Source organism: Amycolatopsis rifamycinica, from assembly GCF_000695625.1.
Classification (GTDB): domain Bacteria; phylum Actinomycetota; class Actinomycetes; order Mycobacteriales; family Pseudonocardiaceae; genus Amycolatopsis; species Amycolatopsis rifamycinica.
Genome location: NZ_JMQI01000055.1, coordinates 115,344 through 173,014 on the forward strand (window position 1 = coordinate 115,344; position 57,671 = coordinate 173,014).

Genomic DNA, 57,671 nt, shown 5'->3' on the forward strand with positions numbered 1-57,671 from the left:
GACCGGAATTCGTCCGGGACGCGCAGGAACGAGAAACGGACAACCCGGAGAACGGTGACGAATCCTCAGGCGGCCGGCAGGGACACGACCACCACCAGGCCACCGTCCTCGCGCGCCCTCGCCACCACTTCACCGCCGTGGGCGTGCGCCACCGAACGGACGATCGACAAACCCAGCCCCGCCCCCTCGGCGGCCACCCGGGCGCGCCGGTGGAACGGGTCGAACAGCGCCGGCACCTCGCCCGGCGGGATCACCGGTCCGCTGTTGGCCACCTCCAGCTCCACCCCGCCCGGCCGGGTCCGGGTGGCCACGCGCACCCAGCCGCCGGGCACGTTGTGCCGGACCGCGTTCTCCACCAGGTTGTGCGCCAGCCGCTCCAGGAGCAGCGCGTCGCCGATCGTCGTCGCCTCGGCCAGTGACTGCTCCGCCGAGGCCGGCGCCACGTGCGCCGCCACGGCCGCCAGGTCCACCGGGCAGCGCTCGGTCAGGGCGCTTTCCGACTTCGCCAGCAGCAGCAGGCCGGTGATCAGCTTCTCGTGCCGGGCGTTGATCCGCAGCAGTTTGGTGCCCAGGTCCCGGACGTCCTCGGACGCCGTTCTGCGGTGCATCGCGACCTCGACCAGGGACCGGTTCAGCGTCAGCGGGGTACGCAGTTCGTGCGACGCGTTCGCGACGAACCGGCGTTGCGCGTCGAACGAGCGGTCCAGGCGTTCCACCATCACGTCGAACGCGTCCGCCAGGTCCTTGACCTCGTCTTCGGGTCCGCGCAACGCGATCCGCGCGTGCCCGCCCGGATCGGCGGCCGCGGCGATGCGCCGAGCGGTGTCGGTGACCTGACGCAACGGGGCCAGGGCACGCCCCGCCACCAGCCAGCCGAGACCGGCCGCCAGGACCGCCACCGCGCCGAGCGCGATCGCGCCCTGCGTCAGCAACGACGTCGCCGCCGCGGCGCGCAGCTGGTGGGCCTGGTTGTCCAGCGCTTCCAGCGAAGGCAGCGGGGGCGCGCCGGGCGGCGGGCTGCCCGAGATCACCGCCACCCGCTGCCCGACCTGCCGGGTGAACAGCAGGTACGTGACGCCCAGCAGCGCCACCCCCGCCAGCAGGAACAGGCCGCCGTAGAGCACGGTCAGCCGCAGGCGGAGGTTCACCGGAGGCGGTAGCCGACGCCGGTGACCGTCTCCACCAGCGGCGGGTCGCCGAGCTTGCGGCGCAGCTTGAGGATGGTCAGCCGGACGGCGCCGGTGAACGGGTCCGCGTGCTCGTCCCACGCCTTCTCCAGCAGGTGTTCGGCGGACACGGCGGCGCCGTCGGCGCGCAGCAGCTCGGCGAGCACAGCGAACTCCTTTTTGGACAGTGGCAGGTAACGCCCGTCGCGGAACACCTCGTGCCGCGCCGGGTCGAGGGTGACCCCGGAGCGGCGCAGCACCGGCGGTGCGGCAGGGCGGCAGCGGCGGCCCAGCGACTGGATGCGCGCGGCCAGCTCGGGGAACGCGAACGGCTTCGCCAGGTAGTCGTCGGCGCCGAGGGACAGCCCAGCGACGCGGTCGGTGACCTCCGCGGCCGCGGTCAGCATCAGCACCCGCGTGTCCGCCCGCGCCGCCACCAGCTCGCGGCAGACGTCGTCGCCGTGCACGACCGGCAGGTCCCGGTCGAGCACGACGACGTCGTAGTCGTGCACGGCGATCCGCTCGAGCGCCGCGGCGCCGTCGTGGGCGACGTCGACCGCGTGGGCCTCGTCGCGCAGCCACTCCGCGATCGCGTCCGCGAGCATCGGCTCGTCCTCCACCACCAATACCCGCATCCCCCGATGATCGCCGCGGCCGTGTTTCTTCGCCGTTAGCACCGGTACAGGGTGTCCGCGCCGCCGACCACCCGCACCTGGCCGGCCGGCGACCGCCCGCCGTACGCGGCGGGGTCGACGACCTGGCAGTGCTGCTCGATCCAGCGCCGCCGGGCGTCCTGCGCGGGGCTCCGCGGCGGCCCGGCCTGCGGAGCACCCGCGCCGCTCAGCACGAACCGCAGCTTGCCTTCGGCGAGCCAGCGGTCGAGCTGCGCCAGCGACGGCGCGTCGTCGCGGCCACCGAAGCCGCCCATGCCGATCACGGTGGCATCGGAGTTGATGAGGAACGGCGCGACCGTGCCCGCTTCGGCGTTCACCGCGAGAGTGATCTCCGTGCCGTTGCGGCGGGCGTAGCCGAGGATGCGGCGTTGCTCGTCCGACAGCGTGGTGGCGCCGTTGCCGCCCGCCAGCATCAGCCTCGGCCCCCCGGGCGAGGGCGAGGGCGACGGAGGTGGCATCGGCCCGAGCCCCGTGGCGGGACCGGCCGCGGGCAACGTCCCGGCGGAGGTGCTCTGCGCCGCGGCGTACGACCACACGGCGGGGGTCAGCAGCAACGGCACCAGCGCGGCGACGAGCGTGAGCCGGCTTCGCGTGCCGAGGAGCCCGGCGATGGCGGCGACGGCCGTGCCGAGCACCGCCCAGCGCGTCCAGCCGTGGAAGGAGGTGTCCCGCGAAGTCAGCACGAACGCCCAAGCGGCGGTCAGCGCGATCGCCAGGGGCAGCAGGGTGCGCCGGTGGTGCCGCCACAGCAGGGCCAGCCCGGCGGCGGAGACCGCGGCGACGGCGGGCGCCATCGCCGTCGTGTAGTACGGGTGCCAGATGCCGCCGGCGAAGCTGAAGACGACGGTCGTCACCAGCAGCCAGCCGCCCCAGAGCAGCCAGCCGGCGTCGCGCCACCGGCGTCCGATGACGACCAGCACGAGCAGCGAAAGCGGCAGCAGCCACGAGATCTGCCCGCCGACGAGGTCGTTGAACATCCGGCCGGGCCCGGGGTCGCCGCCGAAGGACGACATCGTCCGCTGCCCGTCGCGCATGATCATCATGCCGCCGCCCTCGCCTTCGCCGGAGAGGCGGCCGAAGCCGTTGTAGCCGAACACGAGGTCCCACGCGGAGCCGTCTTCGCTGCCGCCCATGTACGGCTTGGCGCCGGGCCACCAGTCGTAGAGGGCGATCCACCAGAACGACGAGACGACCAGCACGACGCCGGCGCCGAGCAGGTCGAGAAGACGGCGCTTGATCGGGCCGCCCGCGCCGGCGAAGTACGCCGCGGCCAGGGCGGGGACGATGATCCACGCCTGCAGCATCTTGGTCAGGAAGCCGCAGCCGACGAAGAACGCGCACCAGAACAGCCACTTCCGGCCGCCTTCGAGCGCGCGGGTCAGCGCGTACGCGGCCGCGACCAGGAACAGGACGAGCAGGGTGTCGGGGTTGTTGTCGCGGTTGATGATCACCGTCACCGGCGTGAGCGCCAGGATGACCGCGGCCAGCAGGGCGACGTTCTCGCCCGCCCACCGCCGGACCGTCCGGTGCAGCAGGAACACCGCCGCGACGCCTTCGAGCACCTGCGGGAGCAGCAGCGCCCAGCCGTGGTAGCCGAAGATCAGCACCGAGAGCGCCTGCGGCCACAGCGCGAACGGCGGCTTGTCGACCGTCACGACGCCGTAAGGGTCGAAGGAGCCGAAGAGAAAGTTGGTGAAGCCGCTGGTCATCGACTTGGCGGCGGCCGAATAGTAGGTGTTCCCGACCTGGCCGTCACCGATCTTCCATGCGTAGAGGACGGCGGCGCCCAGGCAGACGAGCGGGAGCGCCCAGGAGCGGGTTTTCGGGGGAGCGGCGGTGATCATGCCGCCACCCAACCCCGGCCCGCGTTTCCCGGGCGTTTCCGCTACTCCGCTTCGAGATCCCCTTCCAGGGACAGGTAGACCTCACGCATCTTCGCCAGCAGCTCCGGGTCCGGCTCCTCCCACAGCCCGCGGTCCGCCGCCTCGTTGAGCCGCTCCACGATCCCCCGCAACGCCCACGGGTTCGCCTGGCGCAGGAACTCCTGGTTCACCTCGTCCAGCACGTACGACTCGGTCAGCTTCTCGTACATCCAGTCGCCGACCACGCCGGCCGTCGCGTCGAAGCCGAACAGGTAGTCCACCGTGGCCGCCAGTTCGAACGCGCCCTTGTAGCCGTGCCGCCGCATCGCCGCGAGCCAGCGGGGGTTGACCACCCGCGCCCGGAACACCCGGGCCGTCTCCTCGCCCAGGGTGCGCGTGCGGACCGCGTCCGGCGAGGTGCTGTCGCCGACGTAGGACGCCGGAGCCGCGCCCGTCAGCGCGCGGACCGTCGCGATCATCCCGCCGTGGTACTGGAAGTAGTCGTCGGAGTCCGCGATGTCGTGCTCGCGCGTGTCGGTGTTCTTCGCCGCCACCACGATGCGCTTGTACGAGCTTTCCATGTCCTCGCGCGCCGGGCGGCCGTCCAGGTCGCGACCGTAGGCGAAGCCGCCCCACACCGCGTACACCTCGGCGAGGTCCTTGTCGTCGCGCCAGTTGCCGCTGTCCATCAGCGGCAGCAGGCCCGCGCCGTACGCGCCCGGCTTCGACCCGAAGATCCGCGTCGTGGCGCGACGGGCGTCCCCGTGCGAAGCCAGGTCCGCCGAGACGTGCGCCCGGACGAAGTTCTGGTCGGCCGGTTCGTCCAGCCCGGCCACCAGCCGCACCGCGTCGTCCATGAGGGCGATGACGTGCGGGAACGCGTCGCGGAAGAACCCGCTGATCCGGACCGTGACGTCGATCCGGGGCCGGCCCAGCTCGGCGAGCGGGATCGCCTCGATGCCCGTGACGCGCCGGGAAGCTTCGTCCCACACCGGCTGGACGCCCAGCAGGGCCAGTACTTCCGCCGCGTCGTCGCCGGACGTCCGCATCGCCGACGTCCCCCACACCGAAAGCCCCACGGAACGCGGCCAGTCGCCGGTGTCCTCGCGGTAGCGCTTCAGCAGCGAATCCGCCAGCGCCTGCCCGGTCTCCCAGGCGAGCCGGCTCGGAATGGCCTTCGGGTCGACGGTGTAGAAGTTCCGCCCGGTCGGCAGCACGTTGATCAGCCCGCGCAGCGGCGACCCGCTCGGCCCGGCCGGGATGTACCCGCCGTCCAGCGCGTGCAGCACCGAGTCCAGCTCGGCGGACGTCCCCGCCAGCCGCGGGACGATCTCCTCGGCCGCGAAGGAGAGCACCTTCGCCACCTGCTCGTCCGGGGCGACCGACGCGACCGCGGTCGCGTCCCAGCCGCGCATCTCCATCGTGCGGACGAGCTCGCGGGCCGTCTTCTCGACCGCGTCCACTTCGGACATCGGCGCGTCTTCCTTGAGGCCCAGTGCCGACCGCAGGCCCGGCACCGCGCCCTGCTTGCCGCCCCACATCTGCGACGCGCGCAGCATCGCCAGCACCAGGTTGACGCGCGCCTCGCCGGTCGGCGCCGCGCCGAGGACGTGCAGCCCGTCGCGGATCTGCGCGTCCTTGACCTCGCACAGCCAGCCGTCGATGTGCAGCAGGAAGTCGTCGAACTCCGCGTCGTGCGGCCGTTCCTCGATGCCGAGGTCGTGGTCCAGCTTCGCCGCCTGGATCAGCGTCCAGATCTGCTGGCGCACGGCCGGCAGCTTGGCCGGGTCCATCGCCGCGATGTTCGCGTGCTCGTCGAGCAGCTGTTCCAGCCGCGCCATGTCGCCGTAGGACTCCGCGCGCGCCATCGGCGGGATCAGGTGGTCGACGATCGTCGCGTGCGCGCGCCGCTTGGCCTGCGCGCCCTCGCCCGGGTCGTTGATCAGGAACGGGTAGATCAGCGGCAGGTTCCCGAGCACGGCGTCCGGGGCGCACGACGCCGAGAGCCCCGCGGTCTTGCCCGGCAGCCACTCCAGCGACCCGTGCTTGCCCAGGTGGACGACGGCGTGCGCGCCGAACTCCTCCTCCAGCCACCGGTAGGCGGCCAGGTAGTGGTGGCTCGGCGGCAGGTCCGGGTTGTGGTAGATCGCCACGGGGTTCTCGCCGAACCCGCGCGGCGGCTGGATCATGATGATCACATTGCCGCTCCGCAGGGACGCCAGCACGATGTCGCCGTTGTCGACGTACAGCTCGCCCGGCGCCGGCCCCCAGTGCTCCTCGACGCCTTCGCGCAGCTCGGCCGGGAGCGCGTCGAACCACTCCCGGTAGCGCGCGGCGGGGACGCGGATCGGGTTGCCGGCCAGCTGTTCCTCGGTCAGCCACTCCGGGTCCTGGCCGCCGGCGGCGATCAGCGCGTGGATGAGCGCGTCACCGTCGGGCTGGTCGGTGCCGGTCGGGTCGACACCGGGGAAGGCGTCCGGCCCCAGGTCGTAGCCCTGCGCGCGCATCCGCCGCAGCAGTTCGACCGCCGACGCGGGCGTGTCCAGCCCGACCGCGTTGCCGACGCGAGAGTGCTTCGTCGGGTACGCGGACAGCATCAGCGCGATCCGGCGTTCCGAAGGGGGCGTGTACCGCAGCCGGGCGTGCGCGAGCGCGATGCGGGCGACGCGGGACGCCCGTTCGGCGTCCGGCACGTACCGGGGGAGACCGTCCGCGTCCAGCTCCTTGAACGAGAACGGCACCGTGATCAGCCGCCCGTCGAACTCCGGCACGGCCATCTGGTTCCCGGCGTCGAGCGGCGAGAGGCCGTCGTCGTTGGCCGCCCACGTCTCGCGGTCGCTGGTCAGGCACAGCGCCTGCAGGATCGGGACGTCGAGCGCGGCCATCTCGGCGACGTCCCAGGCCTCGTCGTCGCCCCCGGCGCCGGCCTCGGACGGCCGGGTGCCGCCCGCCGCGAGCACCGTGACCAGCAGCGCGTCGACCTTGCCCAGCTCGGCCATCATCGCCGGCTCGCGCGTCCGCAGCGAAGCGCAGTAGATCGGCAACGCCCGTCCGCCCGCGGCTTCGATCTCGTCGGCGAGGGCGTGCACGAACGCCGTGTTCCCGGACAGGTGGTGCGCGCGGTAGTACAGGATCCCGATCACCGGGCCGTCGCCCCGGGAAGGACGCTCGAGAATCCCCCAAGCGGGTTGCTCCGCGGGCGGCTCGAAGCCGTCGCCCGTGAGCAGGAGCGTGTCGGAGAGGAACCGGTGCAACTGGGTGAGGTTGTCCGGGCCGCCCTGCGCGAGGTAGGCGTGGGCCTCGGCGGCGATGCCCGCCGGGACGGTCGAGAGCTTCATCAGCTCGGCGTCCGGCGTCTGCTCCCCGCCCAATACGACGACGTGCGCGCCCGACGCCCGCAGCGTGTCCAGGCCGTCGGCCCAGCTCCGCGGCGTGCCGAGGATCCGCGCGACGACGATCCGCACGCCGTCGAGCAGGCCCGGCAGCTCGGCGACGTCGAGCCGGGCGGGGTTGCCGAGCCGGTACTCGCTCGCCGACGAGCGGGCGCTGAGCAGGTCGGTGTCCGAAGTGGACAGAAGCAGGATCACGAGGTTCCTCCTCGGGGTCCGCGCCCCGGGTAGACGGGCGCGCCGGCGGGAGTTCCTGGCTTCCGGAGTCCCGACGCCCGCGGAGGCATCGAACGCGGCTCTCCGGTCACAGTGGCGGGACCGCCCCGGGCTCTCACCGGGTTCCTCCACCTGCCGACGCGTGGGTATCGCCCCCACTCTCCGGTGCCGGTCGAGGCGCGTCAAGGTGACGTTGGCCGGATAACCTGGCGGCTTGGAATCCCTTCTCCGGAGCTTCACGGCCGCGCAGTCGGCCCGGCAGCCGTACCGCCGTCCGACGGCGGCCGAGCTCGAAACGGCCGGAACCGGCTTCGCCGCCCTGCTCGACGGCCGCCCCCACCACCTGTCCGACCTGGGGTTTTCCGTGACCGAAGACGCTCTCGCCGTCCAGGAGCCCGGCTCCGAACGGGCCTGGGGGCTCTACGCGATCGACCGGTCCGCGCCGCCGTCCCTGGTGATCGAAGTGCCGCACGCCTCGTCCGACCTGCGGACCGACCTGATCGGCCTGGCGCTCTTCCGGCAGGTGCCCGGCGCGGTGCTGGCCGTCGCCGGCGCGCACCGGCGCCGGGAGGACCCCGCGCACGACACGCGGACGGTCTTCCACGTCGTCACCACGCTGCTCGCTCGCCGCGGCCTGCCCCAGGTCCAGCTGCACGGCTTCAACGACCGGACGATGCCCGAGGCCGACGTCGTCCTCTCGGCCGGGGCCGCGGTGGCCGACGACGCGGCCCGCCGGGCCGCGGACCGCCTCGAAGCCGCCGGGTTCCGCGTCCGCCGGGCCTGGGCCGAGCCCTGCCGCGGCCTGGCCGGGACGACCAACGTCCAGGGCCTGGCCGCCGGCGGGACGCCGTTCCTGCACGTCGAGCTCAACCGGACGACCCGCGAAACCCGCCGCGGCGACGTCGTCCGCGCCTTGGCCGGAGCCGAGCTCACGGTGCGGCGGGCTCACTGACCGCGGACCCGGCCCGCGAGCGCACCAGCGACGTCCGCGAACCGGCGAAGCCGACCAGGAACCGCAGCGCGGCGCCGGCCAGGATCACCACGTACATGTCGTGCAGCGCGTCCTCGGCCGCGCCGGCGACGACGGCGGCGAGCGGGATGCTGGAAAACGCGAGCATGCGTGTCGCGGCGACCACCCGGCCCAGCATCGCCTTGGGCACGATGCGCTGGCGCAGGGTGAACCAGGAGACGACGTTCATCGAGCCGAGGGCGAAGACCACGGCGGACACGAGGCCGACGCCCACGACGTCCCGGAAGACCACGAGCAACCCGGTGAGCAGCCCCGCGGCCATGGTCGAGAAGACGATGGTGCGGCCGTTGCCGAGCCGCCGGATGACCGCGGGCGCGAGCAGCGCGCCGCCGAGCGCACCGACCCCCTGCGCGGCGAACACCACGCCGACCAGCGCCGAGGACAGGCCCAGGTAGGTGGACAGGTAGTACACCAGGTTCGCCTGGATCAGCCAGATGCCGAAGTTGGTGCCGGTGAACAGCAGGCTCCCCACGAGCAGGAGCCGGTTCTGCCGGACGATGTAGCGGAACGCTTCGGCGAGGTCGCCGAAGAACCCGGCTCGTGCGGCCGGTGCGGCCGGGACGATCTCCCTGCCCTGCTTGAGGAACAGCAGCACGAGCGCGCTGCCGCCGAACGAGGCGGCGTCGATGAAGATCGCCGTGCCGTAGCCGAACAGCGCGACGAGGCCGCCCGCGAGCACCGGGCCGGCCAGGCTGATGATCTGGTCGCTCGACTGCATCAGCGAGTTCGCCCGGTCCAGTTCCGAGTCGGCCACGATCGAGGGCAGCAGGCCCTGGAACGCCGGGTGGTAGACCGGCTCGACGCACGCGAGCAGGAACGCCAGGACGTAGATGGCGGGAAGGGCCGACGAACCGGCCGACACCAGGATCGCCAAAGCCAGCGCGATCACCCCGGCGGTGACGTCCCCGCCGATCAGCAGCCGTTTCCGGTCGAAGCGGTCCGCCCAGACCCCGCCGGGCAGCGACAGCAGCAGGAAGGGGCCGTACTCCAGCGCGTAGAGAGCGGCGGTCTGCAGTGCCGAACCGGTCAGGTGCAGCACCAGCAGGGGCAGGGTCAGCCGGTAGATCCAGGTGCCCGCGTTCGAGACGACGTAGGCGGTGAGCAGCAGCCAGTAGCGGCCGCCCAGCGGCGTGCGGGGGGAAGGAGTCACGGACGGATACCTCGTGAGGTGGAGGGCTGCCGGGTTCGGGTGGACCAGGGTAGGGCCCGGATGCTTCGGTCCGCGCCGAACCGGGCGGCGGCACGCGTGCCGCCGCCCGGTCGCACTGCTACTTTGGATCCGCAGCCGTTCTCCGCCGGATCTGCTCAGGACGCGACGAAGAACGGCCTGGTCCGTTGGTGGACGGTCATCCGGCCGTCCACCAGCGGCTCCGTCGGCGGACTCAGCCCTCGACGGCGCCCGAGGCGATGCTCGTCTTGCGAATGCGGACGGTCACGGTCATGGTGGATTCACCTCCTCACAACGATCGGCGACAGGGTTGGAACTCAGCCGCCCGAAGCGGCGGCGGAGTGGTCCTGGGCGGGCACGGCCGGTGCGCCGCAGACCGGGCAGTCGGGCAGCCGGTCCCAGGTTTCGTGCACGCTGGTCTCGTAGTCGTCGAAGCGCACCTGCACGAGCTTGCCCGCGGCCACCGGCGGCGCGATCCCGGTCAGCAGCCGCACGGCTTCGCCCAGCAGCAGCCCGGTCGTCATGGTCACCAGCGGGACGAACGCGGCGTTGTCGCCGCCGATCCGCCGTTCGCGCTTCTCCGCCAGCAGGGCCGCGGACACGTCGTCGGTGCGGAACACCCCCAGCCGCCAGCACTCGATGCACCCGGTCACGCCGGGGATCATGGTGAAGTAGACCAGCCGCTGGGTGTCCAGGCCGCCGGTCACCAGCGGCACGTTCGCGCGGACGCACGCCTCGTTGACCCAGTGGTTGATCTCCATCTTCGGCCGGTCCGCGACCGAGATCACCAGGTCGGCGCCGTCGACGGCGGCCAGCACGTCTTCGGTCGAGCCGAGTTTGCGCGGAATCTTCGTGATTTCCATCCGCGGGTTGAACGCCTGGATCCGCTCGACGGCGAGGTCGATCTTCGGCTGCCCGATGTCGCCGTCGCGGTAGAGCACCTGGCGGTTGAGGTTCGACAGCTCGACCCGGTCGAACTCGACCACGCGCACGTGCCCGATCCCGAGGGCGGCCAGGTCCTGCAGCAGGTGGCAGCCCAGCCCGCCCAGCCCGAGCAGCGTGACGCGCGCGTCCAGCAGCCGGCGTTGCTTGCGGAACTTGTTGTCGGCGAGCCTGCTGTAGGAGCCGAAGAAGTTGATGTTCCGCGCCCACCGGCCGAGCTCGTACTCGTCGAGCAGGCCTTCGGCCGAGGCTCCTTCGTCGAGCAGGAAGCCGGCCTCGTCGAACTGCGCGATCGCGGCGGCGACCTCTTCGGCGGTGACGTGCGGGAAGCCGGCGGCCAGGTCCCGGTGGACCTGCTCGATCGTGCGGGTACCGTCCAGCAGCTCGAACAGCCGCGCGATCGCCCCGTCCTCGTCCGGGATCTCGGCCACCTGCCCGTACCCGCCGACGTACAAGGTGCCGTCGACCGGGAAGACCGGTGTCATGTGCTTCAGCTTCGGCAGAATCTGCTCGTCCATCCCCAACCCCTGTCGGTGGTTCCTGCGGCTGTCCGTGCGGTCACGAAACGGCGTCGGCGAACTCGCGCACCTGGGCCTCGAGCGTGGCGAGCCCGCGCTGCCAGCTGTCCGGCTCGGCCGGCCGGAAACCGAGCGGTCCGAGCAGCTCGGCGGGGGAGCCACCGCCCCCGGCGCGCAGCAGTTCTTCGAACCGTGCGGCGAAACCGGCTTCCTCGGCCCCCGCCAGCAGCGAAGTCGCCGCGAGCTGCCCGAACGCGTACGCGTAGCGGGTGCCGGGCGCGAAGTAGAGGTTGTCGAGGTAGCTCCACCAGAGGCGGTACTCCGGCGTGAGCGATACGGCGGGGCCGTACAGCGCACCCTGCCGGGAAAGCCAGAGGTCGCCGAGCGCGTCGGCGTCCGGTGGCTCGCCCGCCGCCACGGCTTGGTGGACGGCGGACTCGAACTCGTGCACCGACAGCTGGCGGAACGCCGTGACGAGCTGGTCCTCCAGCCAGCGGCCGAGCAGCCCCGGCCGCGCGGCCGGACCGGCCTGACGCAGCCAGTGGCGCATGGTGACCGCCTCGGCGAACAACGCGACGGTCTCGGCGAGCACCGTCGGCGGAGAGAAGCTGAGCACGCCGAGGTGCGCCGACAACGCGGTGTGCACGGCGTGGCCGAGTTCGTGCGCGAGGGTGAGCACGTCCCGCTGCGTGCCGGTGAAGGTGAGCAGGACGCAGGAGTGACCCCCGGGCGCGCTGAAGGTCAGCGCTCCGCGGCGTTTCTCCCTGCGGGGGACGGCGTCCACCGCGCCGCGCCCGATCAGGTCCGCGGCGGCGGCGGACACCGCCGGGCCGAGCGCGCCGAATGCGCCGAGCACGAGCTCCACCGCTTCGGGCCAGCTCAGTTCGTCCGGGGCGGCGCCGACCGGGGCATACCGGTCGGCGTCGGTCAGCGAACGTCCGAGCAGCGCGGACTTGGTCGTGTAGTAGCGGTGCACGAGCTCGCGCCGGGCGTCCACCGCCTCGAGCAACGCGGTCACCTCGCCGCCGGTGAGCTGGTTGCCGGCGTTCTCCTCGCTCAGCCAGCCGGTCTGCCCGCACAGCCGCTGCCGGGCCAGCCGCGCCCGGGTCAGCTCGGTCAGCGCGGAGGCGCGCAGGTCCACCTCCGGGGCCAGCGCGGCGGAAACGGCCGCGCACCGCCGCTTCCGCCGTCCGGGATCGGCCTGGTACAGCACCGGCAGCGCCGCACCGAGCCCCAGCGTCTCGCCGTCGTCGACGACGGTGATGCGGTCCAGCAGCCGCCGGGCGTGGCGTTCCCAGCCCGCGACCGGGTCGAGCCGCGCGAGGACGGCCGCGACCTCGGCGGACGGCCGGTGCACGGCGGCCGCGCGGACCTGCCGCAGGTAATTGCGGTATTCACCGAGCCGCGGGCAGCCGAGCAGTTCGGCGGCGGCCTTTTCGGGCAGCTCACCCAATTCGCGTTCGAAGAACTCCGTATTCGCGGCCGCCATTTCCCAGAGTTCTTCGCACCGGTCGAGAAGTTTCCGCTCGGCTTCGCCGGTGCCGCCGGCCGCGAGACTCGCCTCCGCGTAGACCGTGGCCTGCTGGAGGGGCGTGAGAAAATTTTCGTAGTCCCGCAACGCCTGCGCCAGCTCGGTTTCGGGCAGCTCGGACACCCGGCCCCGATAGGTTTCGGTGAACGCGTGCAGCCGTTCCGGAAGCGGGTCGAGCCGCTCGTCGATCACCTGCTCCGGCAGCCCGAAGAACGCGGACGACCAGCGCGGCGGCGCGACTGGACGATCTTTTTCCCCGATCAAGATACGATCTTCCCCTCAAGGCGGTCCACCCCAGAAGAACCCGGCTACCACCTTGTTACTTCTTGCCGCCGCAAGTCAAGAGATCGTTTCAGGTCAACCCATTCGGAGGTCCGATACTGCTGCGTTCGCCGCGTCCGCCCGCAGTTCGTGCAATGTCGCGGATGCCGTTACGTCGCTGCCGCCGTCTTTTCGGCGCTAAGCGGACCGCTCGCCGAGCCGGGGGAAGGGCTTGGTCGAGAACAGCACTTCCACGGAGACCTCGAAGAACTCCGCGATCCGCAACGCCAGGTACAGCGAAGGGCTGTATTCGCCGCGTTCCAGGTAACCGATCGTCTGGTAGTGCACCCCGAGGGCCTCCGCCAGTTGCCGCCGCGAGATCGACCGCTCCGCGCGCAGCATCGCGATCCGGTTGTAGACGACCTCACTCATCACTACCCCACACGCTGCATGGCCTTCTGCCGCCGTTCGGCCACCGACGAGCCCGCCTCGCGCCGCGCCATGCGGCGAAGGAGGACCGGGGCCAGCGCCAATCCGATCACGGCCCACGCGACGAGCACCGCGAGGGTCGGCAACGGCCGCCACGACTGGCCGATCTCGACGACGACCGCGCTGTCCGGCAGCAGGGCCGAGCGCATCCCGAGGCCCAGCCAGTACATCGGGAACACCTGCGCGACACCCTGCACCCACTCCGGCAGCGCCGTGACCGGGTAGAAGATCCCCGAGATCGCGCCCATGGCCATGACCGGCAGGGTGATCAGCCCGATGGACCGCGCGCTGTTGGCCAGCGACCCCAGCGCCGCGCCGATCGGCATCGTCGCGGCCATCCCGATCAGCAGCACCCCGAGCAGGTGCAGGTACGACCAGACGCCGTCGGGAGCCAGCGCGGAGAACGCGAACAGGCAGGGGATCAGGACCGCGGCCATGGACGTGAGCTGCGCGAGCGACAACGCCGTCGTCTTCCCGACCAGGTAGCCGAGCATCCCGTTCGGGGTCGCCTTGGCCCGCAGCAGCGTGCCGTCCTCGCGGTCGACGGCCAGGTAGCCCGCCGCGCCGGTCAGGCCGTTGAACACGACGCCGGCGCCGAGCACGCCGGGCACGGTGGCCGCGCCGAGCGAGAACGACGTGCCCGGCAGCGTCGCGTTGCGCATGAAGAACAGCGTGCCGAGGAAGAGCGCCACGAAGACGAGCTGGCCGATCACGTCGTCGAGGTTGGTCCACGTCTGCTTGAACTCGATCCAGCCCCGGGCCAGCCCGGCCCGCAAGGCGACGGGGTTCATCGCGCACCCGCTTCCTGGAGCCCGAGCTCCGTCTCGCCGCCGGTCTCCGCGCGGTGGACCAGCTTCATGTAGGTGTCTTCCAGCGACGCCCGCCGGACCTCGAGGTCCGCGACGGCCTCGCCGTACTGCTTGAACAGGTCGTACACGTACTTCGTCGCTTCGGTCGTCAGGTGCACGAAGCGCTGGCCGTCGACGGTCCAGCGGACCTCGGCCTCGCCGGAGATCCGCCGGCTCAGCTCGTCGGCCGAGCCGTCGGCGACGATCCGGCCGCCGTTCAGGATCAGGATCCGGTCGGCCAGCTTCTCGGCCTCGTCGAGGTCGTGCGTGGTGAGCAGGATCGTGGTGTCGAGCTCGTCGGAGAGGCGGTGCACCAGGTCGTGGAACTCGCGCCGCGCCTCGGGGTCGAAGCCCGCGGTCGGCTCGTCGAGGAACAGCAGTTCGGGACGGCCGACGATGCCGATGGCGACGTCGAGCCGCCGCCGCTGGCCGCCGGAGAGCTGCTTGAGCTTCTTGTCCGCGTGCTCGGTGAGCCCGACCGCCGCGACCAGCTCGTCGGCGTCCCACGGCCGCGGCAGCTCCGGCGTCGAGTACGGGGTGTAGTACCGGCCGAGGTGCGCGAGGAGCTCGCGGACGCGCCACTTGCCGTGGTCGCGCCAGGACTGGAGCACGACCCCCAGCCGCGCCCGCCAGTCCTCGCCGCCCTGCGCCGGGTCGACGCCCAGCACGCTCACTTCGCCGGCCGACCGCATGCGGAAGCCCTCGAGGATCTCGATCGTCGTCGTCTTGCCCGCGCCGTTCGGCCCGAGCAGGCAGATCACCTCGCCCCGGTACGCCTCGAACTCGACGCCGTGGAGCACGTCGTGCGTGCCGTACCGCATCCGCAGCCCGCGCACGCGGACGACGGGATCGGCGGGATCTCTCATCGCGGTCACCCCCATCTGACTGATGCGATCGAATGTAGCACACCTACTACATTCGATCAGACTTCTACGGTCCCGGGAACTTGACGCACGGTCACCCGGTTCGCCGGGCATGGGAACTTGGCTGGGGCTCGCCCTTCCGGGCGGCGTGGTGGTCCTGCTGGTCATGGCGGCGATCGAACTGCGGCCGCGCAAGAACGGCTCGCGCTTCAAGGCACGCCTGTCCGCGACCTACATCGAGGAGGCCACCGCGTTCCTCTACGGGACCAAGCGGCGTGAGCTGGAACACCGGGAAACCATGTCGATGCTCGTCGAGCAGGACGCCGAAGGCGCGCCACCCTGGCGTGACGTGGACCTGGAGGCCGGAACGGCCCGGATCCGGCCGCGTCCGGACCCGCCGGAGCCGCCGAACCGCCAGCTACAGTGACCCCATGCCGACCCCAGCACGTGTGCGAGCCGACGCGTGCCCCGGTGTTTTCGCACCCCACGACGCCGCGGACGGCCCGTTGGCCCGGGTGCGGCTGCCCGGCGGCACGATTTCCGCAGCGCAGCTGCGCGCGCTGGCCGACGCGGCCGAAGCGTGCGGCGACGGCGACCTCCACCTCACCTCGCGCGGCAACGTCCAGCTGCGCGGCGTCACCCGGCCCGGCCTGGCGGCCCGGCTGACCGACGCCGGCTTGCTGCCTTCGCCGTCGCACGAGCGGGTCCGCAACGTCCTGGCGTCGCCGCTCAGCGGACTGCGCGGCGGGCTCGCCGACGTCCGCGGGCTGGCGGGTGCGCTCGACCTCGTGCTGTGTTCGACGCCGGAACTGGCGTCGCTGCCCGGCCGGTTCCTCTTCGCCTTCGACGACGGCCGCGGGGACGTCGCCGGCGAGGGCCCCGACGTCTGCTGGCGCGCCACCGGCCCGGCCGAGGGCACGCTGCTGCTCGCCGGTGGCGACACCGGACGGCGGGTCGCGCGCGCCGACGCCGTCGCGACGCTGGCCGAGGTCGCGCTGGAGTTCGGCCGGGTGCGCGGATCCGCATGGCGGGTCGCCGAACTCGACGACCCGGCCTGGCGCGGGACGCCGGTGCCGCGAACCTCGCTCGAGGTCCCGGCGGGGCTGGTCGACCGGGACGGCGGCTTCGCGGCCGGTGTCGTCCCGCGCTTCGGGCAGCTGTCCGCGGCACAGGCGCGAGCGCTGGCGGAGTTCGGCCCGGCGCTGGTCACGCCGTGGAAGTCCGTGGTCCTGCCGGACGTGCCCGCCGACGTCTTCGCGCGGCTGGGTTTCGGTGGCGAGGCCTGGGGGACCACCGCGTGCATCGGCCGTCCGGGCTGCGCGAAGTCGCGCGCCGACGTCCGGGCCGACGCGGTGTTCCGGCCCGGCCTGCGCGCGCACTTCTCGGGCTGCGAACGGCGGTGCGGGAAGCCGTCGCAGTCCCATGTGGACGTTGTCGCCGAAGCGGGGGGCTACCGCATCGACGGCCGCTGGGTGCCGCTCGACGAGATGGAAGGGAAGCTGTGATCGACTACCTGCGGGACGGTGCCGAGATCTACCGGCACTCGTTCGCCACGATCCGCGAGGAGGCGGACCTGGCGATCCTGCCCGACGACGTGGCCGGGCTGGCAGTCCGGATGATCCACGCCTGCGGCATGGTCGATCTGGTCGACGACCTGCGCTACACGCTCGACGTCGTCGAGTCCGGCCGCGCCGCCCTCGAAGCCGGCGCGCCGATCCTGTGCGACGCGCAGATGATCGCCAGCGGCGTCACCCGCCGCCGCCTGCCCGCGGCCAACGAAGTGCTCTGCACGCTGTCGGACCCTTCCGTGCCCGGGCTCGCCGAGCGCATGGGGACCACGCGGTCGGCCGCGGCGCTGGAACTGTGGCGCGACAAGCTGCCCGGTTCGGTCGTGGCGATCGGCAACGCGCCGACGGCGTTGTTCCGCCTGCTGGAGATCCTCGACGAAGGCGTCGGCGCGCCCGCGGCGATCATCGGCGTCCCGGTCGGGTTCGTCGGCGCCGTGGAGTCCAAAGTGGAGCTGACGAAGCGGGCCCCGGCACCGTACCTGGTGGTGCACGGGCGCCGCGGCGGCAGCGCGATGGCCGTCGCGGCCGTCAACGCACTCGCGAGCGCCGAAGAATGACCGGCACGCTGTACGGCGTCGGGCTCGGCCCCGGCGACCCGGAACTGATGACGGTCAAGGCCGCGCGCCTGATCTCGGAAGCGTCGGTGATCGCGTACCACTGCGCGCGCCACGGCCGCAGCATCGCGCGGTCGGTCGCCGAGCCGTACCTGCGCGAGGGGCAGATCGAGGAGAAGCTCGTCTACCCGGTGACGACGGAGACGACCGACCACCCGGGCGGGTACGAAGGCGCGATCGCCGACTTCTACGAGCTGAGCGCGAAGCGGCTGGCCGAGCACCTCGACGCGGGCCGCGACGTCGTCTTGCTCTGCGAAGGCGATCCGTTCTTCTACGGCTCGTACATGTACATGCACGAACGGCTTTCCGGCCGCTTCGAGGCGGTGGTCGTGCCGGGCGTGACGTCGGTGAGCGCGGCGTCGTCGGTCATCGGCCGCCCGCTGGTGCAGCGCGACGAGGTGCTGACGGTGCTCCCGGGCACGCTCCCGGCGCCGGAACTGGCCCGTCGCCTCGCGGACACCGACGCGGCGGCGGTGCTCAAGCTGGGCCGGACGTTCACGTCCGTGCGGGAGGCGTTCGCGGAGGCGGGAAAGCTGGACGACGCCGTCTACGTCGAGCGCGCGACCTGGGGGCAGCAGCGCATCGAGCCCCTGGCCTCGGTCGACCCGTCGACGGTGCCGTATTTTTCGTTGGCGTTGCTGCCTTCGCCGGCTTATGCGTCCCGGACTTCGCCTGCGGCTCCTGTCCCTTCGCCTTCTTCGGGTGGCGAAGTCGTCGTCGTGGGTCTCGGTCCGGCCGGTCCGGAGTGGCTGACGCCCGAAGCGGCCGCGGAACTGGACGCTGCGGAGCACATCGTCGGGTACGGGCCGTACGTGGCGCGGGTACCGCAGAAGGCGGGCCAGCAGCGGCACGCGTCGGGCAACCGCGTCGAGGCGGATCGCGCTCGCGAGGCACTGTCCCTGGCCGCTTCCGGCGCCCGCGTCGCCGTGGTCTCCTCGGGCGACCCCGGGGTCTTCGCGATGGCGTCGGCGGTGCTGGAGCAGGTGTCGGCGGGCCACGGCGCGGGTGTGCGCGTCCGGATCGTGCCCGGTGTGACGGCGGCGCAGGCGGCGGCGTCCCGGGTGGGCGCGCCGCTGGGCCACGACTACTGCGTGCTGTCGCTGTCGGACCGCCTCAAGCCGTGGGAGATCATCGAGAAGCGCCTCGACGCGGCGGGCGCGGCGGACCTGGTGCTGGCGCTGTACAACCCGGCTTCGCGGTCCCGGACGTCCCAGCTCGCCGACGCCGTGTCCGTGCTGCTGCGCCACCGCGCCCCGTCGACTCCGGTCGTGGTGGCGCGGGACGTCGGCGGGCCGGAGGAGGACATCCGGATCACGACGCTGGGTGAACTGGATCCGTCCACAGTGGATATGCGCTGCCTGCTGATCGTGGGGTCCAGCCGGACCCGGGTGGACGACGGTGTCGTCTGGACCCCGCGCAGCTACTAGGAGCTGTCCGGTGAGTCATCGCAGCCAGAGCACGATGGCGGCGATGATGAGTTCGGCCTGGTAGTAGACGGCACACTTGGCATAACGGGTGGCCAGGTCGCGGAACTGGTTGAACCGGTTGAAGCTGCTGTCGCCGGTGTTCGGCGATCATCCGCGGGCTCTGATCGGCCACGTGCCCGAGTCGACCGGTTTCAACCCAGGTTGAAACCGGCGCTAAGATGGACATCTACCTGATAATGTGCGTCGCATTAGTCGAGCACATTGGGGGTATTGGTGGTGGGGGCCACCGTTTGGCTTCGGCTTTTGGCGCGTCGTTCAGTACGTGTCGAGTTTTCTGTGGCGGTCGAGCAGCGACGCACTCCTGATCCGATTCAAGAAATTCTTCACCCGGCCGGATCGAGGCGCGGCCAGAGCCGTCTCAGAAAGCGACCCTGGTCGGTTTCCGGGAGTATATCCGCCAGGTGATAACGCATGCGCTGGAACCGAGTTCAGAGCGCCATATTAACCGACGGTCTTTCTCTTGACCGAAATCCCGAGAGGTGCAGCATGTCCTTGCAGGAAAAGCAGAATCGGAAGAAGCAGCGGAACCGGCTGACCCGACGCGGTCTCGCCCTGGCGGGATCGGGGGCCGTTCTGGCCACCCTGATGTCCGCCACGCCCGCCTTCGCCGCGAATGGCGCGGGCTGTACCTCCATCCAGAGCAGTACGGGTTTGCTGTGCGTCGGATGGGACGCCCAGACGACCAAGTACCTCAACACCATCAGGGGGAACTTCGATTCCCCCCTCTGGGGCGTGGGCAACCCGCGCATCGAAGTCCGGGTCTTGGACGCCCAGAACAAGGAGATGTACAAAAAGGAACGCTCGTGGGGCGGCAACCGGCGCAGCGAGTGGGCCGAGTTCGAGGTCACGGTCCTGATGCCCCGCGACGCATCGCGCGTCTGCGCCGTTCTCTTCGAAGGGGGCGGCTACATGGACATGGCCTGCAGCCCGGTCTACACCTGAGCCCGGCACGCATCCGCCCGGAAACTCCGTACACCCTCTCCGGAAGGAAGTACAACAGCATGAAAAACCGCATGGCCGCCGCGATGGCCCTGGCCGCAGGAACCGTCCTGACCGGGATCGTCGCCGGCCCCGCCTCCGCCTCCGCGGCCGCGGACAACGAGCGTTGCCAGTCGGCCGACTATCCCTCGGTTGCCTTTTCCCACACGGTGTGCGTGACCTTCCGGGGGAACGGGAGCGGCATCCCGCCCAACGACGTCATCAGGATGAACGTCCGTTCCTCCGGCGGAACGGGAATTGGCCACTGGGAGCTGTTCGGCCCGCACGGCACCGTCAGCAACAGCCTGGACGGGGAATGGAAGGACCGTACGCACGACTGGGCCGGATACCAGGACAGCTCGTTCGGTGACCGCTGGTGCGCGGTCTTCTGGAAGAACGGCGGCGGCGGCTCCGGTTACTACCGGGCTACCCCGCCGGTATGCGTGACATCGTATTTCCCCTGACCAGCCGCTCCCGGCGGTTCCTTGAAGGCTGCAGAAGGTACCGCCGGGGGCCCTTGGCCGTTCCGTGGCGGCACGGCGGGCGATCTGATCAGCGCGTTCCGGACCTTCGACGGCGAGGTGGATCTTGGTGTCCGGCCCGCCGTGGGACCGGCCGAGTCCTCCCCGTCACAGGCGATGACCCGCCACGGAGCACCACGGCCGACCACCGGCTTGCTGCGGCGGTAACTGCGGCTCGATCACCGCCCACGCCTTGTCCGTCAACTCACCGCGACCAACCATCGCGCACAGTTACCAGACATCTACCGATCGGCCGATGGCCGCCTCAGGCCGCGGGGTGGACGACGATGTCGCCGAGCCGCGTGCGGGCGTGGATCTTGACGGCGGCGCCGGGGGTGTCCGGGAGGGTGTTGCGGACCGCGCCCTTCGTGCTCTCGGCGTCCACCGCGGCGGCGACACCCTCGCCGACGCCGATGTCGATGCCCCCGGCGGCGTTGGTTAGTTCCACCCGGCCGCCGGTGACCCGGCCGATCCGGAGGGGGCAGTTGCCGGCCTTGGCGACGACGTCGCCGTCGGCGCGCTCGACGTCGAAGCGGCCGCTCGCGCTGCCGAACTCGACGTCGGAGCGGGCGTGGCCGATGCGGACCGGCCCGGTCGAGCCCTCGTACCGGAAGACGCCCTCGATCTCGCCGATCCGCAGCCCGGCGGCGCCGCCCTCGACGACGGCGGACCCGGCGACGTGCCCGATTTCGACGTCACCGGCCGCGAGGCCGGCCCGCAGCGCGGCGACGCGGCCGAGCCGGACCCGGCCCGAGGCCAGGTTGAGCTCGCAGTCGCCGAGCGGGCCTTCGGCGTGCACGTCGGTCCACGCCGTGTGCACGACCAGCCCGGAGCCGGCGGGCAGTTCGATCGTGATGGCGACCGAACCGGTCTTGGCGCCCGACTTCGTGGTCTTGACCGACAGGGTGCCGTCGGTGAAGCCGACCTCGGTCCGCTCGGCCACCTTCACGTCCGCCTGGCTCGCGTGGTCGACCGGCTCGACGCGCACCACGGTGTCGGTGCGCTCGCTCGCGGCGACGCGGACGCGGGCGCCCGCGGTGGTCAGCGTGGCGGTGATCGGCTCCGGCGTGACGAAGGTGTTCATGGTGGTTCCCCTTGCTGCGGCCCGTCGCGGTTGATGGGTTCACCATCGCCGCCGCGCCGGACACGCGGCTGACACCGGACTGACACCGGGCGGGCTACCGCGTCGGGTCCTTGCCGTTCGGCTGCCGCGGCCCCGGCCCCGGTGACCACCAGCCCGGCACCGTCTTCTCGCCGTGGACGATCGTCGGCGCGATGCCCTCGGTGAACGGCTCGATCTGCAGCAGCTGGCCCCACGACTGGCTCGGCTGGCCGATCAGGTAGCTCGGCACCTCCGGCTCCTCGGCCAGTTCCTCCAGCCAGCCGATCGGCCCGCCGTTGGTCGAGGACGCCCATTGGGCCTCGTCCGCCAGGCCGCCCGCCGTGATCCGGTAGTCCGGGACCTGCGAGATGCCGTCGTGGGACGTCACCGGCTGCACACACGGGTACACGAACGACGCCGGCCAGTCCACGTACACCGGCTTCGAGCCGATGCGGTCCGTCAGCGTCGTGAACGTCGGGACACGGGGTGCCGAAGCCGCGATCCAGCCGTCTTCGGTCAGGTCGTTGTCGACGATGTTGACGCGGACCGCGTTCGTCTCCGGCGGCAGGTCGCGCAGGTTGATGCGGGTGTCGTTCCAGCCGTTCGTGCCCGAGCCCGGCGGCAGCATGAACTGGCTGCGCAGGATCTTCACGCCGTCCGGGGTGTCGACGCCGTAGTCGAGGCTGACCGACGTCGGCCGCCGGGCCGCGCCCGCGGTCGCCACCACGATCTGGCCGTCCGCCGGCTTCTCCGTCAGGGCGTACCAGTCGCTGCGCAGCCGTCCGGCGCGCGTCTCCGGGTCGAGGAAGCTCGACCACATCGGCACCTTGTCCGGGGTGAACCCGTGCGGCGGCTCGGCCAGCGGGTCCTTGTCGTCGACCGGGCGGGTGTGGAAGCCGGTCTGGACGCGGCCGTTGTCCTGGTCGGGGTTCGGCAGCGGCGACTCGGGTTCCTTGGGCTTCTCCGCGACCGTCCGCTGCTCGGCCTGCGGGCGCAGGATGCTCGTCGCCGCGTCGCGCTCGACCATCACATGGTCGGAGAGGTTGCAGCTCTTGCCGAACAGGTGCCCGACGTTGGCCGCACCCAGGCTGTAGCTGCCGGACTGGTTGTGGATCGCCCACGCCATCGTGACGAACTCGCCCGCCGCGACCAGGCCGCAGACCACCACCAACGACAGCGAGCCGAGCCGCAGGGCGCGCAGCCGGCCTTCCTGGGGCTGGTCCGGCAGGCCCGGCCGGTGCGCGCGGACGTTCTCGACGAACGCGTATATCCCGGCGATCGCGGCCGCGACCAGCAGGATCGTCGACAGCGGGATGCCGCCGACCGACGGCGCCACGTTCGTCCACTGGACGCCGAGGCGCGAGACGAACCAGTAGGTGTTCGGCCCGGTCGCGGCGAGCGCGCCGACCACCAGCAGGGCGGCGAGGAAGGCCGCGCGGTTGCGCTGGGACCGCAGCACCGTCGAGCTGGTGGCGAGCGCGGCCAGCGCCGCCATCGACGCGCCGACCGCGGCGAACGCGCCGAAGTGGTGCGTCCACTTCGTCGGCGTCAGGGCCAGGAGCAGGAAGAACACCGCCGTCGTGCCGATCAGGCGGCGGGCGGGGCCCAGCGACGCGCCGGGGATGCGGCCGCGGCGCAGCAGCATCACCAGGCAGGTGGCCGTGCAGAGCACGACGAGCAGCACCGGGAACCGGCGCGGCGCCGAGCCGTCCGGCAGGTCCGCGAACAGCAGCTGGTAGCGCGCGAGCTCCTGGAACCACGACAGGTTCGGGCCGACCTGGGTGCGGATCCGGGTCGCTTCCTGGACGGTCGCGAACGTCTGGTCGGCGAACACGACGACCAGCACCAGCAGCCCCGCGGCGGCGATCGGCGCGAGCACCGGGATCCAGCCGTTTTCGTTCGCGCGCTGGCGGATCAGCTTGAACAGCGGGCGCGCGGCGACCAGGAACGGCGCCACCGCGATCAGCCCGGTCGGCGTCGCGGCCAGGGTGAACCCGGCCGCGGTGAGGCCGAGGCACAGGGGCAGCAGCCGTCGCGTCACCAGCGCGCGCTCCACCGCGCAGATCGCCAGCAGCGAGCCGAGCGCGGCGACCGGTTCCGGGCGGACGCCGTTGTTGTAGGGCATCCACCAGATCAGGAACACCGTCGCGGCGGCCCAGCTGGCCGGGCGGCTGGTGCGGATCTGGGTGCCCAGCCGCGGCATCACCTCGCGGCTGATCAGCAGCCAGCTGAGCACGCCGAGCAGGAACGACGGCAGCCGGATCCACGGCGGCACCGTGCTGACGTGCGTCATCAGCTCGAAGACGTGGTAGAACCAGCCGAACGGCGCCTCGGCGACGCCGAACCAGCGGTGGTAGTTCGTCAGGTAGCCGGTCGCCTCGGTGACCCGGGCCATCGTGAGGATGTAGCCGTCGTCCGAGGTCACCGGCCCGATGAAGACCCACGCGCCGAGCGCGGCGATCACTGTGACGTCCCGCGCCGTCAGCCGCCACCAGCCGACCGGCGCCCAGCGCGGCGCGCGTCTCGCGAACCCGGAGTCGCGGCGCCAGACCGCGATCAGGCAGCCGATCAGCGACAGCACGGCGAGCACGCCGACGACGATCTTCAGCGCGGTCGGCGACGTCTGGTACCGCGTGTCCGGCACGATCGAGACGTGCAGGCCGGCGATGGGGTCCTTGCTCGAGTTGATCGAGGAGTAGATGCCGACGACGCGGGGGCGGACGTCCCCGCTCGCGTGGAAGATCGGCGTCCCGGCGACGGCGAGGTTCATCTGCGTCGCGTCGACGGCCAGCTCGACGTCGCACTTTTCGGCCGGCAGCGGCTGCTGGGCGATCTGCTGGCCCTGGCTGGAGGCGAGCAGCACGCCGTTGTCGATGCGCAGCTGCAGGCCGACGCCGTTGCCGGCCTTCGGGTCGGTCCGGCCGTCCGGCACGGTGGCGAAGAGCAGGCCGGGGCCGTTCGTGCGGGCGTCGACCGAGCGGATGGCCGCGCACGGCAGGTCGGCGCGCAGGTCCTGGGCCCAGTACCCGGTCAAGGGCGCGTTGACGGAGCGGGTGTCGCTGCCGGTCGGCCAGACGACCTCCGCCGTGTCCTGCACCACCGGCAGGAAGGGGAAAGCCAGCGCGCACAAGGCCGAGAGCAACCCCAGCGCTACGGCAATCAGACGCATCGGCGCAACGCTAACGGGTCAGACGTCGGCGGCTGACGCAGCCCCCGGGTCACGCGGGGTGAACCGCCCGTGGTGTATCGCCGCGGACAGGGGACGGCGGCTGCGCCAACCGTGGCGTTCCAGGTCGGGCACGGTCTCCAGCCGGGTCACCGGGCCGGCGCAGAGCCACGCGACCGGCCGGACGCCGTCCGGGATGCCGAGCAGCTCGCTGAGGAAGGGCTCGCGGTAGAAGCTGACCCAGCCCACGCCGAGCCCTTCCGCGGTCGCGGCCAGCCAGAGGTTCTGGATCGCGAGGCACACCGAGTAGAGGCCGGCGTCGGCGATGGCGTGCCGGCCGAGCACGTCGGGCGCCCCGCGCGCCGGGTCGTAGGTCACGACGATGCCGAGGCTCGCCTCGAGGATCCCCTCGATCTTGATGTTCGCGAAGGTGCTCGCGCGGTCTTCGCCGAGCCGCCCGGCGAAGACCTCACGCTCCTCGTGGACGTGCTTCGCGAACTTCTCGCGCGTCGCGTGGTCGTCGACCAGCACGAAGTCCCACGGCTGGGTGAGCCCGACGCTCGGGGCGGCGTGCGCGGCCTCGAGGATCCGGGTCAGCGTGGCTTCGGGGATCGGCTCGCCGGTGAACTCGCCGCGGACGTCCCGCCGCTTCCGCAGGACTTCATAGAACTCTTCGATCATCGGTGCAGGACCCATTCGACGGCTTCGGGGACGGTTTCCGCGGTCTCCGTGTCGGGCCGGGACGGCCGCCGGACCACCAGGACGGGCTTGCCGAGCTCCCGGGCCGCGGTCAGCTTCGCGCTGGTCTGCGCCCCGCCGGAGTCCTTGGTGACCAGGACGTCGACCCGGCCGAGCAGCGCACGCTCGGCGGCCACCTCGTACGGCCCGCGCGCGAGGAGCAGCTCGTGGTGCCGCGGCAGCGGCGGCCCGGGCGGGTCGACACAGCGGATGAGGAACCACAGGTCATCGAGGTGCGCGAAGGCCGGCAGGCCCTGGCGGCCGCTGGTGAGGAACACGCGCCGGCCCAGCCCGGGGAGCTGCCGGGCGGCGTCGGCGAGGTCGTCCGCCCAGTGCCAGACGTCCCGCGGGCCGGGCCGCCAGCCGGGCCGGGCGAGCCGGAGTAGAGGGGTCTTCGTCGTCTCGGCCGCCTTCGCCGCGTTCGCGCCGATGCGCTCGGCGAAGGGGTGCGTGGCGTCCACGATCGCTTCGATCCGGTTTTCGCGCAGGTACTGGGCGAGACCGTCCGGGCCGCCGAAGCCGCCTACGCGTACTTCGCCGACGGGGAGCCTCGGCCGCGCGACGCGTCCCGCCAGCGAAGAGACAACGCGGACGTCGCGCGTGGTGAGCTCTTCGGCGAGCTGCCGGGCTTCGCCGGTCCCGCCGAGGATGAGGATCACGAGGAACGCCCGTAGCCGACGGCCTCGCGCCAGCGATCGAGCGTACGCAGGTTGGCGAGGGTTTCCGCCCAGGTCAGCTCGGGCGCCTGCCGGTCTTCGACGTGCGTGGCGACGTGGTCCGCTTCGCGCGCGAAGACGCTCTGCGTGGCTTCGACCTCGATGATCTCCGGCGCACCGCCGGCCGGGGTCAGGATGATCCGCGAGACGCCGGGGCCGCGCAGCGGGTGGATCCACGCGGGCTGCGGGATGTGGATCTGCCCGCGCGAGCCGAAGACGCGGATGCCGTCCTCGCGGGTGAGCCGGATGCCGCACGAGATCGTCGCCAGGATGTCCCCTGGCAGGCGCAGCAGGCCGGTGGCCCACTCGTCGACGCCGGTGGCGGACAGGTGCGCCATCCCGCTGACCTCGGACGGCTCGACGACGTCTTGGCCGGTCGCGGCCTGCGCGACCAGCCGCGCCAGCGACGTGCAGTAGCAGCCGACGTCGAGGATCCCGCCGCCGCCGAGCGCGGGGTCGCTCAGCCGGGCGGTCTCTTCGGGGTTGCTGTCGAAGGAGAAGGTCGTGTCCACCGCGCGGACCTCGCCGATGGCGCCCGAGGAGATCAGCTCGGCCAGCCGCCGCGTCTGCGGGTGCAGCCGGTACATGAACGCCTCCATGAGGAAGACGTCGTGCGCCCGCGCGGCGGCGATCACCTCCTCCGCATCGGCCGCGGTGATCGTCAACGGCTTCTCGCACAGAACGTGCTTCCCGGCTTCGGCGGCGGCGATCGCCCATTCCTTGTGCATCGCGTGCGGCGTCGAGACGTACACGGCGTCGACGTCCGGGTCGGCGAGAAGCTCTTCGTAGCTGCCGTAGGCCTTCGGGATGTCGAACCGCGTGGCGAAGTCCCGCGCCCGCTCGGCGTCCCGCGCCGCGACGGCGCCGAGGACGCCGTGTCTGCTCTCGTCGACGCCCGCGGCGAAGTGGGCGGCAATGGTTCCGGCGGCCAGCAGGCCCCAGCGCAGTTCCGTCACAACGACTCCGGTTGGTTCGCCCGGTCCCGGGCACTCGAGTAGAGGAAGCTGTCGGGAAAGTTCGTGGCGGCGAGCACCCGCCCGACGAAGATGGTGGCAGCGCGCGTCATCCCGGCGTCCCGGACCAGCGCGGGCAGCTCGCCGAGCACCCCGCGCACAACGGTCTCCCCGGCCTGACTGGCCAGCGCGACGACGGCGACGGGACAGTCTTCGCCGTAGTGCGGCCGCAGTTCTTCGGCCACCCGCTCGACGTGGTTGACGGCGAGGTGCAGCGCGAGCGTGGCCCCGGTCGCGGCAAAGGCGGCCAGGGTCTCCCCGGGCGGCATCTTGGTGGAGCGCGCCTGAACCCGGGTGATGACGAGGCTCTGCCCGATTTCGGGCACGGTGAGCTCCCGCTTCAACACGGCGGCCGAAGCGGCGAAGGCGGGCACACCGGGCACGACCTCATAGGGAACCCCGGCCGCGTCGAGCCGCCGGACCTGCTCGGCAACGGCGCTGTAGAGCGACGGATCCCCCGAGCACAACCGCGCGACCTCGTGCCCGGCACCGTGCGCCTCGACGAGCTTCGCGACGATCTGTTCGAGGCTGAGGTTCGCGGTATCGACGAGCTCGGCCCCGGCCGGGCAGTAGGCGAGCAGATCGGGCGGGGTCATGCTGCCGGGGTAGAGGCAGACACCACAGCGGCCCAGCAGGTCCCGGCCCCGCACGGTGATGAGGTCGGCGGCCCCGGGCCCGGCGCCGATGAAGTGCACGGTCATCGGCTGCTCCCGTGGGTGAGGTCCGTGGGGCCGGCGGGCCCGGCACCGCGCGCGGCCGCCCGCCGCCGGGTGCGGCGGCCGAGGGCCGGGTGCCGGTCCGCTGGGAGTCTCGCGGGCATGGCCGATCGGCCGGTAGCCGGGTGCCCGGCCGGATGCCGGTCGGCGGGTGGCCAGGTGAGCCCGGCCGCGCAACTCGTGGCCGTCGGTCGAGCCCCCATCACCGGCTGCTCCACTGCGTCACGACCCGCGCCGGGGTCCAGCCCGTGAAGCCGCCCAGCGGGGCCGCCCGCTCCACACCGATCCGCAGCAGCTCCCCTCCATGCTCCTCATACGCCCGGGCCAGGACCTGCTCGGCCTCCAGCGTCACCGCGTGCGCCACCACGCGAGCTCCGGTGGCCACGCACGCGTCCAGTACGCCCGGCGCCGTCACGCCGCCTCCGATGAAGACCGCGTCCGGTGCGGGCAGCGCGCTCAGCGCTTCCGGTGCTTCCCCCGCCACCACCTCCAGTTCCGGTACTCCCAGGTCCAATGCGTTCCGGCCGATCCGTTCGGCCCGCTCGGCCGAGCGTTCGATCGCGACCGCGCGGTTGAGCCCGTGCAGCCGTGACCACTCGATGCCGACGCTGCCCGCGCCCGCGCCGACGTCCCACAACAGCTCGCCGGGACTCGGCGCGAGGCGGGCCAGCGCCGACACTCGCAGGTCGCGCTTGGTCAGCTGCCCGTCGTGGGCGTACACGTCGTCCGGGATGCCGATCAGCGGCAACGCCGGACCCGCGCACTCCAGCGCGAACACCGTCAGCGGTCCGGGATCACCGGCCCAGCCGTCGGAGACGCGCTCGTCGGGCCCGCCCAGGTTTTCCAACGCGATCAACTCGCTCTCGCCGTAACCCCGCACGGTGAGCAGGGAGCGCAAAGCGGGCCCGTCGGCACCCAGGACGAGCACTCGCCGGCGCGGCGCCAGCACCCGGGCGACGCGGGCCGACGACCGGCCGACGATGGTGACCACCTCGGTCTCCTCGGCGGACCAGCCCAGCCGTGCCCGGGCCAGTGTCACCGACGAGAGCGCGGGCAGCGCCTCGACCTCGTATCCATGGGCCACCAGAGTAGAGCCCACCCCCGACAAAAACGGATCGCCGCTGGCCAGGACGCAGATCCGGGCGCCTTCGTGCTCGGCGATCACCGCGTCGAGGCCCGGCAGCAGCGGCGTCGGCCACGCCTGCGCCGGGACGTCCGCGGGCAGGTAGCCCAGCTGCCGGGGCGCCCCCAGCACGACGTCGGCGGCGAGCACGGCGGCCCGCGCCTGTTCCGACAGCCCCGGCCAGCCGTCGGCTCCGATCCCGACCACGGTCAGGCGGTTCGCGGAGCCCGCGGACCGACGTGATGTTTCGCGCACGATTTCCCACCCTAAGCGAGGCGGGCGCTGTGCGATGATCGGCCGGTCGCCGACCTCAGGAGCGCTGTTGAAGCCGTACCCGTTCACCGCCGTCGTCGGGCTGCCGGACCTGCGCCTGGCGCTGGTCCTGTCCTCGATCTCGCCCGCCGTCGGCGGGGTGCTGGTGCGCGGCGAAAAGGGCACCGCGAAGTCGACCATGGTCCGCGCGCTCGCCGGCCTCCTGCCCGGCGTCGACGTCGTCGACGGCTGCCGGTTCTCCTGCGATCCCGCCGCGCCCGATCCGCTCTGCCCGGACGGTCCGCACGACGGCGCGAAGAGCCACCGGCGCCCCGCGAAGCTGGTCGAACTCCCCGTCGGCGCGGCCGAAGACCGGGTCATCGGCTCCCTGCACCTGGAACGCGCGCTCGCCGAAGGTGTCACGGACTTCCAGCCCGGCCTGCTCGCCGCCGCCCACCGCGGGCTGCTCTACGTCGACGAGGTCAACCTGCTGCACGACCACCTCGTCGACACGCTCCTGGACGCCGCCGCGATGGGCCGCGCGACCGTGGAACGCGAGGGTGTTTCGGTCTCGCACGCGGCGCGGTTCGTCCTGATCGGCACCATGAACCCCGAAGAGGGCGAGCTGCGGCCGCAGCTGCTGGACCGGTTCGGGCTGACCGTCGAGGTCGCCTCCAGCCGCGATCCGGAGCAGCGCGTCGAGGTCGTCCGCCGTCGGTTGGCCTATGAAGCCGATCCCGACGCCTTCGCCGCGCGGTACGCGGACGAAGACGCCCAGCTCGCCGCGGACATCGAAGCGGCGCAACGGCTTCTGCCCGCCGTCAAACTCCCCGACGACGCCCTGCGCCAGATCGCGGAGGTCTGCGCGTCCTTCGAGGTGGACGGCATGCGCGCGGACATCGTCACCGCACGCACCGCGGTCGCGCACGCGGCCTGGGCCGGCCGCGACGAGGTGACCACCGAAGACGTCCGCGTCGCCGCCCGGCTCGCGCTGCCGCACCGGCGCCGGCGCAACCCGTTCGACGCCCCGGGTATCTCGGAAGAGCAGCTGGAACAGGCCCTCCAGGACGCCCAGCCGGACCCGGGTCCCGAGGACGACGGCCCCGGATCGGGCTCGACGCCGCAGGAAGCGCCCGAGCCGCAGGGGAGTGAGAACGCGCCGCAGGGCCAGCCGCAGCAGAACGCCGGTGGCCAGCAGAAAACCGTCGGTGCCGGCGAAACCTTCAAGGCGCGCGTGTTCCGCGTCAAGGGCATGGGTGAAGGCGAGCGCGGACGCCGTTCGCGCGCGATCACCGACAGCGGACGGACCATCGGTGTCCAGCCCGCCAGCGTCCGCGAAGGCCGTCCGCACCTCGTCGCGACGGTGAAAGCCGCGGCCCCGCACCAGAAAGCCCGTGGCCGTGACGGCGCCGCGCTGAAACTGCGCCCGGAGGACCTGCGGTTCGCGCGGCGCGAAGGCCGCGAAGGCAACCTCGTGCTGTTCTGCGTCGACGCGTCCGGCTCGATGGGCGCGAAGGCGCGGATGCGCGAGGTCAAATCCGCGGTCCTGTCGCTGCTCCTCGACGCCTACCAGCGCCGCGACAAGGTCGGGCTCGTCACGTTCCGCGGCGACGCGGCCGAACTCGCGCTGCCGCCGACGATCAGCGTCGACGCGGCCGCGTCCCGCCTCGAAGGCCTGCCGACCGGCGGCCGGACGCCGCTGGCCGAAGGACTCCTGGAGGCCGCGCGCGTGCTGCGGGTGGAGCAGATCCGCGACCCCCGGCGCCGCCCGCTGCTGGTCGTCGTCACCGACGGGCGCGCCACCAGCGGCCCGGACGCCGTCGGCCGCGCCCAGGCCGCGGCCGGGCTCCTGGCCGGTGTCACGACCATCGTCATGGACTGCGAAAGCGGCAGGATGCGGCTCGGATTGGCCGCCGACCTCGCCGCCCACCTCGGCGCGGACCACGTCCCCCTCGCCGACGTCGCCGCCGAATCGCTGGCGGCCGCCGTCCGCGCCCGGACCGGAAAGGCCGCCTGATGCCGCAGGGCAAACCGGAAGCCGTCCCGAACGACGGCCTGACCACGCGCCAGCGCCGCAACCGGCCGCTGCTCGCCGTGCACACCGGTGAGATGAAGGGCAAGTCGACGGCCGCGTTCGGGATGGCCCTGCGCGCCTGGAACCAGGGCTGGTCGATCGGCGTGTTCCAGTTCGTCAAGTCGGCGAAGTGGCGCGTCGGCGAGGAAGCCGCGTTCCGCGCGCTGGGGAAGCTGCACGAGGACACCGGCCAGGGCGGGCCGGTCGAGTGGCACAAGATGGGCGAAGGCTGGAGCTGGGCGCGCAAGTCCGGGACCGAAGAGGACCACGCGGAGAACGCACGCGAAGGCTGGGCGGAGATCAAGCGACGGCTCGCCGCCGAGACGCACGACTTCTACGTCCTCGACGAATTCTCCTACCTGCTCAAGTGGGGCTGGCTCGAAGTGGACGACGTCGTGTCCACTTTGGTCTCGCGGCCCGGGCACCAGCACGTCGTCATCACCGGCCGGTACGCGCCGCCGGAGCTCGTCGAGGCCGCCGACCTGGTCGCCGAGATGACCAAGGTCAAGCACCCGATGGACGCCGGCCAGAAGGGCCAGCGGGGGATCGAGTGGTAGCGCGCGTGGTCGTCGCCGCGCCCGGTTCCGGGCACGGCAAGACCACGATCGCCGCCGGGCTGATGGCGGCGCTGCGCGCGGCCGGGCACCGGGTGTCCGGGCACAAGGTCGGGCCTGACTTCATCGATCCGAGCTACCACGCGCTCGCCACCGGCCGTCCCGCGCGCAACCTCGACCCGTTCCTGCAGGGCGAAGACCGGCTGGTCCCGTTGCTGCGGCACGGTTCCGCGGGCGCCGGCATCGCCGTGATCGAGGGGGTGATGGGCCTCTTCGACGGGGCGCTGGGCACCGAAGGCTACGCGTCGACAGCGCACGTCGCCCGGGTGCTCGACGCGCCCGTCGTCCTGGTCGTCGACGCCTCGGCCGCCTCCCGCAGCGTCGCCGCGACCGTGCTCGGCTTCGCCCACTACGACAACCGCGTGCGGCTCGCCGGGGTCATCCTCAACAAGCTCGGCTCGCAGCGGCACCGCGACGAGATCGCGTCCGCACTCGAAGCGACCGGCGTTCCGCTGCTGGGAGCGTTGTACCGCAACGAAGAGATCCACGCGCCGAGCCGGCACCTCGGGCTCGTCCCCGCGGCGGAACGGGCCGCGGAGGCCCAGGACGTGCTGCCCGCGCTCGCCGCGTGGGTGCGGGACGGCGTCGACCTCGAGGCGATCGTCCGGATCGCCTCCGGCGCGCCGCGGCTTTCGGCGCCACCGTGGGAACCGGCCGGGATGGACGGCCCGCCGGTGACGATCGCGGCCGCCGGCGGCCCGGCGTTCACGTTCCGGTACACCGAGAACATCGAGCTGCTCGCCGCCTGCGGCGTCGAGGTCGTGGACGTCGACCCGTTGCGGGACGAGGCACTGCCCGAGGGGTGTGCCGGCCTCTACTTCGGCGGCGGGTTCCCCGAGGTGCACGCGGCGGAACTGTCGGCGAACACGGCGTTGCGCGCTGAAGTGGCTTCGGCCGTCCAAGGGGGCATGCCGGTGAGCGCGGAGTGCGCGGGGCTGCTGTACCTGTGCCAGTCGCTGGACGGCGTGCCCATGGTCGGCGCGGTGCCCGCGGACGCCAAGATGACCGCTCGCGGCAAGCTCGGCTACCGGCGCGCGGTCGCCGTCGAGGACAACCTGCTGGCGACGGCAGGCCAGCGCGTCACCGGGCACGAGTTCCACCGCACCGAGGTGACGCCGTCACACGGCGCCTCGGCGGCCTGGGGCTGGGACAGGCAGCTGGACGGCTTCGCGTCGCCGACGCTGCACGCGTCCTACCTGCACGTCCACTGGGCCGGATATCCCGAGCTGGCCCGGCGGTTCGCGGCGCGGGTCCGAGCCCGTGGTTGAGCCTGATCCCGCCTTCGCGGGAGGGAGCACGTCGGAGGGCTACGACCTGCACCACCACGGCGACCGGGAGGTCGGGCCGGGCCTGGTTGATCTCGCGGTGAACGTCCGGTTGCCCCGGCCGCCCGCGTGGCTGCGGCAGGAACTGGTGTCCGCTTTGGACTCGCTGGCCGCCTACCCGGCTACGGCGGACGCGGTGCGCGCGGTGGCCGCACGGCACGGGCGTGCTGACGACGAAGTGCTGGTCACGGCGGGTGCCGCGGAGGCTTTCACGCTGCTGGCTTCGGCTCTCCGGCCTCGTCACGCGGTGGTCGTGCACCCACAGTTCACCGAGCCGGAGGCGGCGCTGCGTGCCGCGGGGCACGCGGTCTCGCGGGTGGTTTTGTCCGAATCGGACGGCTTCGTGCTCGACCCGGCGCTGGTCCCGGCCGAGGCGGACCTGGTTTTCGTGGGCAACCCGACCAATCCGACGTCGGTGCTGCACCCGGCGTCTTCGTTGCTGTCCTTGGCGCGTCCCGGCCGGCTGCTCGTGGTGGACGAGGCGTTCCTGGACGCCGTTCCCGGCGAAGTCGAGAGCCTGGCCGCCGGTCATCCGGGTGTGGTCGTGCTGCGCAGCCTGACCAAGACGTGGGGGCTGGCCGGGCTGCGCGCGGGGTACGTGCTCGCTTCGGCGGACGTCGTCGAGCGGCTGCGGGCGGTTCAGGTGCCCTGGTCGGTGTCTACTTTGGCCGGGGTGGCGACGGTGGCCTGCTGCCGTCCGGCCGCCCTGGAGGAAGCGGAAAAGCTGGCGGTGGCCGCGGAAGCCGACCGGGAGTACCTGGTGTCGGGGCTGGCCGCGCAGGGGGTCGACGTGCTGGGCGATCCGCGTGGCCCCTTCGTGTTGGTGCGCGTTCCCGATGGTGCTTCCTTACGCGCGCGGCTGCGCGAAGCGGGCTACGCCGTGCGGCGCGGCGACACGTTCCCCGGTCTCGGGCCGGACCACTTGCGGCTGGCGGTGCGCGACCGCGCCACGACCGACGCGTTCCTGGCGACTTTGCGCGAACTTTCGTAAACACCGACAGGGGGTTGTCGCCACCGGCGTCGAGACTGGCTGCAGACCGGGAAACGCCCGGTGTGCAGCGAAAGGAACGACATGCCCGGATTCAACGACGCCATCTGCCGCCAGGTCGAGAAGGCCGGCGGGCGGGTGCGGCGGCCACCGAGCGCGGATCCGGTCGGCGTGACGTTCGCGCACCTGCTCGACTCAGCGGGCAACCACTTCTCCGTGTTCACCCCGCCACATCGAGCTGCTTGGCGTCGCCGTACGGGATGTCGAGGTCCTCGGGCCGCAGCCGGCGAAGCGGCGGCACTTCGGTGGTCGCGGCGAAGGAGACGATCCGGTCGGTGCGGAACGCCCGGATCTCCTTGCGCAGCCGGCACCAGGCCACCAGGTACCAGTGGGCGGGCTTGCCGACGTAGCCGAGCGGCTCGATCTCCCGCCGGGTGACGGTGCCTTGGCGATCGGCGTACCGGATGCGCAGGACGCGGCGGATGCCGAGCACCGGCGGCATCGGCGGGATGGGCCCCTCGCCGAGCAGGTGGACACAGGCGGCGAGGTTCCGCGCCGCGTCCGCGTCCTCCCGCCGCATGGCGGCGACCAGCTTGCGCAGCGCCGAGCGCCCTTCCGCGCGGAACGGGGTGCCGTCCAGGTGTCTCAACGCGAGCGCCATGGCGACGGCCTCGGCGGGCGTCAGGTTGACCGGCGGCATCGTGTGCGCCTTGTCGAGGCAGTAGCCGCCGGTACGGCCGGGCTCGGCGTAGATCGGCGTGCCGGACTGCTGCAGGGCGCTGATGTCCCGTTCGACGGTGCGGACGCTGACCTCGAACCGGTCCGCGAGCCAGCGCGCACTGCGGGGCCGCGGCGCGACGGCGCGCAGCTCTTCGACGAGGGCGTAGAGGCGATCGGTTCGATTCACACGGATCAAGGTAAAGGAGGGGGTACGACAGTTTCGGTTACTTGCGGGGGCGCTCGAAGTCGGTCGCGCCGCGCAGCCCTGGGCCTAGAGCCTGTTTCGATGCGCTGACCAGCGGTGGTTCTGGCCGGCATGGCCGGTGCGGCGTGTCTTGGATCAAATAGACGAGGTCTCCGGTAGATCGATCAACGACCAAGCTGATCGAGAACACCGGAGACCTCGTGCCCAGCCTAGCGGCGACGGGGCGAGCCGATCTGACCGACGCGCAGTGGGCGATCCTGGAACCGCTGCTGCCCGTCGGCAAGAAGCCCGGCCGCCCACCACTGTGGACAAAGCGCCAGCTCCTGGACGGCATGCGCTGGCGGGTCCGCGTCGGCTCGCCCTGGCGCGACGTCCCACCCGCCTACGGTTGCTGGCAAACCGTCTATGGCCTGTTCCGGCGCTGGCAGCGCGCCGGGGTGTGGGCGCTGATCCTGGCGGCGTTGCAGACCCGGGCCGACGCTGCCGGACTGATCACCTGGGACGTCAGCGTCGATTCGACGATCAACCGGGCCCACCAGCATGCCGCAGGCGCTCGCATCGAGGGTGACCTGCAGAAAGAACCGCCCGGTGGTGTCGGCGAGCCCGAACCGGCCGACAACGCGCTGGGCCGGTCGCGGGGCGGCTGGACGACCAAGCTGCACCTGGCCACCGAGCAAGACCAGAAGCCATTGTCGCTGCTGGTGACCGCGGGGCAGCGAGGTGACTCGCCGCAGTTCAAGGCTGTCTTGGCCGGGATCAAGGTCGCCCGCGCCGGCGGCGGACGGGCCAGGACCCGGCCGGATCGGGTCCTGGCGGACAAGGCCTACAGTTCCCGCGCCAACCGGGCCTACCTGCGGCGGCGCGGGATCGCGTGCACGATTCCCCAGCCCGCTGATCAGGTCCGGCATCGCCGCAACCGCGGCCGTGCCGGTGGCCGGCCTCCCGCGTTCGACCCGCAGATCTACAAGCAACGGCACGCGGTCGAGTGCGGCATCAACCGGCTCAAACGCAACCGCGGCGTCGCCACACGGTTCGACAAACTCGCCGTCCGCTACGAAGCAACGATCCACGTCGCCGCGATCAACGAGTGGCTACGCCATTGAAACAGGCCCTAGGTCGCCAAGGCGACCAGAGCGGCCGCGACGGCGGCTTCGACACCGGCACCGAGGACGTCACCGGTGATCCCGCCGAGCCGTTTGGTGCACCGCCACAGAAGCGCCCCGGCGACGGCGTACGCGAGAGCGACCGCCAACGGCCCCCGCCACCACAGCAACCCGGGCAGCAGCACGGCAAGCCCGGCGGCGGCCACCCCAACGGCGATGGCGGCGACGCGCGACACCGACCCGGCGACGGTGGCACCGAGCCCTTCCGTCCGAGCCGTCGGAACACCGCGGGCACAAGCCATGGACAGCGTGCACCGCCCGGCCAGCACGCCGGCGGCGGCCGTGAAGGGGTTGGCGGCGGTCAGCGCACCGACCTGAACGAGGAGGACGAGAACGAGAGTGGCAACACCGGTAGGCCCGGAGTCCCCGCGCCGCATGACGTCGAGCGCCCTGGCCCGGTCGTAGGAGGCGCCGAGGCCGTCCGCGGTATCGGCGAGCCCATCGAGGTGAAACCCCCGGCTGCCGAGCGCGACAGCCCCGAGGGCCAGCGCCGCGGTGGCGAGCGAGGGCAGGCCAAGGGCGGAACCGGCCCAGACAATGCCGCCGGCAGCAGCGGCCAGCGGAAGAGCGGCAAGCGGAGCCAGCACCATGGCCCGCCCGGCAACCCCCCGATCGATCACCCGCGGCGCCGGAACGGGCACGGTGGTCAGCGTCCCGACGGCCATCCGAACGGCATCGCCCCACCGGCTCACGTCGGGCTGTCCACAGCCGGGCGGCCAACGACGAAGTCGCCCACAGATCGCCGAGCGGTGGTTTCGTCGGCCGGGGGACTGATAGGCCGGACCGGGGCGCCCGCGGTCTGGGCGGCTGCACCCTGGGCGCCCGCAGCCTGGGCGGCCACGCGTCGGCGTTTCATAGCCCGGCGATCGGCCCCGACCCGCCACGCTGCTGCTTCCCAGGCGCCTGCGCCTGCTCCCACCAGGCCGAAGGAGGCCGCTCGCCCGGCGATCAACGCCCGGCCTCCCCGGTCAGGAACACCGCAAGCGGCATCTCGATCCTGTCCGGACGCGAGGCGTTTCATGCCAGGTCGGCCAGCAAACCCATGTCGGCCAGGATCGCCCGCGCCGCTCGCAAGGTCGGGACCGCCTGGACCGCTCCGCTCCCCTCACCGAGCCGCAGGCCGAAGTCCAGGATCGGCTCCAAGCCCAGGGCCTTCAACGCGAACGCCTGCGAAGGCTCCGTCGACCGGTGGCCGGCCAGCCACCACTGCTCCGCGCCCGGCGCGATGTCCCGCGCCACCAGCGCCGCCGCGCCGGAGAACACTCCGTCCAAGATCACCGGGATGCCGAGCACCGCCGCCTGGGCCAGGAAGCCCGCCGTTGCCGCCGCGCAGGCGCTGCCCAGGGCTGTCAGCCTCTCGAACGGGTCCTCCGTCCGGCCCGCCGTGCGCGTCAAGGCCGCCGCGACCGCCGCCGTCTTGCGCTCCAAGCCCGCCGCGTCGACTCCCGTTCCCGTGCCGACCACCTCGGCCGCCGGCAGGCCGAGGGAGGCCGCCACCAGGGCCGCGCACATCGCCGTGTTGCCGATGCCCATGTCGCCCGGGATCAGCACGTCCGCGTCGCGCTCCTCCAGGGCGATCGCCCGGCCCGCTTCGAACGCCGCCTGGGCTTCGCCCGGCAGGAGGGCGTCATCGACGTCGATCGAGCCGGAACCGCGGCGGATCTTGTGGGCGGTCACCGACGGCGGCACGTCCGCGCCGTCCCAGTCGACCGCGATGTCCGCGACCCGCACGCGGGCCCCGACCTGGGCGGCCAGCACGTTCACGCCGCTCTTGCCGGCCAGGAACACCCGCACCATCGCCGCGGTCACCTCGCGCGGGTACGCCGACAGGGCCGAGACGCCGTGGTCGCCCGCGAAGACGACCACGCGGACGTCGTCCAGCGGGCGCGGCGGGACGCTGCCGTGCGCCGCGGACAGCCAGGCCGCGATCTCCTCCAGCCTGCCGAGCGCGCCGAGCGGCTTGACCAGGCCGTCGAGCCGCTCCAGCGCCGCGGCGCGGGCGGCGGGGTCGGGCACGGGTACGTCGAACACGGGCGCCTCCTGGCTACAGGTCGAGCGCCCGGCCCGCGACGACCAGCACGACCCGGTCGGCGTCGGCGGACACCCGGTTGTTGAGTGCGCCCAGCACATCACGGAACAGCCGCCCGGACGACGTTGCGGGCACCACACCGCTGCCGACCTCGTTGCTCACCGCGACCACCGGCACCCGCGCCGCGGCCCACGCGGCCAGGAAGTCCTCGAGCCGATCGTCGAGCCGGTGCTCCCAGCCCGGCTTCTGCCGCCACGCGCCGACGTCGTCCAGCACGCGGGACAGCCACGTGCCGAGGCAGTCGATCAGCAGCGGCTCGGTCGCCGTGCGCAGGATGCCGGCCAGGTCGGTGGTCTCGACGGTCTTCCAGTTGGCCGGCCGCCGGGCCTGGTGCGCGGCCACCCGCGCGGCCCATTCCGGGTCGTCTGCGCCCGCGGGCAGGCCGGGCGCGACGTAGACCAGGTGCGGGTGGTGGGCGACGAGCCGCTCGGCGTGCCGTGACTTGCCCGAGCGGACGCCGCCCAGGACCAGCACCTTGCCTTCGTCGCGCCCGTACCGGCGCAAGGCGCGAGCCAGGGTTTCGAGATACCCGGCGAGCCGGTGCGTCAGCCCCGCCGACGGACGTTTCTTCGCGGAGGCGCCATTGGCCACAGTCATACCCGGCATTCTGGTGCACGCGCTACCGTGCGCCACGTGCCACTCCGTCTAGGGACAACCGCGGCCGGACTCGTGACCGGATACGTAACCGACGCTCTGTTCGGTGACCCCCGAACGGGCCATCCGGTCGCCCTGTTCGGTACTGCTGCGGCGCGTCTGGAACACCGTCTGTGGGCTGACTCGAAGCCGCGCGGAGCCGCGTACGCGGCGCTGTGCACCTTCGGCGCGGTAGGCCTCGGCGTCGCACTTCGGACGGCGACGCGGCGACGTCCCTTCGCGCGCTTCGTCCTCACCGCCGCGTCCACCTGGGTCGTGCTCGGCGGACGTGGCCTCGCCGCCGAAGGTACCGAAATGGCCCGGTTGCTCGAAGCGGGCGAAGTGCCCGAAGCGCGCCAGAGGCTCTCGCACCTCTGCGCGCGCGACGCGACAACCCTCGACGTGGCCGAGCTGACCCGCGCGGCCACCGAGTCGATCGCCGAGAACACGTCGGACGCCGTGGTCGCGCCGCTGTTCTGGGGCGCCGTCGCCGGCATGCCGGGCCTCCTTGGCTACCGCGCGCTCAACACGCTCGACGCGATGGTCGGCTACCGCTCGCCCCGCTACCGCCGCTTCGGTTGGGCCGCGGCGCGCGCCGACGACGTCGCCAACCTGGTGCCGTCCCGGATCGGGGCGGCGCTCACGGCGTTGTGCGCGGGCGGCCGCGCCCGGGAGTCCTGGCGGATGTGGCGCCGCGACGGCAACCGGCACCCGAGCCCCAACGCGGGCCAGGTGGAAGCGGCGTTCGCGGGCGCACTGGACATCCGGCTCGGCGGAACGAACAGCTACGGCGGCGAGCTGGAGAGCCGCGCCCGCCTCGGCGAAGGCCGCGACCCGGAGCCGGCGGACCTGAGGCGAGCGGTGCGCTTGTCCCGCCTGGTGGGAGCAGCCGCGGTGACCATCGCCGCGCTCGCGGCCCTCACGCCGGAACGTCTGCCGCGCCCAGCGGCCGCAGGCGCCCGGCATGGAAAGGTGGCCTGACCATGGGAACCTTCAGCCGCGCAGCGATCAACCCCTTCGGCGAGGGCCACCACCCGCAGCCGATCGAAGCGCGCGGGGCAGCGCGCCTGGCCTTGGTGGCGCAGGCCGCGGTCTCCGGCAGCGCGGTCTCCGGCAGCGCAGCCCCCACCACTCCCTGGGGGGCGGCCCCTGTCCAGTCTATCGGTCCCCGGCCGGGCGAAAGGGCCGCTCGGCGATCTGTGGACAACTGCGCTGCCGGGCGCCCGGCTGTGGACAACCTGCGATGAGGGGGCTGCTCGTCGCCGGGACGACGTCCGATGCCGGGAAGAGCCTTGTCACCGCCGGGGTGTGCCGGTGGCTTGCGCGGCGGGGGGTGCGGGTTGCGCCGTTCAAGGCTCAGAACATGTCCAACAACTCCATGGTCTGCGGTGACGGCTCCGAGATCGGACGGGCCCAGTGGGTGCAGGCGCGGGCCGCCGGGGTTGAACCCGAGGCCGCGATGAATCCCGTGCTGCTCAAGCCGGGCAGTGACCGGCGCAGCCACGTTGTCGCGCTCGGGAAACCCTTCGGCACGCTCGAAGCGGGGGAGTACGCCACCGGCCGGGCCGGGCTGGCCGAGATCGCCTTCGGTGCCTTCGAGGACCTCAGCGCGCGCTATGACGTCGTCGTCTGCGAAGGTGCCGGGAGTCCCGCGGAGATCAACCTGCGCGGTGGCGACTACGTCAACATGGGGCTCGCGCGGCGGTTCGGGCTGCCGGTGCTGGTCGTCGGCGACATCGACCGCGGCGGCGTGCTCGCGGCGATGTTCGGCACCCTCGCGCTGCTCTCCGCCGAGGACCAGGCGCTCGTCGCCGGCTGGGTGGTCAACAAGTTCCGCGGGGACGTCGGGCTGCTGCGGCCGGGCCTCGACAGCCTCGAGAAGGTCACCGGACGGCCGGTGCTGGGCGTGCTGCCGTGGCTGGACCGGGTGTGGATCGACTCGGAAGACGCCCTCGCCGCGGCGGGCTGGCGCCGCGAAGCGCCTGGTGGGGGCCTCGGTGTGGCGGTCGTCCGGTTCCCGCGCGCGTCCAACGCCACCGACGTCGACGCGCTGGCCGCCGAGCCCGGGGTCACGGTGACGCTGACCGCCGATCCCGACGTCGTCGCGGCGGCGGACGTCGTGGTGCTGCCCGGGTCGCGGGCCACCGTGGCGGACCTCACCTGGCTGCGGGCGCGCGGGCTCGACACGGCGGTCACGGCCCGGGCCGCCGCGGGCCGTCCCGTCCTCGGCATCTGCGGGGGCTACCAGATGCTCACCGAGTCCATTGTGGACGACGTCGAGTCCGGTGCCGGTGCGGTGGCCGGCCTCGGCCTGCTGCCGGGGCGGGTGACGTTCGCCGCGGAGAAGGTGCTCGCGCGGCCGGCCGGCACGTGGCGGGGGCACCCGGTGGACGCCTACGAAATCCACCACGGCTCGGTGACCGCGACCGCCGCCGGGGAGTCCTTTCTGGACGGCCGGCGCGCCGGAGCGGTCTGGGGCACGATGTGGCACGGCGCGTTCGAAAACGACGCCTTCCGCCGCGCGTGGCTCACCGAGGCGGCCGCGCAGGCGGGCGCCACGTGGACGCCGGCGCCGGACGCGCCCGGGTTCGGCGAGCTGCGCGAGGAAATGCTGGACAAGCTCGCGGACGCCGTCGACGAGCACCTCGACACGGCGCTGCTGCTCCGGCTGGTGGACCGGGGCGCGCCCGCGGGACTTCCGTTCGTCCCGCCGGGCGCACCCTGACCGGCTAGACGGCGACGGCGGTCTTCTTCGTCAACGCCTTCTCCGCGAACGCGCCGAACGTCAGGCCCAGCGCCAGCCACAGCGTCGCCTGCGTGCCCACCGACGCCGTGCGGAAGCTCCACAGCGTCGAGGCCGGGAACGCCGTTGGGACCTCGTCGACCGCCGGCATCAGCCAGGCCACCACGCCGATCACGACGACGTAGCCCGCCGCGGCGAGGAGGAAGCCGTTCCACGCGCCGAGGCGGTCCGCGAGCTTGCGGCCGAACACCGTCGCGAAGATGCCGACGAGCAGTGACACCGCGACGAAGCCGAAGTACAGCTCGGTCCGGGAGCCGATCGTGCCCGCCTGGCCCACCGCCGGCGGGTTGGCCGGGTACTTCAGGAACGGCACCAGGAACACCACGGTGAACGCGCCCGCGGTGAGCAGCAGGGCCGTCACCCGCGGGCGCAGCGAGCCGAGCCGGCCCTGGGCGAAGGCGAACGCCAGCGAGAGCAGGCCGCCGATCGCGACGCCGTAGACGAGCACGCCGGTCAGCAGCCCGAGCGTGCTCTGGATGTCCCGCGTCACGAGCTCTTCGTGTTCGTGAGCCGGTGGAGCGGACGCGTCGTGCGAGTGCGCGTGGCCGCCGGACTCCTCGAGCCCGATGGCGGCGTTCACTGACGGCTCGCCGAAGGCGTAGGCGAACCCGAACGCGAGCACACCGGCGATCAGGCCCGCGAGCATGCCGCGGACCAGCAGGGTTTTCATCATGGGAGCGCGCGCCCGCCGATCAGTGGCAGGGGAAGGCGAGCAGGTGCCGTCCGTCGTGCACGAACTCGTGGACGTAGGAGTTGGCGAAGACCGCCATGGCGCCCTGCTCGGCGCTCACGAAGTACAGGGCGATCAGGGCGAGGAGCACCACGAACACCGCCCACGGCACGATCTCACGGATCGGGATGCGGATCGGGAGCGGAACGGCGGGAGCTGCCGTCTGGGTCATGCGTGGCCTCCTCGGGCTTTCGCGGCCTCATCGGGGTCGATCACGACGGTCCGGGTCTGGCTTCCCCCGGGTGGGGGTCACAGTGGCGCGACCGCGCGGACTTGCACCGCGTTCCGGAATCCGTCGTCTGGCCGGTTGAGCGTAGGTCCGCCGTTCGGGCCGCGTCAATGTGACAATGCCGCGGTGACTCGAATGGTGGCCGCCCTCGACGTGGGCGGGACGACGATCAAGGCGGCGTTGCTCGACGAGCAGCTCCAGCCCCAGGCGGCACTGCGCGCGGAGACGGCGCGCGGCGCGGACGGGACGGCGCTGGCCGCGCAGACCGTGGACATCGTGGCCGCGCTGACCGAGCAGGCGGGCACCGGGCAGCCCGCCGCGGTGGGGGTGGTGGTGCCGGGGATCGTCGACGAACAGACCCGCGTCTGCCACTTCTCGGCCAACCTCGACTGGCGCGAAGTCCGCTTCGGCGAGCTCCTGGAAGACCGGCTCGGGCTGCCGGTGGCGTTCGGTCACGACGTCACCGCGGGCGGCATCGCCGAATTCCGCGTGGGCGCCGGCCGGGGCGCCACGAACGCGGCGTTCATCCCGGTCGGCACCGGGATCGCCGCCGCGCTGCTGCTCGACGGCCGCATCCACCGCGCGCACGGGCAGGCCGGCGAGGTCGGGCACATCGACGTCGGCCACGCCGGCAAATGCGGCTGCGGCGCGACGGGCTGCCTGGAGGCCATTTCGTCGGCGGCCGCGATCGCGCGCCGCTACACCGAGCGCACCGGCCGCCCGGCCGACGGCGCGCGCGAGGTCGTGGAGCTGGCCCGCCGCGGGGACGAGGTCGCGGTCGCCGTCGTCCAGGACGCGCTCGACGGGCTCGGCCACGGCATCCGGACGCTGCTGACGCTGCTCGGCCCGGAGGTGATCGTGCTGGGTGGCGGCCTGTTCACGGCGGCCGACTACGTGCTGGAGCCGGTGCGTGAGTGGCTGGCCGCGCACCTGACGTTCCAGAAGATGCCGGAGCTGCGGATCGCCGAGCTGGGCGACGAGGCCGGGCGGCTGGGCGCCGGGCTGCTCGCGTTCGACCTGCTCGGCGCCTGAAGCCCTCCGGAGGCCACCACCGGGCGCACCGGTGGTGGCCTCCGCCCCCAGCTCAGAGTGACCGCAGGAACGCCAGCGAGGGCATGAAGAAGTACTCGCCGCCCCGCAGCGTCACCGACTGCGGTACCGGACCCGCCGTCCGCTGCGCCGAGCCGCCCCAGTCCACGGTGTAGCCCGACGATCCGCGCTCGCCCTGGCCGATCACCGGGTCCAGGCCCGGCGTGACGCCGTCGACGATCGGGAAGCCCGGGTTGTTCGCCCAGACCGCCTGGGTGAACTCGAACTGGTTGCCGAGCACGGAGTTGAAGGCCATGAACAACAGCCCCACGCCGCCGCTGGGCCGCGCCGCCGGCGGCACGTCGGCGTTCGGGTCGTCCGGGCGTTCGCCGTACGTGACGCCGCGGCGGGCCATCAGGTGCCGCCGCTCGTCGGCGGGGTCCTCGGCGCCGCCGGCGCCGCGCGGGTTCGTCTTGCGGATGTGCGCCTGGAACGGGCACTTCAGCGCGGCGCGGTCGCCGTCGTAGGTGAAGTTGTTCGACACCGGGCTTTCCGCGCCGTCTTCCCGCTGGGTGGTCAGCGGCGTGCCGTCCTCGAACCGGCCGATGATCATCGCCCCGGCGCGCTCGCGGTCTTCGCCGGTGAGGCCGAGCGTGTCGGCCAGATCCGCTTCGGCCTGCTTGAACCGCCGGACGTTCTGCTCCAGTTTGCGGAAAACGAAATAGCTGCCGAAATGCACGCCGGGATCCGGCGCCGCGGTGTCGGGAACCAGCACCTGCCCGAGTGGCGCCGCCGGATTCCACACGTTGATTCCGTCGGTGTTGTTCTTCTCCGCGTCGACGTCTTCGGTGAGGAACAGCGGTTGGCTCCGGCCGTCGACGTATCCGAAGTGCTCGATGCCCTCGCCGCGCGCGTTGACCCGCCCGAGCCCGGTTTCCTCGGCCAGCACGACGGCCGAATCCGGCAGCAGATCGAGGATTTCGTTGCGGCGGGCGGTCATGGTCTTGTCGGTGGCGTCCCCGACGAGCACGACGGCGTGGATTTCGCCGCGGTAGCCCGGATCGAACGTCGAGCGCGGCGGGTCGTTCAGCCGCCGCCGCGTGTCCGGTGCCGCCATCCCGCGCAGGAAAGCCTCGTCCTGCGGCATGTTTCCGTCGGCACCCAGCGCGCGGTACCCGGCCGCGGTGAGCCCGACGCCGACGTACGGCGTGCCCGCGCCGCCCTCGGCCTTGAACGCGCTCACCTCATCGAGGTGCGCCTTGGCGGACTTCATCTTCCCGGTCACCGAGACGAGGAAGGCGCGCGCCTCCGCCGCGTCGCCGAACGTGAGGAACAGGGCGGACAGGTGGTCGCGGACGTGGGCCTTGAGGATGTTCGGCTGCAGTTCGCCGAGCATTGTCGCGGCGTCGCCGGACGCCGTGGTCCAAGACAGTGTGGTGGACAGATCGATGGTCATTGCGGGTCCCCTCCCCTGGCAAAAAAAGCCCGCCTCTCGGCGGGCACCCGGCCGACCGGAATCCCCCCTCGGCCGACCGGGTCCCCTGAATACAGAGTGCAACGCCGGAGGCCGGTGCTGCCACCCGTTTGCCGGTTTCACACGAAAGTTTAAGTTGAGCGTGAAACAGTTTCAGGCCGGAAAGAATACCGGGCACGGAGTGGCCAGGGGCGGCGGAGGAAGTGGGGAAGTGGGACAGCGCCGGCGGAGGTGGCGACGATGACACCTCCGCCGGCGCCGGGTCTTACGCGATCGGCCGGTCCGTCGGCGCGATCGGGCGGGGCAGGACGTCGCGGCCGGTCAGGTACGCGTCGACGCCGGCCGCCGCGCTGCGGCCCTCGGCGATCGCCCAGACGATCAGGGACTGCCCGCGGCCCATGTCGCCGGCCACGAACACGTTGTCCAGGCTCGTCTTGAACGCCTGGTCACGCGCCACGTTGCCGCGCGCGTCCAGCTCGACCCCGAGGTCCTCGAGCAGGCCCTGCTTCTGCGGCCCGAGGAAGCCCATGGCCAGCAGGACGAGCTGCGCGGGCAGCTCGCGTTCGGTGCCCGGCACGGCGACGAACTTGCCGCCCTCGTTGCGGACCTCGACCAGCTTCAGGGCCCGGACGCGGCCGTCGGAATCGCCCAGGAACTCCTGCGTGTTCACCGCGTACAGCCGCTCGCCGCCCTCTTCGTGCGCCGAGGACACCCGGTAGATCATCGGGTACGTCGGCCACGGGTGCGCGTCCGAACGGGACTCCGGCGGCTTCGGCATGATCTCCAGCTGCGTCACCGACCGCGCGCCCTGGCGGTGGGACGTGCCGACGCAGTCCGCGCCCGTGTCGCCGCCGCCGATGACCACGACGTCGAGGCCCGCGGCGTCGAACGGCGACTTCTCCAGTTCGCCCGAAGCGACCCGGTTGGCCGGCGGCAGGAACTCCATGGCCTGGTGGATGCCGTCCAGCTCCCGGCCGGGGATGGGCAGGTCGCGCCAGTCGGTGGCGCCGCCGGCCAGGACGACCGCGTCGTAGGACGAAGTCAGTTCCGCAGCCGAGACGTCCACGCCGACGTTCACCGACGTCCGGAACTCCGTGCCCTCCGCCTCCATCTGCGCCAGGCGCCGGTCGAGGCGGGACTTCTCCATCTTGAACTCGGGGATGCCGTAGCGCAGCAGCCCGCCGATCTTGTCGGCCCGCTCGAGGACCACGACGCTGTGGCCCGCGCGCGTCAGCTGCTGCGCCGCGGCGAGACCCGACGGGCCGGACCCGACGACCGCGACCTTCTTGCCCGTGAGCGCGACGGGCAGCTGGGGCGTGACCCAGCCCTCGTCGAAGGCGCGGTCGATGATCGAGATCTCGACGCGCTTGATCGTCACCGGGTCGTCGTTGATGCCGAGCACGCACGCCGTCTCGCACGGCGCCGGGCACAGGGTGCCGGTGAACTCCGGGAAGTTGTTCGTCGCGTGCAGCCGCTCGATGGCCTGCTGCCAGTCCTCCCGCCAGGTCAGCGTGTTCCACTCGGGGATGAGGTTCCCGAGCGGGCAGCCCTGGTGGCAGAACGGGATGCCGCAGTCCATGCAGCGGCCGGCCTGCTTCTGCAGCTTCGTCGTGGCGAAGTCTTCGTAGACCTCTCGCCAGTCCATCAGCCGGAGGTCGACCGGACGGCGCTTCGGCTCTTCGCGGGTGGTGGTCAGAAAGCCCTTGGGGTCAGCCATGTGCGGCCTCCATGATCGCCTCGTTCACGTCGCGCCCGTCGCGCTCGGCCTGCACCTGGGCGGCGAGCACGCGCTTGTAGTCCTTCGGCATGACCTTCCCGAAGCGGTCGACACCCGCGTCCCAGTCGGCCAGCAGTTCCCGCGCGACCGCGGATTCCGTTTCGTTGTAGTGCTTCTCCAGCGTTTCCCGCAGGAAGTCCGCGTCCTCGGAGTCGAGCGGGTCGAGGTCGACCATCTCCGGGTTGACGCGGTGCGCGGGCAGGTCCAGCACGTAGGCGATACCGCCGGACATGCCGGCCGCGAAGTTGCGCCCGATCGGCCCGAGCACGACCATCCGGCCGCCGGTCATGTACTCGCCGCCGTGGTCGCCGACGCCCTCGACGACGGCCAGCGCGCCCGAGTTGCGCACGCAGAACCGCTCGCCGACCTTGCCGCGGATGAAGATCTCGCCGCTGGTCGCGCCGTAGGCGATGACGTTGCCCGCGATGATCTGCTCTTCGGCGACGTACTGCGCTTCGCGAGGCGGCCGCACGATCAGCCGTCCGCCCGAGAGGCCCTTGCCGACGTAGTCGTTGCCGTCGCCGTACAGCCGCAGCGTGATGCCCTTGGGCACGAACGCGCCGAACGACTGGCCCGCGGTGCCGGTGAAGGTGACGTCGATGGTGTCGTCCGGCAGGCCTTCGCCGCCCCAGCGCTTGGTCAGCTCCGACCCGAGCATCGTGCCGACGGTCCGGTTCACGTTGCGCACCGGCAGTTCCAGCCGCACCTTGTCACCGGAGTTCAGCGCACCCTCGGCGAGCTGGATCAGCGTGTTGTCCAGCGCCTTCTCCAGCCCGTGGTCCTGCTGCGTCTGCTGCAGCCGCAGCCCGGCGGGGGCCATGTCGGGCACGTGGAAGATCGGCGACAGGTCCAGCCCCGCCGCCTTCCAGTGGTCGATCGCCTTGCGCTTGTCGAGGAACTCGGCGTGCCCGACGGCCTCGGCGATCGACCGGAAGCCCAGCGCCGCCAGGTACTCCCGGACTTCCTGGGCGATGAACTCGAAGAAGTTCACGACGTATTCGGCCTTGCCGCTGAACTTCTCGCGCAGCTTCGGGTTCTGCGTCGCGACGCCCACCGGGCAGGTGTCGAGGTGGCAGACGCGCATCATGATGCAGCCCGACACCACCAGCGGCGCGGTCGCGAAGCCGAACTCCTCGGCGCCGAGCAGCGCCGCGATGATGACGTCGCGGCCGGTCTTGAGCTGGCCGTCGGTCTGCACCACGATCCGGTCGCGCAGCCGGTTGGCCAGCAGCGTCTGCTGCGTCTCGGCCAGGCCCAGCTCCCACGGGCCACCGGCGTGCTTGATCGACGACAGCGGCGACGCGCCCGTCCCGCCGTCGTGGCCCGAGATGAGCACGACGTCGGCGTGCGCCTTGGAGACGCCGGCGGCGACCGTGCCGACGCCGACCTCGGACACGAGCTTCACGTGGATGCGCGCGCTCGGGTTGGCGTTCTTGAGGTCGTGGATCAGCTGCGCCAGGTCCTCGATCGAGTAGATGTCGTGGTGCGGCGGCGGCGAAATCAATCCCACGCCCGGCGTCGAGAACCGCGTCTTCGCGATCCACGGGTACACCTTCGCGCCGGGCAGCTGCCCGCCTTCGCCGGGCTTCGCGCCCTGCGCCATCTTGATCTGGATGTCGTCGGCGTTGACGAGGTATTCGCTCGTGACGCCGAACCGGCCGGAAGCGACCTGCTTCACGGCGCTGCGGCGCTCCGGGTCGTACAGCCGCTCCGGGTCTTCGCCGCCCTCGCCGGTGTTGGACTTGCCGCCGAGGCGGTTCATCGCGATGGCGAGGGTCTGGTGCATCTCCATGGAGATCGAGCCGTAGGAGATGGCGCCGGTGGCGAACCGCTTGACGATCGACGAGACCGGCTCGACCTCCTCGATCGGCACCGGCGGCCGCTGGCCGTACTTGAAGTCGAACAGCCCGCGCAGCGTGAGCAGCTTCTCGGCCTGGTCGTCGACGGCCTTCGTGTACTCCTTGAAGATCTCGTACTTGCCCGACCGCGTGGAGTGCTGCAGCTTGAACACCGTCTGCGGGTTGAACAGGTGCGGCTCGCCCTCGCGGCGCCACTGGTAGTCCGCGCCGGTCTCCAGCTCGCGGTGGGCGGCCCGGAAGCCGTCCGCCGGGAACGCGTACTTGTGCCGCTTCGCGACCTCGTCGGCGAGCGTCTCGAAGCCGACGCCACCGAGGCGGGACGTCGTGCCGGTGAAGCAGTTCTCGATGACCTCTTCGCCGAGCCCGATGGCCTCGAAGATCTGCGCGCCGGTGTAGGACGCGACGGTCGAAACGCCCATCTTGGACATCGTCTTGCGGACACCCTTGCCGAGCGCCTTGATCAGGTTCTGCGTCGCCTGTTTCGGCGTCACCCCGGGGATCAGGCCGCGGTGGGCCATCTCCTCGACGGTCGCCATCGCCAGGTACGGGTTCACCGCGGCGACGCCGTAGCCGATGAGCAGCGCGATGTGGTGCACCTCGCGCGCGTCGCCGGCCTCGACGATGAGGCCGACCTGCGTGCGCGTCTTCTCGCGGACGAGGTGGTGGTGCACCGCGCCGGTCAGCAGCAGCGAGGGGATGGGCGCGTGGTTTTCGTCGACGCCGCGGTCGGACAGCACGATCAACCGGGCGCCGTCCTCGATCGCCTCGGAAACCTCGGCGCGGATCTCGTCGAGCCGCTTGACGAGCGCCTCGCCGCCGCCGTGCACGTTGTACCGGCCGAGCACGGTGACCGCCTGGAACTCCGGCAGGTCGCCGTCGTCGTTGACGTGCACCAGCTTGGCGAGCTGGTCGTTGTCGAGCACCGGGAACGGCAGCGCGATCCGGCGGCAGCTGGCGGCGTTGCCGACGAGCAGGTTCGGCTCGGCGCCGATCTGGGTGCCGAGCGCGGTGACGAGCTCCTCGCGGATGGCGTCCAGCGGCGGGTTCGTCACCTGGGCGAACAGCTGGATGAAGTAGTCGAAGATCAGCCGCGGGCGGCTGGACAGCGTCGCGATGGGGGAGTCGTTGCCCATCGAGCCGATCGGCTCCGCGCCGGTGCGGGCCATCGGCTCGAGGATGGCTTCGAGCTCTTCCTCGGTGTAGCCGAACGACTGCTGTCGGCGGACGAGCGTGGCGTGCAGCGGGACCTCGCGGTCGCGCTCGGGGAGGTCGTCCAGGTGCACGAGTCCGGCGTCGACCCACTCGTCGTACGGGTGGGCGGTGGCCAGCTCGGTCTTGACCTCTTCGTCCTCGATGATCCGGCCTTCGACGGTGTCCACGAGGAACATCCGGCCGGGCTCGAGACGTCCCTTCCGGACGATCGTCGCCGGGTCGATGTCGAGCACGCCGACTTCGGAGGCGAGCACGACGAGGCCGTCGTCGGTCACCCAGTACCGGCCGGGGCGCAGGCCGTTGCGGTCGAGGACCGCCCCGATCTGCGAGCCGTCGGTGAAGGCGACCAGCGCCGGGCCGTCCCACGGCTCCATCAGCGTCGAGTGGAACTCGTAGAACGCGCGCCGCGCGGGGTCCATCTCCTGGTGGTTCTCCCAGGCCTCCGGGATCATCATCAGGACGGCGTGGGGCAGCGAGCGGCCGCCGAGGTGCAGCAGCTCCAGCACCTCGTCGAAGGACGCCGAGTCGCTGGCGCCGCGGGTGATCACCGGGTAGACGCGCTTGAGGTCGCCCGGGATCAGGTCGGTCTCCAGCAGCGCCTCGCGGGCGTCCATCCAGTTGCGGTTGCCGCGCAACGTGTTGATCTCGCCGTTGTGCGCCACGTACCGGTACGGGTGCGCGAGCGGCCACGACGGGAACGTGTTGGTGGAGAAGCGGGAGTGCACCAGGCCGATGGCGCTCGTGACGCGCTCGTCGGTGAGGTCGGCGAAGAAGCGCTCGACCTGCGGCTCGGTGAGCATTCCTTTGTAGACGATCGTGCGCGAGGACAGCGACGGGAAGTAAACGTCGTCTTCGACGAGTTCGTGCTCGGCGCGCTTGCGGACGCAGAAGGCGCTGCGCTCGATGTGCAGCGGGTCCGAGTGCTCCGGCTTCGGGCGGCGCGCGGTGAGGAACAGCTGCGTGAAGTGCGGCATGGTCTCGGCCGCGGTCGGCCCGCAGTGCTCGGTGTGCACCGGCAGCTCGCGCCAGCCGAGGACGCGCATGTCCTCCTCGGCGGCGATGCGCTCGATGGTCGTCATGGCCCGGCCGCGGCGCTTTTCGTCCTGCGGCAGGAAAGCCGTGCCGACCGCGTAGGTGCCCGGCTCGGGGAGCGCGAAGTCCACGACCTCGCGGTAGAACTCGTCCGGGATCTGGATCAGCAGTCCGGCGCCGTCGCCGGTGTCCGGTTCGGCGCCACGAGCCCCGCGGTGTTCCAGGTTGCGCAACGCGACCAGGGCCTTGGCGACGATCGCATGATCTCGGCGCCCGGTCAGGTCGGCGACGAAGGCGACACCGCAGGCGTCGTGTTCGTAGTCGCTCCGGTAGAGGCCCTCGGCCTCGGCGTTGCTGAGCTGCTCCCCGGACGGGGGCAGGGAACTGGCACGGTGGGTCACGGCTGGCCGCCTCCCAAGGCGTTGGCGCGACCGGTACTCACCTCATCGAGTGGTTCGAGCTGAACCGGTTAACGAAGTGGTCCGGTACCGCGATGGTCAGTCGAGAACAGTTGCTGTTGTCGGCGTTGGTCACAGTGCAAGACGCCGCGAAGGACCGGCCGAGCCTCGATGCTCGGAAACCGGACGCGGATCATCTGGGAGGCCGCACGACGCTGGGCAGCCGAACATGTCGGGTGCTGCGAGCGCGCACAGGCCGGCCACTGTGGTGGGGGCCGTCCGGAGCGCGCGGTGTTACTCCCGGGTTCGCCGGGTCTTATGACGATAGTGTGAATTCGCTGTTATCGACATACGTCGTTGCCTCCGGGTGGGAAATGCCACGCTTGCGTTGACGTGCCCAGGGGTGGTCCCATATGCCGGGCTGGGCCTCCCGCAGAGCGAGCGACAGTGCCGCTGACCTGCGGAAATGTCCGTCCGAAGTGGTCCGGGGCGGCTGGTGGCCACCGGTGCCGGGGTGGGAAGCTGGGTGCATGGCGGACTGGCCCGATGACTGATCGTTATCTCTCCGTGGCTCGGACGGGAGTCCACGAGATCGAGATCAAGCGCTCCCGCTTCCTCTGCGCGCTCGCTCCGGTGACGTCGGAAGCGGCCGCGCGCGAGTTCATCGCGGGCCGCCGGCGCGCGGATCCGGGTGCGCGGCACCACTGTCACGCCTTCGTCCTCGGCCCGGACGGGCGGACGCAGCGGTCCAGTGACGACGGTGAACCGGCGGGCACCGCGGGCACGTCGATGCTGGAAGTGCTGCGCCGCCGGGAGCTGACCGACACGGTCGCGGTGGTGACGCGGTACTTCGGCGGCGTGCTGCTGGGTGCGGGCGGTTTGATCCGCGCGTACGGTCAGTCCGTTTCGGACGCTCTGGACGTGGTTGGTGTACTAGAACACCGGCGTCTCACGCTCGTCGAAGTGGCCGTGGACTACGACCGCGCCGGCCGGCTGGAAAACGATCTGCGCGCGTCGCCGTACCTCCTCCACGCGACGCGCTTCGACGAACGAGCCCGGTTCGAGGTCGGGCTGGCACCCGGCGAGGCGCCGGCCCTCGAGAGCTGGCTGGCGGACCTGACGAACGGCGAAGCGGCCACGACCCCGCTCGGCGACCACTGGGTGGTCCACCGGCGCTGAGTGGTCCGGTCGCGGAACCGGTTGGCGCACAACGAACTTTCGGTGCTTCCGCCGACCGGTCCCGCCGTGTCACCATGTCCTGCCACCGAGTTCCGGTACCACTTCGATCCCCCTGGACGTTGCCGGCGCGGCGCAAGCCGGGCTGACAACGTTGTCACCGCTCGTTCTGCTTGCCCGACAACGATGTCGCCCGGCGGAAAAGGTGCGACGAGGAGAGGAAGGGTCATGTCCAGACCACTGGTCAGACAAGTGTGCGCGGCCGCGTTCGCCGCGGTTTTCGCGGGAGCGGGGCTCGCCGCCCCGGCCGCCGGCGCCGCGACGCTCGCCCTCACGCAGTACGTGAATCCCTTCATCGGCACGGACAACAGCAACTCGCCCAACCCGGTGCCCGGCGGCGCCGGCGGCAGCACCTACCCGGGTGCGGTCGTGCCGTTCGGCATGGTGCAGTTCAGCCCGGACACCCCGACCGCGTCGCCGTCCGGGTACCGCTACGGCGACAGCAGCATCGAGGAATTCAGCCTCACCCACTTCAACGGCGCCGGCTGCGCCAACAACGAAGACCTCGGCCTGCTGCCGATCACCGGCGCGATCGGCACTTCGCCCGGCACGGGCTGGACGGGGTACGCGGGCCGCTACACGAAGGCCAACGAGTCGGCCGCGCCCGGCTACTACAAGAACAAGCTCGACAACTACAACACCACCGTCGAACTGTCCGCGACCCAGCGTTCCGGCTTCATGAAGCTGACCTACCCGAACACGACGTCCGCGCGGCTGCTCGTCAACACCGGCCGCAGCGCCACCGGCAGCCGCAGCGGTGCGATCAGCGTCAACGGCAGCCAGCTCACCGGTTCGGTGACCGGTGGCGGCTTCTGCGGCTCGTCGAAGACCTACCAGATCTTCTACGTCATCCAGTTCGACCGCGCGCCCAGCGGGTTCGGCACCTGGCTCGGCGGGACGGTCAGCGCCGGTTCCGCGAGCACCAGCGGCACGAACTCGGGCGGGTACGTCACCTTCGACACCTCCGCCAACACCACGGTCCAGGCGAAGGTCGGCATTTCGTTCGTCAGCCTCGCCAACGCGCAGGCGAACCTCGCCGCCGAAAACCCCGGCTTCGACTTCGCCGGGATCCGGGCGGCCGCCGACACGAGCTGGAACACCGTCCTGAACCGGGTGCAGGTGACCGGGGGCACGAGCGCGGACCTGCAGAAGTTCTACACGGCGCTGTACCACGTGTTCCAGAACCCGAACATCGCCAGCGACACGAACGGCCAGTACCGGGGGTTCGACCAGGCGATCCACACCGCGTCCCACACCGTGTACCAGAACTACTCGGGCTGGGACATCTACCGGTCGTGGGCGGCGCTGATCGGGCTGGTCGCGCCGAACGAAGCGAGCGACATCGCGAAGTCCATGGTGCTGGACGGCCAGCAGGGCGGCCTGCTGCCCAAGTGGTCGCACAACAGCAACGAGCACTTCGTGATGACCGGTGACCCCGGGCCGATCATCGTCGGCAGCATGTACGCCTTCGGCGTCCGCGGCTTCGACACCGCGGCGGCGCTGACCCTGATGGACAAGAGCGCGAGCGGCGGGGCCACGCAGGGGCAGGCGATCCGCGGCCGGGAAAGCGGCTACCTCAGCCGGCACTACGTCTACGAAGACCCGTCGGACTCGCTCGAGTACTCGGCGTCCGACTTCGCGGTGGCGCAGTTCGCGAAGGCGCTCGGCGACACCACGAAGTACACCACCTACATGCAGCGCGCCCAGTGGTGGCAGAACGTGTTCGGCCCCGACTCCGGCTACGTCCAGCCGCGCGGCAGCACCGGCACGTGGGCTTGGCCGGTCGTGCCGTCGAGCAATAGCGGCTACACCGAGGGCAACCCGTCGCAGTACACCTGGATGGTGCCCTACAACTACCAGGGCCTGATCAACCTGATGGGCGGCCGCCAGACCGCCGTCCAGCGGCTGGACCACCACTTCACGCAGCTCAACGGCGGCCTCACCCAGCCGTACTTCTACATCGGCAACGAGCCCGAGCACGGCGTGCCGTGGGCCTACAACTACGCCGCCCACCCGCAGGGCACCAGCTCCGCGGTGCGGCGGGTGATGAACGAGTCGTTCACCACCGGGCCCGGCGGCCTGCCCGGCAACGACGACCTCGGCGCCACCTCGGCGTGGTACGTCTTCGCCGCGCTCGGGATGTACCCGGCGACCCCGGGCACGGACGTCCTCGCCCTGCACGGCCCGCTGTTCCCGTCGGCTTCGATCATCCGGCCGTCCGGGACGGTCCAGATCACCGGCGCGGGCGCGGGCCAAGGGGCCCAGTACGTGCAGAGCGTGAGCGTCAACGGCGTCTCGACGACCAAGTCGTGGATCCGGTACGGCGACATCGCGGGCGTGTCCACGCTGAGTTACGCGATGGGCTCGGCGCCGAGCGGGTGGGGGACGAGCGCCGCGGACGTCCCGCCGTCGTACAACGACGGGTTCACGCCGCCGCCCGCCGCACCGGAGCTCGGGACGAACCTGGCGCTGGGCAAGGCGGCGACGGGCTCGGCGCCGTGCAACTCGGCCGAAGCCCCGGCCAACGCCTTCGACGGCAACCTCGCGGGCAACAGCAAGTTCTGCACCACCGCGGCGACGAAGTTCCTGCAGGTCGACCTCGGGTCGGCGCAGAACGTCTCGTCGTTCGTGGTCAAGCACGCCGGCCTCGGCGGTGAGACCACGGGCTGGAACACCGGCGCGTTCACCATCCAGACCTCGGCCGACGGCTCGACGTGGACGACGGTCGCCTCCGTGACCGGGTCTCGGGCGAGCCGCACGTATCACCCGATCGCGACCCGATCGGCCCGGTACGTGAAGCTGAACGTCACCACGCCGGCCAACGACGGCAACGGCGCGTCGCGCATCTACGAGTTCGAGGTCTACCGCTGACCCGTAGTGGGTGTTCAGGGCGGTTCCAGCCGCCCTGAACACTCACGACCGCGCCAGCCACTCCTCGCGGGTGATGGCGTACTCGACTTCGCCGTGTTCACTGCCCGGAGCCCGTTCGTGTTCCGGGAACTCCTCGAAGTACGTGCGGATGAGCTTCATCCCCAGCTTTTCCATCACGCGGCGCGAGGCCCTGTTCACCACCATGGTGGCCGCGCTCACGCGGCGGACCCCCAGTTCGGTGAAGCCCTTGGCGAGCAGGGCCGCCGAGCCTTCGGTGCCGTAGCCCTTGCCCCACGCCGTCCGGTGCAGCCGGTAGCCGAGCTCGGGCTCGTCCGGCGGATCGTGCGGGCGCGGGCGGAAATGGAACCACCCCAGGAAGTCGCCCGTGCTCTTCTCGATCGCCGCCCAGAACCCGTAACCGGGGAAACGCTCGTAGTAACCGAGGAACGCGGGAAGATCCAGGGTGACGATCTCGGCGCGGTCCGCCGGCTGTCCCCCATTGAGGTACTTCATGACGGCCGGGTCGTCGTAGAGCTCGAAGAGCGCGTCGGCGTCGTTCTCGGTGAACCGGCGCAGAATCAGCCGCTCGGTTTCGAGGAATACGTGCATCGGGTGATGCTGTCACTGACCCCAGTGTGTGACAACGTGTTTACGCCGCGGCGGCGAAGACTTCGCCCAGCGCCCGCGAGCCGGCTTCGGTGAGCAGCGCGGGAACGCGCTCGCCGCACTTGCCGGGGCGGGCGGGTGCGATCAGGCCGAGCCGCGCGAGCCGGTGCACGGTGGACTGGTCGCAGCAGCTCAGGCCGTCGATGAACAGGTCCGGCTCGCAACTGCAGCTGATCTCGGCGTGGCCCCCGGCCACGGCTCTCAACGTGGCCCGCTCACGATGGTTCAATGCGGTGATCATGGCGGCGCCTCCTTTCGTCGTGCTCATTAGACGCCCCGCCACCGACAGTTTCCGCCTCCCAGCGTGCGAACCCGGGTATTTCAGGGGTGCACGTAAGGGCGGCGTGTCGCGCCGTTCCGGGGTGAACCCCGGATACCCCTACGGGAGCGGTTCAAGCATCGTCTTGCGCAGGTGCCGGAAAACGATCGACGTCCGGAACCCGACGATCTCCCGGCGCAACGCGAGCCGGTCGGTCAGGAATGCGTGCAAGGCGTCGATGTCGGGGGTGGTCACTTCGATCAGGAAATCGTCGTTTCCCGCCGTGACGTACACCGAGAGCACTTCGGGCAGTTCGGCGATCGACCGTTGGAAGGAATCGATCACCGCCCGGCTCAGCGGCCGCACCTGCGCCGTGACGAGCGCGCGGACACCGCGGTTGAGGCTCGGCAGGTCGATGTCGGCGTGGTAGCCGCGGATGACGCCGCGTTCGCGCAGCAGCCGGATGCGTTCGAGGCACGTCGAGGGCGCGATGCCGACCTTCCGGGCGATGTCGCGGTTGGTCTGGCGCGCGTCCTCCTGCAGCTGCCGCACGATCGCCGAATCAAGTTCGTCCAACACCGGCCCCTCCACGTCTGTGCCGAATTTCGTTCGGCAGCCGGTCCGCGCTGCCGGCTGTCACCCTAACTTCGGCGCTCATGACCGCACATGAGCAGCTCGTAGTCCGCCGGGGCCGTCGATCCGGCATCACCACGATGGTGGCCGTCCATTCGACCGCCCTCGGCCCCGCCGTCGGCGGCTGCCGCTTCAAGCCCTACGCCACGCTGGAAGAAGCCATCGGCGACGTCCTGCGCCTGTCGGCCGCCATGACGGCGAAGTGCGCCGTCGCCGGGCTGGCGTTCGGGGGCGGCAAGAGCGTCATCGCGCCCGAGCCCGGCCGCGTGCTCTCGCCCGAGGAGCGCCGGGCCGTCCTGCTCGACCACGCCGACCTGATCGCGGAGTTCGGCGGCCGCTACCAGGCGGGCCCGGACGTGGGCACCGGCCCGGCCGACATGCTCGTGCTCCGCGAAGCCTCGCCGTACGCGTTCTGCACGCCCGAGTCCGCGGGCGGAACCGGTTCCTCCAGCGGCCCGACCGCCGTCGGGGTGCTCGCCGCGCTCCGGGCGGCGACCGGCTCGGCGGACATGACGGGACGCCGGGTGGTGATCAGCGGCTACGGCTCGGTCGGGGCCCACCTCGCGGCGAGCCTGTCCGCGGCCGGGGCCGATGTCGTCGTTTCCGACATCGACCCGGCGAAACGCGCCGAAGCCGAGCGACGCGGCCTCACCTGGGTGGAGCCGGAGAAGGCGCTCACCCTCTCCGCAGACGTCGTCGTC

Annotated in this window: 47 protein-coding genes and 1 riboswitch (1 of these 48 only partly in view); of the genes, 18 read left to right on the top strand and 29 right to left on the bottom strand. The window is 71.8% G+C overall.

The window, feature by feature from the left end; translation table 11 throughout:
* Positions 1–65: 65 nt before the first annotated feature.
* The 4 genes from DV20_RS26160 to cobN are packed head-to-tail and all read right to left on the bottom strand — an operon-like array spanning position 66 to position 7,289.
* A complete protein-coding gene (locus tag DV20_RS26160) occupies positions 66–1,148 on the bottom strand; it encodes a sensor histidine kinase (RefSeq protein WP_043784642.1) in 1,083 nt (360 codons plus the stop codon).
* On the bottom strand, positions 1,145–1,801 hold the full coding sequence (locus DV20_RS26165; protein ID WP_043784643.1) for a response regulator transcription factor: 657 nt from the start codon (positions 1,799–1,801) through the stop codon (positions 1,145–1,147). The genes DV20_RS26160 and DV20_RS26165 overlap by 4 nt, the downstream gene beginning before the upstream one ends.
* Positions 1,802–1,836: 35 nt before the next feature.
* Positions 1,837–3,684, bottom strand: a complete 1,848-nt coding sequence (locus DV20_RS26170) for an ArnT family glycosyltransferase (protein ID WP_051736125.1) — start codon at positions 3,682–3,684, stop codon at positions 1,837–1,839.
* Positions 3,685–3,725: 41 nt separating this feature from the next.
* A complete protein-coding gene (gene cobN / locus DV20_RS26175) occupies positions 3,726–7,289 on the bottom strand; it encodes a cobaltochelatase subunit CobN (protein ID WP_043784646.1) in 3,564 nt (1,187 codons plus the stop codon).
* A 49-nt stretch (positions 7,290–7,338) separates the two neighbouring features.
* Positions 7,339–7,436, bottom strand: a riboswitch (cobalamin riboswitch).
* An 85-nt stretch (positions 7,437–7,521) separates the two neighbouring features.
* On the opposite strand from cobN, the gene DV20_RS26180 reads away from it, so the two are divergent.
* Complete coding sequence (locus tag DV20_RS26180; RefSeq protein ID WP_043784647.1) at positions 7,522–8,259, top strand: hypothetical protein; 738 nt, start codon at positions 7,522–7,524, stop codon at positions 8,257–8,259.
* On the opposite strand, the gene DV20_RS26185 is transcribed toward DV20_RS26180, so the two are convergent.
* From DV20_RS26185 to DV20_RS26210, 6 genes are all read right to left on the bottom strand, one after another.
* Positions 8,237–9,487, bottom strand: coding sequence for an MFS transporter (locus DV20_RS26185; protein WP_043784648.1), 1,251 nt, complete (start codon positions 9,485–9,487; stop codon positions 8,237–8,239). The two genes, DV20_RS26180 and DV20_RS26185, sit on opposite strands and share 23 nt — an antisense overlap.
* Positions 9,488–9,822: 335 nt before the next feature.
* The gene (locus DV20_RS26190; protein WP_051736126.1) at positions 9,823–10,965 is read right to left on the bottom strand and encodes a HesA/MoeB/ThiF family protein; all 1,143 of its coding nucleotides are present in this window, start codon (positions 10,963–10,965) and stop codon (positions 9,823–9,825) included.
* A 40-nt stretch (positions 10,966–11,005) separates the two neighbouring features.
* Complete coding sequence (locus DV20_RS26195; protein ID WP_043784649.1) at positions 11,006–12,760, bottom strand: M3 family metallopeptidase; 1,755 nt, start codon at positions 12,758–12,760, stop codon at positions 11,006–11,008.
* A 195-nt stretch (positions 12,761–12,955) separates the two neighbouring features.
* The gene (locus DV20_RS26200; RefSeq protein WP_043784651.1) at positions 12,956–13,189 is read right to left on the bottom strand and encodes a helix-turn-helix transcriptional regulator; all 234 of its coding nucleotides are present in this window, start codon (positions 13,187–13,189) and stop codon (positions 12,956–12,958) included.
* Between the two features lie 2 nt (positions 13,190–13,191).
* On the bottom strand, positions 13,192–14,037 hold the full coding sequence (locus tag DV20_RS26205) for an ABC transporter permease (protein WP_043784652.1): 846 nt from the start codon (positions 14,035–14,037) through the stop codon (positions 13,192–13,194).
* Positions 14,034–14,960 (bottom strand): ABC transporter ATP-binding protein, encoded by a 927-nt coding sequence (locus DV20_RS26210; protein WP_084093669.1) that lies wholly within the window; start codon positions 14,958–14,960, stop codon positions 14,034–14,036. The genes DV20_RS26205 and DV20_RS26210 overlap by 4 nt, the downstream gene beginning before the upstream one ends.
* Positions 14,961–15,069: 109 nt before the next feature.
* On the opposite strand from DV20_RS26210, the gene DV20_RS26215 reads away from it, so the two are divergent.
* From DV20_RS26215 to DV20_RS26240, 6 genes are all read left to right on the top strand, one after another.
* A complete protein-coding gene (locus DV20_RS26215; RefSeq protein ID WP_043784654.1) occupies positions 15,070–15,384 on the top strand; it encodes a DUF6191 domain-containing protein in 315 nt (104 codons plus the stop codon).
* Positions 15,385–15,388: 4 nt separating this feature from the next.
* On the top strand, positions 15,389–16,462 hold the full coding sequence (locus DV20_RS26220; RefSeq protein ID WP_084093670.1) for a nitrite/sulfite reductase: 1,074 nt from the start codon (positions 15,389–15,391) through the stop codon (positions 16,460–16,462).
* Positions 16,459–17,082, top strand: coding sequence for a precorrin-8X methylmutase (locus DV20_RS26225; RefSeq protein ID WP_043784656.1), 624 nt, complete (start codon positions 16,459–16,461; stop codon positions 17,080–17,082). The genes DV20_RS26220 and DV20_RS26225 overlap by 4 nt, the downstream gene beginning before the upstream one ends.
* The gene (locus DV20_RS26230; protein WP_043784658.1) at positions 17,079–18,566 is read left to right on the top strand and encodes a precorrin-2 C(20)-methyltransferase; all 1,488 of its coding nucleotides are present in this window, start codon (positions 17,079–17,081) and stop codon (positions 18,564–18,566) included. The genes DV20_RS26225 and DV20_RS26230 overlap by 4 nt, the downstream gene beginning before the upstream one ends.
* A 546-nt stretch (positions 18,567–19,112) precedes the next feature.
* Positions 19,113–19,568, top strand: a complete 456-nt coding sequence (locus DV20_RS26235; protein WP_043784664.1) for a hypothetical protein — start codon at positions 19,113–19,115, stop codon at positions 19,566–19,568.
* A gap of 59 nt (positions 19,569–19,627) precedes the next feature.
* Positions 19,628–20,068 carry a hypothetical protein gene (locus DV20_RS26240; protein ID WP_152603759.1) on the top strand — a complete coding sequence of 147 codons (441 nt, stop codon included), beginning with the start codon at positions 19,628–19,630 and terminating at the stop codon, positions 20,066–20,068.
* Positions 20,069–20,390: 322 nt separating this feature from the next.
* Here the strand turns inward: DV20_RS26240 and DV20_RS26245 are convergent, their stop codons facing one another.
* The 7 genes from DV20_RS26245 to DV20_RS26275 form a co-directional block, all read right to left on the bottom strand.
* Positions 20,391–21,209, bottom strand: coding sequence for a DUF4097 family beta strand repeat-containing protein (locus DV20_RS26245; RefSeq protein WP_043784668.1), 819 nt, complete (start codon positions 21,207–21,209; stop codon positions 20,391–20,393).
* 94 nt (positions 21,210–21,303) lie between these two features.
* On the bottom strand, positions 21,304–24,396 hold the full coding sequence (locus DV20_RS26250; protein WP_084093671.1) for an arabinosyltransferase domain-containing protein: 3,093 nt from the start codon (positions 24,394–24,396) through the stop codon (positions 21,304–21,306).
* Positions 24,397–24,414: 18 nt separating this feature from the next.
* The gene (bluB, locus tag DV20_RS26255) at positions 24,415–25,074 is read right to left on the bottom strand and encodes a 5,6-dimethylbenzimidazole synthase (RefSeq protein WP_043784669.1); all 660 of its coding nucleotides are present in this window, start codon (positions 25,072–25,074) and stop codon (positions 24,415–24,417) included.
* Entirely contained in the window at positions 25,071–25,790 is a 720-nt protein-coding gene (locus DV20_RS26260; RefSeq protein ID WP_043784670.1) for a cobalt-precorrin-6A reductase, read from the bottom strand. The genes bluB and DV20_RS26260 overlap by 4 nt, the downstream gene beginning before the upstream one ends.
* Positions 25,787–26,803 (bottom strand): Gfo/Idh/MocA family protein, encoded by a 1,017-nt coding sequence (locus DV20_RS26265; RefSeq protein WP_043784672.1) that lies wholly within the window; start codon positions 26,801–26,803, stop codon positions 25,787–25,789. The genes DV20_RS26260 and DV20_RS26265 overlap by 4 nt, the downstream gene beginning before the upstream one ends.
* A complete protein-coding gene (cobM, locus tag DV20_RS26270; RefSeq protein ID WP_043784674.1) occupies positions 26,800–27,561 on the bottom strand; it encodes a precorrin-4 C(11)-methyltransferase in 762 nt (253 codons plus the stop codon). The genes DV20_RS26265 and cobM overlap by 4 nt, the downstream gene beginning before the upstream one ends.
* A 217-nt stretch (positions 27,562–27,778) precedes the next feature.
* A complete protein-coding gene (locus DV20_RS26275) occupies positions 27,779–28,954 on the bottom strand; it encodes a bifunctional cobalt-precorrin-7 (C(5))-methyltransferase/cobalt-precorrin-6B (C(15))-methyltransferase (protein WP_043784675.1) in 1,176 nt (391 codons plus the stop codon).
* 67 nt (positions 28,955–29,021) lie between these two features.
* Between DV20_RS26275 and DV20_RS26280 the strand changes: the two genes are divergently transcribed.
* The 4 genes from DV20_RS26280 to cobC are packed head-to-tail and all read left to right on the top strand — an operon-like array spanning position 29,022 to position 33,955.
* On the top strand, positions 29,022–30,968 hold the full coding sequence (locus DV20_RS26280; RefSeq protein WP_043784873.1) for a putative cobaltochelatase: 1,947 nt from the start codon (positions 29,022–29,024) through the stop codon (positions 30,966–30,968).
* Positions 30,968–31,582: a cob(I)yrinic acid a,c-diamide adenosyltransferase gene (gene cobO / locus DV20_RS26285; protein WP_043784678.1), complete on the top strand. Its 615-nt coding sequence runs from the start codon at positions 30,968–30,970 to the stop codon at positions 31,580–31,582. Before DV20_RS26280 ends, cobO begins: the two co-directional genes overlap by 1 nt.
* Positions 31,576–32,907: a cobyrinate a,c-diamide synthase gene (locus tag DV20_RS26290; protein WP_043784680.1), complete on the top strand. Its 1,332-nt coding sequence runs from the start codon at positions 31,576–31,578 to the stop codon at positions 32,905–32,907. Before cobO ends, DV20_RS26290 begins: the two co-directional genes overlap by 7 nt.
* Positions 32,900–33,955 (top strand): Rv2231c family pyridoxal phosphate-dependent protein CobC, encoded by a 1,056-nt coding sequence (cobC, locus tag DV20_RS26295; protein ID WP_051736127.1) that lies wholly within the window; start codon positions 32,900–32,902, stop codon positions 33,953–33,955. The genes DV20_RS26290 and cobC overlap by 8 nt, the downstream gene beginning before the upstream one ends.
* A 217-nt stretch (positions 33,956–34,172) precedes the next feature.
* Here cobC and DV20_RS26305 read toward each other — a convergent pair whose 3' ends face one another.
* Complete coding sequence (locus tag DV20_RS26305) at positions 34,173–34,859, bottom strand: helix-turn-helix transcriptional regulator (RefSeq protein WP_043784683.1); 687 nt, start codon at positions 34,857–34,859, stop codon at positions 34,173–34,175.
* Positions 34,860–35,077: 218 nt separating this feature from the next.
* Between DV20_RS26305 and DV20_RS26310 the strand changes: the two genes are divergently transcribed.
* On the top strand, positions 35,078–35,980 hold the full coding sequence (locus tag DV20_RS26310; RefSeq protein ID WP_043784685.1) for an IS5 family transposase: 903 nt from the start codon (positions 35,078–35,080) through the stop codon (positions 35,978–35,980).
* A gap of 8 nt (positions 35,981–35,988) precedes the next feature.
* On the opposite strand, the gene DV20_RS26315 is transcribed toward DV20_RS26310, so the two are convergent.
* From DV20_RS26315 to DV20_RS26325, 3 genes are all read right to left on the bottom strand, one after another.
* Positions 35,989–36,705 (bottom strand): adenosylcobinamide-GDP ribazoletransferase, encoded by a 717-nt coding sequence (locus DV20_RS26315; protein ID WP_043784880.1) that lies wholly within the window; start codon positions 36,703–36,705, stop codon positions 35,989–35,991.
* 352 nt (positions 36,706–37,057) lie between these two features.
* A complete protein-coding gene (gene cobT, locus DV20_RS26320; RefSeq protein WP_043784687.1) occupies positions 37,058–38,071 on the bottom strand; it encodes a nicotinate-nucleotide--dimethylbenzimidazole phosphoribosyltransferase in 1,014 nt (337 codons plus the stop codon).
* 13 nt (positions 38,072–38,084) lie between these two features.
* Complete coding sequence (locus tag DV20_RS26325) at positions 38,085–38,726, bottom strand: bifunctional adenosylcobinamide kinase/adenosylcobinamide-phosphate guanylyltransferase (RefSeq protein ID WP_051736128.1); 642 nt, start codon at positions 38,724–38,726, stop codon at positions 38,085–38,087.
* A gap of 36 nt (positions 38,727–38,762) precedes the next feature.
* Here DV20_RS26325 and DV20_RS26330 point away from each other — a divergent pair, with 36 nt between their 5' ends.
* Together DV20_RS26330 and DV20_RS26335 are read left to right on the top strand one after the other, a co-directional pair.
* Complete coding sequence (locus DV20_RS26330) at positions 38,763–39,743, top strand: cobalamin biosynthesis protein (protein ID WP_063607830.1); 981 nt, start codon at positions 38,763–38,765, stop codon at positions 39,741–39,743.
* A gap of 262 nt (positions 39,744–40,005) precedes the next feature.
* Positions 40,006–41,487, top strand: coding sequence for a cobyric acid synthase (locus DV20_RS26335; RefSeq protein WP_043784689.1), 1,482 nt, complete (start codon positions 40,006–40,008; stop codon positions 41,485–41,487).
* Positions 41,488–41,491: 4 nt separating this feature from the next.
* On the opposite strand, the gene DV20_RS26340 is transcribed toward DV20_RS26335, so the two are convergent.
* Together DV20_RS26340 and DV20_RS26345 are read right to left on the bottom strand one after the other, a co-directional pair.
* Positions 41,492–42,238, bottom strand: coding sequence for a CbtA family protein (locus DV20_RS26340; RefSeq protein WP_043784690.1), 747 nt, complete (start codon positions 42,236–42,238; stop codon positions 41,492–41,494).
* A 19-nt stretch (positions 42,239–42,257) separates the two neighbouring features.
* Positions 42,258–42,467, bottom strand: a complete 210-nt coding sequence (locus DV20_RS26345) for a CbtB domain-containing protein (protein ID WP_043784691.1) — start codon at positions 42,465–42,467, stop codon at positions 42,258–42,260.
* 192 nt (positions 42,468–42,659) lie between these two features.
* Here DV20_RS26345 and DV20_RS26350 point away from each other — a divergent pair, with 192 nt between their 5' ends.
* Entirely contained in the window at positions 42,660–43,556 is an 897-nt protein-coding gene (locus DV20_RS26350; protein WP_043784692.1) for an ROK family protein, read from the top strand.
* Between the two features lie 52 nt (positions 43,557–43,608).
* Here DV20_RS26350 and DV20_RS26355 read toward each other — a convergent pair whose 3' ends face one another.
* From DV20_RS26355 to gltB, 3 genes are all read right to left on the bottom strand, one after another.
* On the bottom strand, positions 43,609–45,009 hold the full coding sequence (locus DV20_RS26355; RefSeq protein ID WP_043784695.1) for a Dyp-type peroxidase: 1,401 nt from the start codon (positions 45,007–45,009) through the stop codon (positions 43,609–43,611).
* Between the two features lie 283 nt (positions 45,010–45,292).
* On the bottom strand, positions 45,293–46,744 hold the full coding sequence (locus tag DV20_RS26360; RefSeq protein WP_043784697.1) for a glutamate synthase subunit beta: 1,452 nt from the start codon (positions 46,742–46,744) through the stop codon (positions 45,293–45,295).
* Positions 46,737–51,308 (bottom strand): glutamate synthase large subunit, encoded by a 4,572-nt coding sequence (gene gltB / locus DV20_RS26365; RefSeq protein WP_043784700.1) that lies wholly within the window; start codon positions 51,306–51,308, stop codon positions 46,737–46,739. The genes DV20_RS26360 and gltB overlap by 8 nt, the downstream gene beginning before the upstream one ends.
* A gap of 543 nt (positions 51,309–51,851) precedes the next feature.
* On the opposite strand from gltB, the gene DV20_RS26370 reads away from it, so the two are divergent.
* Entirely contained in the window at positions 51,852–52,484 is a 633-nt protein-coding gene (locus DV20_RS26370) for a YigZ family protein (protein ID WP_043784702.1), read from the top strand.
* Positions 52,485–52,709: 225 nt separating this feature from the next.
* Complete coding sequence (locus tag DV20_RS26375) at positions 52,710–55,412, top strand: GH92 family glycosyl hydrolase (protein ID WP_043784705.1); 2,703 nt, start codon at positions 52,710–52,712, stop codon at positions 55,410–55,412.
* A gap of 42 nt (positions 55,413–55,454) precedes the next feature.
* Here the strand turns inward: DV20_RS26375 and DV20_RS26380 are convergent, their stop codons facing one another.
* The 3 genes from DV20_RS26380 to DV20_RS26390 form a co-directional block, all read right to left on the bottom strand.
* Positions 55,455–56,021 carry a GNAT family N-acetyltransferase gene (locus DV20_RS26380; protein WP_043784710.1) on the bottom strand — a complete coding sequence of 189 codons (567 nt, stop codon included), beginning with the start codon at positions 56,019–56,021 and terminating at the stop codon, positions 55,455–55,457.
* A 40-nt stretch (positions 56,022–56,061) separates the two neighbouring features.
* Complete coding sequence (locus DV20_RS26385) at positions 56,062–56,319, bottom strand: hypothetical protein (protein WP_200876501.1); 258 nt, start codon at positions 56,317–56,319, stop codon at positions 56,062–56,064.
* A 138-nt stretch (positions 56,320–56,457) separates the two neighbouring features.
* Positions 56,458–56,913 (bottom strand): Lrp/AsnC family transcriptional regulator, encoded by a 456-nt coding sequence (locus DV20_RS26390; protein ID WP_043784890.1) that lies wholly within the window; start codon positions 56,911–56,913, stop codon positions 56,458–56,460.
* 80 nt (positions 56,914–56,993) lie between these two features.
* On the opposite strand from DV20_RS26390, the gene DV20_RS26395 reads away from it, so the two are divergent.
* Positions 56,994–57,671, top strand: the 5' portion of a protein-coding gene (locus DV20_RS26395; RefSeq protein ID WP_043784714.1) for a Glu/Leu/Phe/Val dehydrogenase dimerization domain-containing protein. 375 nt of this gene lie beyond the right edge of the window; only the first 678 of its 1,053 coding nucleotides appear in the window; it begins with the start codon at positions 56,994–56,996; its stop codon lies off the right edge, out of view.

Coding starts and splice junctions, on each gene's coding strand:
- DV20_RS26165 (WP_043784643.1), bottom strand. CDS start 1,801: ATGCGGGTATTGGTGGTGGAGGACGAGCCGATGCTCGCGGACGCGATC.
- DV20_RS26350 (WP_043784692.1), top strand. CDS start 42,660: ATGGTGGCCGCCCTCGACGTGGGCGGGACGACGATCAAGGCGGCGTTG.
- DV20_RS26335 (WP_043784689.1), top strand. CDS start 40,006: ATGAGGGGGCTGCTCGTCGCCGGGACGACGTCCGATGCCGGGAAGAGC.
- DV20_RS26200 (WP_043784651.1), bottom strand. CDS start 13,189: ATGAGTGAGGTCGTCTACAACCGGATCGCGATGCTGCGCGCGGAGCGG.
- DV20_RS26220 (WP_084093670.1), top strand. CDS start 15,389: ATGCCGACCCCAGCACGTGTGCGAGCCGACGCGTGCCCCGGTGTTTTC.
- cobO (WP_043784678.1), top strand. CDS start 30,968: ATGCCGCAGGGCAAACCGGAAGCCGTCCCGAACGACGGCCTGACCACG.
- DV20_RS26385 (WP_200876501.1), bottom strand. CDS start 56,319: ATGATCACCGCATTGAACCATCGTGAGCGGGCCACGTTGAGAGCCGTG.
- DV20_RS26235 (WP_043784664.1), top strand. CDS start 19,113: ATGTCCTTGCAGGAAAAGCAGAATCGGAAGAAGCAGCGGAACCGGCTG.
- DV20_RS26355 (WP_043784695.1), bottom strand. CDS start 45,009: ATGACCATCGATCTGTCCACCACACTGTCTTGGACCACGGCGTCCGGC.
- DV20_RS26315 (WP_043784880.1), bottom strand. CDS start 36,705: ATGGCCGTCGGGACGCTGACCACCGTGCCCGTTCCGGCGCCGCGGGTG.
- DV20_RS26215 (WP_043784654.1), top strand. CDS start 15,070: ATGGGAACTTGGCTGGGGCTCGCCCTTCCGGGCGGCGTGGTGGTCCTG.
- cobM (WP_043784674.1), bottom strand. CDS start 27,561: ATGACCGTGCACTTCATCGGCGCCGGGCCCGGGGCCGCCGACCTCATC.
- DV20_RS26240 (WP_152603759.1), top strand. CDS start 19,628: ATGAAAAACCGCATGGCCGCCGCGATGGCCCTGGCCGCAGGAACCGTC.
- DV20_RS26210 (WP_084093669.1), bottom strand. CDS start 14,960: ATGAGAGATCCCGCCGATCCCGTCGTCCGCGTGCGCGGGCTGCGGATG.
- DV20_RS26205 (WP_043784652.1), bottom strand. CDS start 14,037: ATGAACCCCGTCGCCTTGCGGGCCGGGCTGGCCCGGGGCTGGATCGAG.
- DV20_RS26245 (WP_043784668.1), bottom strand. CDS start 21,209: ATGAACACCTTCGTCACGCCGGAGCCGATCACCGCCACGCTGACCACC.
- DV20_RS26340 (WP_043784690.1), bottom strand. CDS start 42,238: ATGATGAAAACCCTGCTGGTCCGCGGCATGCTCGCGGGCCTGATCGCC.
- DV20_RS26360 (WP_043784697.1), bottom strand. CDS start 46,744: ATGGCTGACCCCAAGGGCTTTCTGACCACCACCCGCGAAGAGCCGAAG.
- DV20_RS26230 (WP_043784658.1), top strand. CDS start 17,079: ATGACCGGCACGCTGTACGGCGTCGGGCTCGGCCCCGGCGACCCGGAA.
- bluB (WP_043784669.1), bottom strand. CDS start 25,074: ATGATCGAAGAGTTCTATGAAGTCCTGCGGAAGCGGCGGGACGTCCGC.
- DV20_RS26190 (WP_051736126.1), bottom strand. CDS start 10,965: ATGGACGAGCAGATTCTGCCGAAGCTGAAGCACATGACACCGGTCTTC.
- DV20_RS26370 (WP_043784702.1), top strand. CDS start 51,852: ATGACTGATCGTTATCTCTCCGTGGCTCGGACGGGAGTCCACGAGATC.
- DV20_RS26170 (WP_051736125.1), bottom strand. CDS start 3,684: ATGATCACCGCCGCTCCCCCGAAAACCCGCTCCTGGGCGCTCCCGCTC.
- DV20_RS26325 (WP_051736128.1), bottom strand. CDS start 38,726: ATGACTGTGGCCAATGGCGCCTCCGCGAAGAAACGTCCGTCGGCGGGG.
- DV20_RS26380 (WP_043784710.1), bottom strand. CDS start 56,021: ATGCACGTATTCCTCGAAACCGAGCGGCTGATTCTGCGCCGGTTCACC.
- DV20_RS26345 (WP_043784691.1), bottom strand. CDS start 42,467: ATGACCCAGACGGCAGCTCCCGCCGTTCCGCTCCCGATCCGCATCCCG.
- DV20_RS26375 (WP_043784705.1), top strand. CDS start 52,710: ATGTCCAGACCACTGGTCAGACAAGTGTGCGCGGCCGCGTTCGCCGCG.
- DV20_RS26250 (WP_084093671.1), bottom strand. CDS start 24,396: ATGCGTCTGATTGCCGTAGCGCTGGGGTTGCTCTCGGCCTTGTGCGCG.